Origin of the sequence: Escherichia sp. WS1451 (genome assembly GCF_046487365.1) — a bacterium.
GTDB classification, from domain to species: Bacteria; Pseudomonadota; Gammaproteobacteria; order Enterobacterales; family Enterobacteriaceae; genus Escherichia; species Escherichia coli.
The window spans coordinates 173,015-215,911 of the sequence record NZ_JBJQJP010000008.1 but is presented as its reverse complement, the minus strand read 5'-3'; the positions used below and the strand labels follow the sequence as shown (position 1 = coordinate 215,911).

40 protein-coding genes and 1 rRNA gene (1 of these 41 running past the window's edge) are annotated in these 42,897 nt (G+C 51.7%); 27 read left to right on the top strand and 14 right to left on the bottom strand.

The window, feature by feature from the left end; genetic code table 11:
- Both rrf and kgtP read left to right on the top strand, forming a co-directional pair.
- Positions 1-104 (top strand): 5S ribosomal RNA (gene rrf, locus ACJHX7_RS13030); the annotation flags it as partial.
- A gap of 324 nt (positions 105-428) precedes the next feature.
- Positions 429-1,727 (top strand): alpha-ketoglutarate permease, encoded by a 1,299-nt coding sequence (gene kgtP, locus ACJHX7_RS13025; RefSeq protein ID WP_000841107.1) that lies wholly within the window; start codon positions 429-431, stop codon positions 1,725-1,727.
- Here kgtP and ACJHX7_RS13020 read toward each other — a convergent pair.
- From ACJHX7_RS13020 to trxC, 5 genes are all read right to left on the bottom strand, one after another.
- A complete protein-coding gene (locus ACJHX7_RS13020) occupies positions 1,724-2,047 on the bottom strand; it encodes a YfiM family lipoprotein (protein ID WP_001370843.1) in 324 nt (107 codons plus the stop codon). The two genes, kgtP and ACJHX7_RS13020, sit on opposite strands and share 4 nt — an antisense overlap.
- Before the next feature lie 45 nt (positions 2,048-2,092).
- Entirely contained in the window at positions 2,093-3,448 is a 1,356-nt protein-coding gene (pssA, locus tag ACJHX7_RS13015; protein WP_001305244.1) for a CDP-diacylglycerol--serine O-phosphatidyltransferase, read from the bottom strand.
- A gap of 113 nt (positions 3,449-3,561) precedes the next feature.
- A complete protein-coding gene (gene patZ / locus ACJHX7_RS13010) occupies positions 3,562-6,222 on the bottom strand; it encodes a peptidyl-lysine N-acetyltransferase PatZ (RefSeq protein ID WP_094029950.1) in 2,661 nt (886 codons plus the stop codon).
- Between the two features lie 31 nt (positions 6,223-6,253).
- Positions 6,254-6,952: a tRNA-uridine aminocarboxypropyltransferase gene (gene tapT, locus ACJHX7_RS13005; protein ID WP_001361606.1), complete on the bottom strand. Its 699-nt coding sequence runs from the start codon at positions 6,950-6,952 to the stop codon at positions 6,254-6,256.
- Between the two features lie 68 nt (positions 6,953-7,020).
- Positions 7,021-7,440 (bottom strand): thioredoxin TrxC, encoded by a 420-nt coding sequence (gene trxC / locus ACJHX7_RS13000; RefSeq protein WP_001098726.1) that lies wholly within the window; start codon positions 7,438-7,440, stop codon positions 7,021-7,023.
- Between the two features lie 206 nt (positions 7,441-7,646).
- Between trxC and ACJHX7_RS12995 the strand changes: the two genes are divergently transcribed.
- Positions 7,647-8,684 carry a tRNA/rRNA methyltransferase gene (locus ACJHX7_RS12995; RefSeq protein WP_000997403.1) on the top strand — a complete coding sequence of 346 codons (1,038 nt, stop codon included), beginning with the start codon at positions 7,647-7,649 and terminating at the stop codon, positions 8,682-8,684.
- Between the two features lie 47 nt (positions 8,685-8,731).
- Here the strand turns inward: ACJHX7_RS12995 and ung are convergent, their stop codons facing one another.
- Positions 8,732-9,421 carry a uracil-DNA glycosylase gene (ung, locus tag ACJHX7_RS12990; RefSeq protein ID WP_001262723.1) on the bottom strand — a complete coding sequence of 230 codons (690 nt, stop codon included), beginning with the start codon at positions 9,419-9,421 and terminating at the stop codon, positions 8,732-8,734.
- A 304-nt stretch (positions 9,422-9,725) separates the two neighbouring features.
- On the opposite strand from ung, the gene grcA reads away from it, so the two are divergent.
- Entirely contained in the window at positions 9,726-10,109 is a 384-nt protein-coding gene (gene grcA, locus ACJHX7_RS12985) for an autonomous glycyl radical cofactor GrcA (RefSeq protein WP_000627804.1), read from the top strand.
- Between the two features lie 54 nt (positions 10,110-10,163).
- Here the strand turns inward: grcA and eamB are convergent, their stop codons facing one another.
- Positions 10,164-10,751, bottom strand: a complete 588-nt coding sequence (eamB, locus tag ACJHX7_RS12980; protein ID WP_022645996.1) for a cysteine/O-acetylserine transporter — start codon at positions 10,749-10,751, stop codon at positions 10,164-10,166.
- Between the two features lie 102 nt (positions 10,752-10,853).
- Between eamB and ACJHX7_RS12975 the strand changes: the two genes are divergently transcribed.
- On the top strand, positions 10,854-11,735 hold the full coding sequence (locus ACJHX7_RS12975) for a LysR family transcriptional regulator (protein WP_032171886.1): 882 nt from the start codon (positions 10,854-10,856) through the stop codon (positions 11,733-11,735).
- 32 nt (positions 11,736-11,767) lie between these two features.
- Here ACJHX7_RS12975 and srmB read toward each other — a convergent pair whose 3' ends face one another.
- Complete coding sequence (srmB, locus tag ACJHX7_RS12970) at positions 11,768-13,102, bottom strand: ATP-dependent RNA helicase SrmB (protein ID WP_000219190.1); 1,335 nt, start codon at positions 13,100-13,102, stop codon at positions 11,768-11,770.
- A 131-nt stretch (positions 13,103-13,233) separates the two neighbouring features.
- On the opposite strand from srmB, the gene trmN reads away from it, so the two are divergent.
- Positions 13,234-13,971: a tRNA(1)(Val) (adenine(37)-N(6))-methyltransferase TrmN gene (gene trmN, locus ACJHX7_RS12965; RefSeq protein ID WP_094029951.1), complete on the top strand. Its 738-nt coding sequence runs from the start codon at positions 13,234-13,236 to the stop codon at positions 13,969-13,971.
- Here the strand turns inward: trmN and nadB are convergent.
- On the bottom strand, positions 13,956-15,578 hold the full coding sequence (gene nadB, locus ACJHX7_RS12960; RefSeq protein ID WP_094029952.1) for an L-aspartate oxidase: 1,623 nt from the start codon (positions 15,576-15,578) through the stop codon (positions 13,956-13,958). The two genes, trmN and nadB, sit on opposite strands and share 16 nt — an antisense overlap.
- A 255-nt stretch (positions 15,579-15,833) precedes the next feature.
- On the opposite strand from nadB, the gene rseD reads away from it, so the two are divergent.
- The 13 genes from rseD (at position 15,834) to shoB (ending at position 25,882) form a co-directional block, all read left to right on the top strand.
- On the top strand, positions 15,834-15,989 hold the full coding sequence (rseD, locus tag ACJHX7_RS12955) for a rpoE leader peptide RseD (RefSeq protein ID WP_001303621.1): 156 nt from the start codon (positions 15,834-15,836) through the stop codon (positions 15,987-15,989).
- Positions 15,986-16,561 (top strand): RNA polymerase sigma factor RpoE, encoded by a 576-nt coding sequence (gene rpoE, locus ACJHX7_RS12950; protein ID WP_001295364.1) that lies wholly within the window; start codon positions 15,986-15,988, stop codon positions 16,559-16,561. Before rseD ends, rpoE begins: the two co-directional genes overlap by 4 nt.
- A 32-nt stretch (positions 16,562-16,593) precedes the next feature.
- Positions 16,594-17,244 carry an anti-sigma-E factor RseA gene (gene rseA / locus ACJHX7_RS12945; protein WP_001168459.1) on the top strand — a complete coding sequence of 217 codons (651 nt, stop codon included), beginning with the start codon at positions 16,594-16,596 and terminating at the stop codon, positions 17,242-17,244.
- Positions 17,244-18,200 (top strand): sigma-E factor regulatory protein RseB, encoded by a 957-nt coding sequence (rseB, locus tag ACJHX7_RS12940; RefSeq protein ID WP_000812044.1) that lies wholly within the window; start codon positions 17,244-17,246, stop codon positions 18,198-18,200. The genes rseA and rseB overlap by 1 nt, the downstream gene beginning before the upstream one ends.
- Positions 18,197-18,676: a SoxR-reducing system protein RseC gene (gene rseC, locus ACJHX7_RS12935; RefSeq protein WP_000589054.1), complete on the top strand. Its 480-nt coding sequence runs from the start codon at positions 18,197-18,199 to the stop codon at positions 18,674-18,676. The genes rseB and rseC overlap by 4 nt, the downstream gene beginning before the upstream one ends.
- A gap of 197 nt (positions 18,677-18,873) precedes the next feature.
- Positions 18,874-20,673 (top strand): translation elongation factor 4, encoded by a 1,800-nt coding sequence (lepA, locus tag ACJHX7_RS12930; protein ID WP_000790168.1) that lies wholly within the window; start codon positions 18,874-18,876, stop codon positions 20,671-20,673.
- Between the two features lie 15 nt (positions 20,674-20,688).
- On the top strand, positions 20,689-21,663 hold the full coding sequence (gene lepB, locus ACJHX7_RS12925) for a signal peptidase I (protein WP_000002542.1): 975 nt from the start codon (positions 20,689-20,691) through the stop codon (positions 21,661-21,663).
- Between the two features lie 272 nt (positions 21,664-21,935).
- The gene (gene rnc, locus ACJHX7_RS12920; RefSeq protein ID WP_001068343.1) at positions 21,936-22,616 is read left to right on the top strand and encodes a ribonuclease III; all 681 of its coding nucleotides are present in this window, start codon (positions 21,936-21,938) and stop codon (positions 22,614-22,616) included.
- Positions 22,613-23,518, top strand: coding sequence for a GTPase Era (gene era, locus ACJHX7_RS12915; RefSeq protein WP_000020737.1), 906 nt, complete (start codon positions 22,613-22,615; stop codon positions 23,516-23,518). Before rnc ends, era begins: the two co-directional genes overlap by 4 nt.
- Positions 23,519-23,529: 11 nt before the next feature.
- On the top strand, positions 23,530-24,258 hold the full coding sequence (gene recO / locus ACJHX7_RS12910; protein WP_000399393.1) for a DNA repair protein RecO: 729 nt from the start codon (positions 23,530-23,532) through the stop codon (positions 24,256-24,258).
- An 11-nt stretch (positions 24,259-24,269) separates the two neighbouring features.
- Positions 24,270-25,001, top strand: coding sequence for a pyridoxine 5'-phosphate synthase (gene pdxJ, locus ACJHX7_RS12905; RefSeq protein ID WP_001571773.1), 732 nt, complete (start codon positions 24,270-24,272; stop codon positions 24,999-25,001).
- A complete protein-coding gene (acpS, locus tag ACJHX7_RS12900) occupies positions 25,001-25,381 on the top strand; it encodes a holo-ACP synthase (protein ID WP_000986029.1) in 381 nt (126 codons plus the stop codon). Before pdxJ ends, acpS begins: the two co-directional genes overlap by 1 nt.
- A 420-nt stretch (positions 25,382-25,801) precedes the next feature.
- Positions 25,802-25,882 carry a type I toxin-antitoxin system toxin ShoB gene (shoB, locus tag ACJHX7_RS12895; protein ID WP_000128776.1) on the top strand — a complete coding sequence of 27 codons (81 nt, stop codon included), beginning with the start codon at positions 25,802-25,804 and terminating at the stop codon, positions 25,880-25,882.
- A 193-nt stretch (positions 25,883-26,075) separates the two neighbouring features.
- Here shoB and yfhL read toward each other — a convergent pair whose 3' ends face one another.
- Both yfhL and ACJHX7_RS12885 read right to left on the bottom strand, forming a co-directional pair.
- Complete coding sequence (gene yfhL, locus ACJHX7_RS12890) at positions 26,076-26,336, bottom strand: 4Fe-4S dicluster ferredoxin YfhL (protein WP_001196285.1); 261 nt, start codon at positions 26,334-26,336, stop codon at positions 26,076-26,078.
- 55 nt (positions 26,337-26,391) lie between these two features.
- Entirely contained in the window at positions 26,392-27,240 is an 849-nt protein-coding gene (locus tag ACJHX7_RS12885; protein WP_001296301.1) for a MurR/RpiR family transcriptional regulator, read from the bottom strand.
- A 208-nt stretch (positions 27,241-27,448) separates the two neighbouring features.
- Here ACJHX7_RS12885 and yfhb point away from each other — a divergent pair, with 208 nt between their 5' ends.
- Complete coding sequence (gene yfhb / locus ACJHX7_RS12880) at positions 27,449-28,084, top strand: phosphatidylglycerophosphatase C (RefSeq protein WP_094029953.1); 636 nt, start codon at positions 27,449-27,451, stop codon at positions 28,082-28,084.
- A gap of 57 nt (positions 28,085-28,141) precedes the next feature.
- Positions 28,142-28,645, top strand: a complete 504-nt coding sequence (tadA, locus tag ACJHX7_RS12875; RefSeq protein WP_001301544.1) for a tRNA adenosine(34) deaminase TadA — start codon at positions 28,142-28,144, stop codon at positions 28,643-28,645.
- On the opposite strand, the gene mltF is transcribed toward tadA, so the two are convergent.
- Positions 28,642-30,198 carry a membrane-bound lytic murein transglycosylase MltF gene (gene mltF, locus ACJHX7_RS12870; protein ID WP_000734193.1) on the bottom strand — a complete coding sequence of 519 codons (1,557 nt, stop codon included), beginning with the start codon at positions 30,196-30,198 and terminating at the stop codon, positions 28,642-28,644. The genes tadA and mltF overlap by 4 nt on opposite strands.
- A gap of 257 nt (positions 30,199-30,455) precedes the next feature.
- On the opposite strand from mltF, the gene purL reads away from it, so the two are divergent.
- The 5 genes from purL (at position 30,456) to glnB (ending at position 38,930) form a co-directional block, all read left to right on the top strand.
- The gene (gene purL, locus ACJHX7_RS12865; RefSeq protein WP_097465916.1) at positions 30,456-34,343 is read left to right on the top strand and encodes a phosphoribosylformylglycinamidine synthase; all 3,888 of its coding nucleotides are present in this window, start codon (positions 30,456-30,458) and stop codon (positions 34,341-34,343) included.
- A 558-nt stretch (positions 34,344-34,901) separates the two neighbouring features.
- On the top strand, positions 34,902-36,329 hold the full coding sequence (gene qseE / locus ACJHX7_RS12860) for a two component system sensor histidine kinase QseE/GlrK (protein ID WP_001297612.1): 1,428 nt from the start codon (positions 34,902-34,904) through the stop codon (positions 36,327-36,329).
- Positions 36,330-36,493: 164 nt separating this feature from the next.
- A complete protein-coding gene (gene qseG / locus ACJHX7_RS12855) occupies positions 36,494-37,207 on the top strand; it encodes a two-component system QseEF-associated lipoprotein QseG (protein ID WP_094029955.1) in 714 nt (237 codons plus the stop codon).
- Positions 37,197-38,531: a two-component system response regulator GlrR gene (gene glrR / locus ACJHX7_RS12850; RefSeq protein ID WP_001298983.1), complete on the top strand. Its 1,335-nt coding sequence runs from the start codon at positions 37,197-37,199 to the stop codon at positions 38,529-38,531. The genes qseG and glrR overlap by 11 nt, the downstream gene beginning before the upstream one ends.
- A gap of 60 nt (positions 38,532-38,591) precedes the next feature.
- Complete coding sequence (glnB, locus tag ACJHX7_RS12845) at positions 38,592-38,930, top strand: nitrogen regulatory protein P-II (protein WP_000717694.1); 339 nt, start codon at positions 38,592-38,594, stop codon at positions 38,928-38,930.
- A 44-nt stretch (positions 38,931-38,974) separates the two neighbouring features.
- Here the strand turns inward: glnB and hmpA are convergent, their stop codons facing one another.
- A complete protein-coding gene (gene hmpA, locus ACJHX7_RS12840; protein WP_000883103.1) occupies positions 38,975-40,165 on the bottom strand; it encodes an NO-inducible flavohemoprotein in 1,191 nt (396 codons plus the stop codon).
- Between the two features lie 327 nt (positions 40,166-40,492).
- Here hmpA and glyA point away from each other — a divergent pair, with 327 nt between their 5' ends.
- The gene (gene glyA / locus ACJHX7_RS12835; protein ID WP_000919159.1) at positions 40,493-41,746 is read left to right on the top strand and encodes a serine hydroxymethyltransferase; all 1,254 of its coding nucleotides are present in this window, start codon (positions 40,493-40,495) and stop codon (positions 41,744-41,746) included.
- Between the two features lie 63 nt (positions 41,747-41,809).
- Here the strand turns inward: glyA and ACJHX7_RS12830 are convergent, their stop codons facing one another.
- Positions 41,810-42,897, bottom strand: partial view of an ROK family protein gene (locus ACJHX7_RS12830; protein ID WP_022645990.1) — the 3' portion only. The gene runs 106 nt beyond the window's last position; only the last 1,088 of its 1,194 coding nucleotides appear in the window; its start codon lies off the right edge, out of view; it ends in the stop codon at positions 41,810-41,812.

Here is a 42,897-nt window from a genome sequence, read left to right as displayed (position 1 = left end):
AGCGCGGTGGTCCCACCTGACCCCATGCCGAACTCAGAAGTGAAACGCCGTAGCGCCGATGGTAGTGTGGGGTCTCCCCATGCGAGAGTAGGGAACTGCCAGGCATCAAATAAAGCGAAAGGCCATCCGTCAGGATGGCCTTTTTGCATTGGTGCAGAAAAAAATGCCTGATGCGATGCTGCGCGTCTTATACTCCCACATATGCCAGATTCAGCAACGGATACGGTTTCCCCAACTTGCCTACTTCCATACGTGTCCTCCTTACCAGAAATTTATCCTTAAGCTCCTCAATAACCATTTTCCTGCTAACTAAATTCATGGTTAAGGTTGCATAACGATACGCAACAAATGTATAACATTTTTTTTACCAAAAAAACAAACAACAGCGACCGACAAAAGCATCGGATTACGGCAGGAGACATAATGGCATGGCTGAAAGTACTGTAACGGCAGACAGCAAACTGACAAGTAGTGATACTCGTCGCCGCATTTGGGCAATTGTGGGGGCCTCTTCAGGTAATTTGGTCGAGTGGTTCGATTTCTATGTCTACTCGTTCTGTTCACTCTACTTCGCCCACATCTTCTTCCCTTCCGGGAACACGACGACTCAACTACTGCAAACAGCAGGTGTTTTTGCTGCGGGATTTCTGATGCGCCCAATAGGCGGTTGGCTATTTGGTCGCATAGCCGATAAACATGGTCGCAAAAAATCGATGCTATTATCGGTGTGTATGATGTGTTTCGGCTCACTGGTTATCGCCTGTTTGCCAGGCTACGAAACAATCGGTACCTGGGCTCCGGCATTATTGCTTCTCGCTCGTTTATTCCAGGGATTATCCGTTGGCGGAGAATATGGCACCAGCGCCACCTATATGAGTGAAGTTGCCGTTGAAGGGCGCAAAGGTTTTTACGCATCATTTCAGTATGTGACGTTGATCGGCGGGCAACTGCTAGCCCTACTGGTTGTCGTGGTTTTACAACATACCATGGAAGACGCAGCACTCAGAGAGTGGGGATGGCGTATTCCTTTCGCGTTAGGAGCTGTGTTAGCTGTTGTGGCGTTGTGGTTACGTCGTCAGTTAGATGAAACTTCGCAACAAGAAACGCGCGCTTTAAAAGAAGCTGGATCTCTGAAAGGATTATGGCGCAATCGCCGTGCATTCATCATGGTTCTCGGTTTTACCGCTGCGGGCTCCCTTTGTTTCTATACCTTCACCACTTATATGCAGAAGTATCTGGTAAATACTGCGGGAATGCATGCCAACGTGGCGAGTGGCATTATGACTGCCGCATTGTTTGTATTCATGCTTATTCAACCACTTATTGGCGCGCTGTCGGATAAGATTGGTCGCCGTACCTCAATGTTATGTTTCGGTTCTCTGGCAACCATTTTTACCGTTCCTATTCTCTCAGCATTGCAGAACGTTTCCTCGCCTTATGCCGCTTTTGGTCTGGTGATGTGCGCCCTGCTGATAGTGAGTTTTTATACTTCAATCAGTGGAATACTGAAGGCTGAGATGTTCCCGGCACAGGTTCGCGCATTAGGCGTTGGTCTGTCATATGCGGTCGCCAATGCTATATTTGGTGGGTCGGCGGAGTACGTAGCGTTGTCGCTGAAATCAATAGGAATGGAAACAGCCTTCTTCTGGTATGTGACCTTGATGGCCGTGGTGGCGTTTCTGGTTTCACTAACATTGCACCGTAAAGGAAAAGGGATGCGGCTTTAGTGACGGGTCAGTTGCCAGACGGTATAGCCGGTGCTTGCACCGGCGATATCCCAGGCAAAATCCTTCCAGCTCCAGCCGCTCCCCTCAGGGCGGCTATCCCAAAGCTCTTTTGACGCCCCCAGACTGACAGAGAACATCAATCCAAACATGGCACTGCGATCCCGGCTCATCCCCTGATGCTGTGAATATTCATTTCCGGCGGCGGAAAGCATCGCCGAGGCGATAAAGTGTTGAGCTTTATCCTGCCCGCTCCAGCTATCGTTAGCCATATGGCTGCATCCAGAAAGTAACAATAGCGAACAGACAAAAAGAATACGCAAAACGTGGCCTCCAAAAAACAAACCCCGTACAGGACGGGGTTGTGATTACAGGATGCGGCTAATTAATCGGTCGATGCGGATACGGCGCAAACGGCGGATGAGTTTACGAACCTTCACCGGATAATCGGCAATACTTTGCAGATCGCGGTAGTGCTTAACGATGGTGGTATGCTCGCGGATCAGATCCAGTTCTTTCTCTCGCTGTGGCGCAAGCTCCAGTTGCGGATCGTGGATCAAAATGGCGTTTTCCAGATCCAGACGCCAGGCGCGCGGGTTCAGGTTATTACCGGTGATCAACATCCACTTATCATCAACCCACATCCCTTTCAGGTGATAGGTGTTGTCGTCATCTTTCCATAACCGAACTACTAACTGGTCAGTGTTGACGTAATACTGTAAACGACTCAGGAAACGACGCAGATTGATCTCATAGAGATAAGGCAATGCGCCAATTATCTTGAAAGGTTCATCTTCCGGAATGTAGAAGTCATTCGCGGTTTTATCACCAACAATAATTTCGACCTTTTTCCCTTCGCGCAGCAACTGGATGATATTGCGCACAAGGATTGCTGGTAGGTTGAAGTAAGGTGTGCAGATGGTTAGTTTCTGCTCGGCACAAGGCATAAGATGGAAAATAGTCTTGTTCAACAGACTCGATTTCCCCAGCCCCACTAGCGGCGTTACGGAAAGCTGATCGTTGTCGGCATCGCCCTGGAAATGATAAGCGGCATCACGCAGCTCCTGGCGGAACAGGCGAATGTCGTTCTTGATTTCCGGGCTTTTTGGCCGATTAACATCATCCAGACGATTAACGCCGCGGCCATTCATAATATTCTGTGTAACCCATTCAAACATAATGTCTGACATCTTACGGTTACGGATCAGATGATAACGGTCGTAGCGATATTTATCGTGCTGATGCAGGTAAACATCGTTCAGGCTGGCACCGCTATAAAGTACGCTATCGTCGATGATAAAGCCTTTAAAGTGCAGAACACCAAGGGCTTCACGGGTATTGATTGGAACGCCATAAACCGGAACATCTACGCCCGGATTTTCCTGCGCCATGCGGCAGTACCAGTCAGCGTTAGTGTTAGATGCCGCAGCGCCAATGCGTCCACGTTGTGCACGATGCCAGTCGACCAGCACCCGTACATCCAGTTCCGGACGCTGCCTTTTAGCCTCATACAACGCGTTCAGAATGCCTTTGCCACCGTCATCCTGTTCGAGATACAGGGCGACAATGCAAATGCGCTGCTTCGCGCTGGCTATTTTTTCCAGCAGCGTCTCCCGGAAGTCGGCGGGAGCGTAAAAGAAATCGACATCATCAACTGATTGAGAAATCTTGGGTAGTTGGGCAAGGTGTTGTTGATGTTTATTACGCTTAAATTTTGACAACATCACAGTGCATTTCTTCTCTGTTCATTGAAGGGTCCTCTGTGCAATGCAGACGACATAAGCGGGCAATAATAACACCAGTCCCGATTAAGTGGTCAACATTTCCAGTACCTTACTCATGATTCCTCGCGCTGGGCAAGATTTAGCGTAAGCCCAACGATCCCCTCTTCGAGCTGGATATCAACGTTAAACCCGAGCTTGCGGGCCAGCGCCACCATGCCACGATTGTTTGGCATCGTAATACCATTCAGACGTTGCAGTCCGTGATCTCGCGTATAGGTAATCAACTTTTCCATTAAGCGTCGACCTAAGCCTAACCCTTTGAGATCCGAGCGAACCAGCACGGCAAATTCGGCATCGATGTTATCAGGGTCGGAGATCGCACGTGTGACGCCGAGGATCTCTTCCGTTTGATCAATTCGTCGTACCGCTACAAATGCCATTTCCCGATCGTAGTCGATCTGCGTCATGTTGGCTAAATCTTCATGGGTAAATTCGTTGATCTCGCTAAAGTAGCGGTAATAAAGATCTTCTTTGGTGACTCGCGAAATGAATTGCTGAAGTTGTGGCTCATCTTCTGGCAAAATCGGGCGGAATAAGCAGCGTTCACCGTTTTTCAATTCTACCCACTCTTCCAGCTGATGCGGATAAGGGCGCACTGCCAGCCGACTCTCGTTATCGCCTTCAAACGGCGCGATATCCAGCGTGACATCCAGCGCGGTAAATTCACTGCCAGAAGCCAGCAAAGGATGAATATCCAGCCGTTGAATTTCCGGACAATCGACAATCAAGTTGGAAACCTGTACCAGAAGCTGGCTCAAGCCTGCAACATCCAAGGGGCGTAGCGCACTGCGCGCACGAATCTTTTTACTTTTGATCCCCTGAATAACCAGATAGCGGGCCAGGTTCATGTTCAGCGGAGGTAACGCGACGACGGCTTGATCTTCAGGACGCCACTCCACACCGCCTTCGCCCAGCATGATCAACGGCCCGAAAACCGGATCGTACTCAACCACAACCCGCAACTCCTGAGCGCCAGCACGGTTAGCCATACTTTGCACCAACAGGCCGTGGACCCGCGCCTGCGGCCAGGCCATTTTTACGCGATCGAAAATAGCGTTTGCCGCTTGCTGGACTTCATTGGCTGTACGCAGGTACAGCATGACGCCCTGAACTTCCGATTTATGTGGAATATCCGGCGAACGCAATTTCAGCGCCACCGGATAACCAATCTGTTCGGCAATATGCACCGCTTCGGTGCTATCGCCGGCAATCCAGGTGGGGAGCGTGTTCATGCCATATGCTTGCAGGATGGGCTGAACTTCATGGGTATCGAGTGACGTTGCTCCTTCGGCAATCGCCTGTTGCAACAGAAGATGCGCTTCTGCGGTATTGGAGGTCAGATTGCTGGGCAACGCCGGCGTTTCGCGTAGTTGCTTCTGATTACGCCGGTACTCCACCATATGCATAAAAGCAGTGATGGTTCCTTCCGGGGTACGGTAGGTCGGCAGCCCGGCTTCGCTGAATAATCGTCGTGCCTCTTGCGAGGAATGTTCGCCGCACCAGTTCGTCAGCAGAGAAACATACTTGCTGCGGGGATGATGCTTTACCGCTTCAATTAATACTTGCGCGCTTTCTGTTGCGGGAGCAGCGGCGCTGGGCGAATGAATAACCATCAGCGCGTCAAAATCCTGGCTGTGGAGCAGAATGTCCAGCGTTTTGACATAATGCTCGCTGCTGGCGTCATCGCGCAGATCGAGCGGGTTAGAGATTGCCACATGCCCTGGCAGTGCATCGCGCAGTTTCTGGCAGGTTTCTTCGCTTAGCGTTGCCAGCTTGCCATTACGTGACCATAAGGCATCCAGCGCCAGCGCGGCAGGCGCAGCACCGTTGCTGATAATCATCAATCGGTCGCCACGCAGCGGGCGCATATGGCTAAGGGTTTCCACCGCCGAAAACAGTTCGTGGGTGTCCTGTACCCGCAACAAACCGGCACGCTGAATAGCTGCATCCCACGCCGGATCCATTCCTGCCGTGGTGTTCAACAGACGTTGAGCCGCCGGGCTACGTCCGCTTTTAATCACCAGAATCGGTTTATTGCGCGAGGCACTACGGGCCGCCGAAACAAAGCGTCGCGCGTCGCTTAACTGTTCGAGATAGAGCAGGATGGCGCTGGTTTTACTGTCGCGTGCCAGATAGTCGAGCAATTCATCAACGTCGATATCCAGGCTGTCGCCGAGCGCAATAAAGTAGGAAAAGCCCATCTCACGCTGTTGCGCCCAGTCGAGGATGGTGTTGGAGACAGCAGCCGATTGCGAAATAAACGCCAGCTTGCCGCGTTTAATCGGCACAGGCGAAAAGCTGGCATTCAGACCTTGCCAGGGAGCCAGTAAACCCAGACTGTTTGGTCCAAGCAGGCGCATGTTATGGCGCAGGGCGCAGGCGCGGAGATCTTCGTGTTGCGATGACGGGGCGGAAAGAATAATGCAGGTTTTACAGCCTTTCTCGCCGAGCTCTTCCAGAAGAGCAAGATTACGGCTGGCATTGGTACATAAAACCGCAAGGTCTGGTGTAAAGGGCAAGCTGGCAATATCCGGCCAGGCCAACACACCCAACACTGCTTTCCAGGCAGGTGTCACCGGGAGTACCGGTCCGTTAAAGCCTCCCGCCAGCAGGTTACGCATCATCAGGTAACCTGCGCGATTGGGTTTCATCGATGCGCCAATTACCGCAATCGATTTTGGTCGCAGTAGTGCTTCCAGTCCTCGCTGACTCATACCGGTCTCCCGCAGAAGTGACCGAATGATTTTAAACGCTTTCTAACTGTTCTGCTGTGATGCTACCCAGATGTTGCGTTTTTCCTGCCAGATAGCGTGTTTTAAAGCGGGTAAAATGCTCGCCTAACCCTGCCGCCGCCCCGGTATCGCCGACCATATCTAACAGTGCGATGGCTACCTCGGCAGTACAATATTGGCCTTCAGCCTGGGCTTCACGCAGGCGATAGGCAGAAAGCCGGGAAAGATCGACGGAAATGACGGGAAGATTATCCAGATACGGACTTTTACGAAACATCTTGCGAGCTTCCGGCCAGGTACCATCGAGCATGATAAATAGCGGAGGCTTACCGGCAGGTGGTGTGAAGATCACTTCCCGTTGCTCATCAGCATACGAGGCGGGAAAGACCACCATTGGCTGATAGTCCGGGTTTTGTACCAGATCCAGCAAATCTAGCGAGGGTTCGGTACGCGACCATTGAAACGCAACGGTATCAGGCAAAATATCAGCAATCAGACGCCCGGTATTACTGGGCTTCATTGGCTCGGTGTCGAACATCAGCAAACAGAAGCGACTTTTTGCTTGTGCTGGGGTAATTGTCGAACAGAGACATAATTTCTCTGGCAAAAGACAGCGTTGGCAGCGACGAACGCGATTACCGCGGGCAAGAAAAGGACGTGTTGCGCGCGCAATACGCTCGGCGCGTAACTGGAGAACAGCGTTTTCGGTCATAAGAGAGCGTCGAAAAAACGCCATTGTCGCAGAGGAGAAAACGGGGCACAAGATGCGCCCCGGTAAGATTAAAGAGATTCGTTCAGCCAGCTATCAAACGGCGCTTTCGGTACTGCGCCATTAAGCATGTCGACAACCTGACCGTTTTTGAAAATCATGATCGTCGGTATACTACGAATTCCAAAGCGACTGCTCAATTCACGTTCAGCTTCGGTATTCACTTTCACAAAGCGCACTTTACCGCTACGCTCTTGCGCGACATCTTCAAAAATTGGCGCGAAATTACGGCAGGGGCCGCACCACGGTGCCCAGAAGTCGATCACCACAGGTAGATCATCTTTCAGCAATTTGTCGAGCGTTTCACCGGTCGCATTAATCACCTCTCCGTCAAACAAGTCGTGACCGCAGCGTCCGCATTTTGCCGCATCTTCGATCCGATCGTCGGGAATGCGATTGATGGCCTGACAATGGGTACAAACGGTATTCATAACTAACCTCGGGATGAGTAAGGAGACTTATCGGCAACGACGCCGGTATGTTTCTAATATGTTACATATTATCGGGGACATTGTTCCAGACAACAATCTGTTTTATTCAATGGGTATGATAGACACAGGCTTTGGAACGAAATCATGGCGAACCGCGCGGACTTCGGGTAATCTGCGCGCTTCGCGCAGCGCTGGTGGAGAAAAGCATGAACGATGAAATGAAAGGTAAAAGCGGCAAGGTCAAAGTGATGTATGTCCGCAGTGATGATGATTCTGATAAACGTACCCACAACCCGCGTACCGGGAAAGGGGGCGGGCGTCCAGGAAAATCTCGTGCTGACGGTGGCCGTCGCCCCGCCCGCGATGACAAACAGAGTCAGCCCCGTGACCGCAAGTGGGAAGATTCGCCGTGGCGCACGGTTTCCCGCGCGCCGGGTGATGAGACGCCGGAAAAGGCCGATCACGGTGGCATCAGTGGTAAAAGTTTTATTGATCCGGAAGTTTTGCGTCGTCAGCGTGCGGAAGAAACCCGCGTCTACGGAGAAAACGCCTGTCAGGCACTGTTCCAGAGCCGTCCGGAAGCGATTGTTCGCGCCTGGTTTATCCAGAGCGTAACGCCACGTTTTAAAGAAGCCTTGCGCTGGATGGCGGCAAACCGCAAAGCGTACCATGTGGTGGATGAAGCGGAACTGACAAAAGCGTCAGGAACGGAACATCACGGCGGCGTTTGCTTCCTGATCAAAAAGCGTAACGGTACAACCGTGCAGCAGTGGGTAAGCCAGGCTGGCGCGCAGGATTGTGTACTGGCCCTGGAAAACGAATCTAACCCGCATAACCTGGGCGGCATGATGCGTAGCTGTGCGCACTTCGGCGTGAAAGGTGTTGTGGTGCAGGATGCAGCACTGCTGGAGTCTGGGGCGGCTATCCGTACCGCAGAAGGCGGCGCAGAGCACGTTCAGCCGATTACTGGCGACAACATTGTTAACGTGCTGGATGATTTCCGTCAGGCGGGTTACACCGTAGTGACAACTTCCAGCGAGCAGGGTAAACCGCTGTTCAAAACCAGTCTGCCAGCGAAAATGGTACTGGTGCTGGGTCAGGAATATGAAGGGTTACCGGATGCCGCACGCGATCCGAACGATCTGCGCGTGAAGATTGATGGTACTGGCAACGTTGCCGGGCTGAATATCTCTGTCGCAACCGGCGTTCTTCTTGGCGAATGGTGGCGTCAGAATAAAGCCTGATAAATCAGCCGGGTGGCAACTCTGCCATCCGGCATTTTCCCGCAAATTTACTCACTCTCTGCCGGTAATACTGGCATCCAGTCAATCGGCGTCTCGCCACGTTGTTCCAGCCACTGATTTGCCAGCACAAAATGGTTGCAGCCAAAGAATCCACGATGCGCCGAAAGCGGCGACGGATGCGGTGCTTTCAGTACATGATGGCGTTGCTTATCTATAATCGCCCCTTTCTTTTGCGCATGCGATCCCCACAACAAAAACACCACGCCTTCGCGATGCTGGTTAATCAGGCTGATCACTTTATCGGTGAAGGTTTCCCAGCCGAGGCTGGCGTGGGAATGCGCCTGACCTGCGCGTACCGTCAACACAGTATTGAGTAGCAGAACGCCCTGACGCGCCCAGCTTTCAAGATAACCATGATTAGGGCGGGTGAAACCGGGAATAGTATTTTCCAGCTCTTTATACATATTCAGCAGTGACGGCGGTGTCGCAATGCCGGGGCGAACGGAAAATGCCAGACCATGCGCCTGTCCCGGTCCGTGATAAGGATCCTGGCCGAGAATCACCACTTTAACGTCACCCAACTCTGTAAAGCGGAACGCGTTAAAGACATCCTTTTGTGGCGGATAGATAGTGACGCCGGACTGCCGCTCGCTGGCGACGGTCTGAAGGGTATTAAGAAAATAGGGTTGCTGCTTCTCTTCAGCCAGCACATCATGCCAGGTTAATTCGTTAGCCATCTCGCTCTCCTGCGAATCTTCAATCCGCCTAGCTTAACTGCTTCTTTCTACAGAACAAAATCATGCTCATTTTATAGACAAAAAGACATGCAAAAAAATGTAAATTGGTAAAATTTCACACCTGCATAAGTTGATGTAAAACAATAAAATCCATTTGTGACCACATTCGATATGTGGTTTTTATTGATTTAAATCAAAGAATCAAGGGTGTTTGAGGAGTATATATACACTCAAGCAACAATGGTTTTACCAATTGGCCGCGACAGGCTGAACAAATCAAATAATTTTGCCGGGGAGGCATCACATGATTACAGGTATCCAGATTACTAAAGCCGCTAATGACGATCTGCTGAACTCTTTCTGGCTGCTGGACAGCGAAAAAGGCGAAGCGCGTTGCATCGTTGCGAAAGCAGGTTTTGCAGAAGACGAAGTGGTTGCAGTAAGCAAACTGGGTGACATTGAGTACCGTGAAGTTCCAGTAGAAGTGAAACCAGAAGTTCGCGTTGAAGGTGGTCAACACCTGAACGTAAACGTTCTGCGTCGTGAAACTCTGGAAGATGCAGTTAAGCATCCGGAAAAATATCCGCAGCTGACCATCCGTGTATCCGGTTATGCAGTTCGCTTTAACTCTCTGACTCCGGAACAGCAGCGCGACGTTATCGCTCGTACCTTTACTGAAAGCCTGTAAGGCTTAAGTAGCAAGTTACTAAGCGGAAGAGGGCGACCTCTTCCGCTTTTTTCATTAATAGAAAATGCGTACCGCGCAATAGACCAGCAGCAGCGCGAGCACGATATTTAACTGGCGACCATACTGGCGAAACAATCGCTGAAACAGGTGCCCCGCCAGCGCCCAGCACACATTGCCAAACGTCCCAATCATCGCCAGCAAAACGCTGACGCCAATTATCCAGCTTAGCGCCTGCGTTTGCGGCAGGACAAACGTCGACAGTGCTGTAATGCCATACAAAATGATTTTGACGTTCACAAACTGCAAAGCAAAGCTGGCCCAAAAACTGATTGGTTTTGCCTGAAGCCCATCTTCCTTTGTTGGACTGGTAGCGATTTTCCACGCCAGCCAGACAATATATGCCGCCCCCGCCCAACTCAACAGATGCACTGCTGCCGGGTCGATAACAGCCAGTGAAAACGAAATTCCCGCGCATAGCAACATGACGATTAAAAATCCCAGACTCATCCCTGCCAGCACGCGAGTACTCTGACGAAATCCGTGCGTTGTAGCTGAGCTAAGGGCGAGAATATTGTTCGGTCCTGGCGTCATGGCGGTAATCAGGGTGTAAGTCCAAAAAGCACTTAAAAGGGTCGGTGTCACTTGTTATCTCCTCTGTTTTGGTAGACAGTACCCGATACGGAACATTTAAAAAAATGAATGTTTTTACATTCTAAATTCGATATTTTCGATAGGTTTGGGGTTATGGATCTGCGCCGTTTTATTACACTTAAAACCGTGGTGGAAGAGGGTTCCTTTTTGCGAGCTTCGCAAAAATTGTGCTGTACACAATCGACGGTGACTTTTCATATTCAGCAGCTTGAGCAGGAGTTCTCGGTACAATTGTTTGAGAAAATTGGCCGACGGATGTGCCTCACTCGCGAAGGCAAAAAGTTGCTGCCGCACATCTATGAACTCACCAGAGTGATGGATACGCTTCGTGAGGCTGCGAAAAAAGAGTCGGATCCGGACGGGGAACTACGCGTTGTTTCAGGCGAAACGTTGCTCTCTTACCGAATGCCGCAGGTGTTGCAGCGTTTTCGGCAACGCGCCCCAAAAGTGCGTTTATCGTTGCAGTCGCTGAACTGTTACGTGATCCGTGATGCGCTACTGAATGATGAGGCCGATGTCGGGGTTTTTTATCGCGTAGGGAATGATAATGCTCTGAACCGGCGAGAGTTGGGTGAACAATCGCTGGTGCTGGTGGCTTCACCGCAAATTGCAGATGTCGATTTTACTGAGCCGGGAAGACATAACGCCTGTAGTTTTATTATCAATGAACCGCAATGTGTCTTCCGCCAGATATTTGAGAGCACGCTGCGCCAGCGACGGATCACGGTGGAAAACACCATTGAGCTTATAAGTATCGAAAGCATCAAGCGTTGTGTCGCGGCAAATATCGGGGTCAGTTACCTGCCGCGCTTTACAGTGGCAAATGAACTTGCGAGTGGCGAATTAATCGAATTGCCTTTTGGCGAACAGTCGCAGACGATTACGGCAATGTGCGCTCACCATGCCGGAAAAGCGGTTAGCCCGGCGATGCACATTTTTATTCAGTGTGTTGAAGAGTGTTTTTTGCCGGGATAAAAATAATGCCGGGCTTAAACCCGGCATTGAGATTACTCTTCTGTCGTTTGCGGTGGCACGCCCGTTCCGCTCGGTTTACGGCGCTTACCAATATTTTTGGTGTCGCGATGGCGTTTTTTCACCCGCGGCTTATCTTTCTCTTTAGCTTTTTTCTTCTCGGCGCGTTTAGCCAGTACTTTCTTCGATGGCTTGCCGGTCTGCTTCTCGCTTGGCGCACGCGTTTTCGGGCGTAACTCATCAATTACACGAGCTTTAATTGGCTCTTCAATATAACGGCCAACTTTGCCCAGCAGCAGATGGTCATGGGCTTCCACCAGCGAAATCGCGGTGCCTTTACGACCGGCGCGCGCGGTACGTCCGATACGGTGCAAATAAGTATCGCCACTGCGCGGCATATCGAAGTTAAAGACGTGGCTGACGTCAGGAATGTCGATACCGCGCGCGGCAACATCGGTTGCAACCAGTACGTTTACGCGACCTTCGGTCAAACGCTTGATCGCTTCGTTACGCTTGCCTTGTACCATCTCACCTTCGAGATAGCAGTTGTTGATGCCCGCTTCGCGCAGCCAGTTTGCCAGCTCATGCACACGCTCACGCTTACGCACAAACACAATTGAGCGGGTCGCTTCCGGCTGTTTTAACAGGTGCACCAGCAATGCGGTTTTATGTTCCAGGTCATCGGCGCGGTAATACCACTGATGAATTTTTTTGCGCTCACGGGTGGACGGATTGGCAGAAACCTCCACCGGATCTTCCAGCAGACGCTCGGCAAAGTCCTGAATCGCATCGCCTTCCAGCGTTGCCGAAAAGAGCAGGGTCTGTTTACGCCAGCGCGTTTCGCCAGCAATATGTTCGATATCCTGAGCGAAGCCCATATCCAGCATACGGTCTGCTTCGTCGAGGATCAGCGTTTCAACCGCGCGGCAATCGAAGTTCTCTTCTTTTATGTATTGCAGCAGACGTCCGGTCGTGGCGACCACAATGTCCTGGTTTTCGCTGAACACTTCTGCGTGGTTCATATAGGCCACGCCGCCGGTGATGGTGGCAATATCCAGATGCGTATGTTTCGCCAGTTCGCGGGCATGATCGGCCACCTGCATCGCCAGTTCGCGAGTCGGGGTAAGGATCAAAATACGCGGCGGACCGGATTTCTTACGTGGGAAATCGAGCAGGTGCTGCAACGCTGGCAGCAGATACGCCGCCGTTTTACCGGTGCCTGTCGGCGCAGAACCGAGTACATCACGGCCATCGAGCGCAGGCGGAATGGCGGCAGCCTGAATGGCGGTCGGGCGAGTGAAACCTTTATCCTGGAGGGCTTCCAGCAGGCTTTCGTCGAGTTCAAGTTCGGAAAAAGTCGTTACAGTCATGTTCTACCTCTGTGTGGGGCGCTGATTATAGACGTTACGGCTGCAATCTTCATCTGTTTGTATGGATATCGCTTCTCGGGTATTGTTCTCACCCGGTGCTATCGCCGTTTTTCCTGCAAGGTTTTATTTTCATGTCACAGTCTACATCCGTGCTTCGTCGTAATGGATTTACTTTTAAACAGTTTTTTGTTGCTCACGATCGTTGTGCGATGAAAGTGGGAACGGATGGCATTTTGCTGGGCGCATGGGCACCGGTGGCTGGGGTAAAACGCTGCCTTGATATCGGCGCGGGTAGCGGGTTGCTGGCATTAATGCTGGCGCAGCGAACCGATGACAGCGTAATGATTGATGCAGTTGAACTGGAAAGTGAAGCTGCCGCGCAGGCGCAGGAAAATATCAACCAGTCCCCGTGGGCAGAGCGGATTAACGTCCATACGGCGGATATTCAGCAGTGGATCACACAGCAGACAGTACGCTTCGATTTAATCATCAGTAACCCACCTTACTATCAGCAGGGAGTAGAGTGCGCGACACCTCAACGGGAACAGGCTCGCTATACCACTACGCTTGATCACCCATCGCTGCTGACCTGTGCGGCGGAGAGCATTACCGAAGAGGGATTTTTCTGCGTAGTGCTGCCAGAGCAGATTGGTAATGGTTTTACTGAACTGGCATTAAGCATGGGCTGGCATTTACGTTTGCGGACGGATGTGGCGGAAAACGAAGCGCGACTGCCGCATCGGGTGCTGCTGGCATTCTCCCCGCAGGCGGGAGAATGCTTTAGCGATCGCTTAGTCATTCGTGGGCCAGACCAGAACTATTCCGAAGCGTATACGGCGCTGACCCAGGCTTTTTATCTGTTTATGTAATGATTGCCGGGAGAAAGGATCGACGGACCGGAATGGGTGAGCAGTTCCGGATAATCCAGCGTGAAATGCAACCCCCGACTCTCCTTGCGCATCATCGCACAGCGAACAATCAACTCGGCAACCTGTACCAGATTACGCAGCTCCAGCAAATTATTTGAGACGCGGAAATGGGCGTAATATTCGTCTATTTCTTGTTGGAGCATGGTTATCCGCCGCAGGGCGCGTTCCAGGCGCTTCGTTGTGCGCACAATGCCAACGTAATCCCACATAAACAGACGTAGCTCGTGCCAGTTATGTTGAATCACCACCCGTTCGTCAGGGTTCTCAACACGGCTTTCATCCCACGGCGGTAACGTACTGACGTCGTGGGCATAAGGCATACGCCTGGTAATATCCTCCGCCGCTGACCAGCCGTAAACCAGACACTCCAGTAATGAATTCGAGGCCATGCGGTTAGCGCCGTGTAAGCCGGTATAACTCACTTCGCCAATGGCGTACAAACCTTCGACGTCCGTACGCCCATGATCATCCACCATTACACCACCGCAGGTATAGTGTGCAGCAGGCACAATCGGCACAGGGCCTTTCGTGAGATCAATCCCCAGTCCCAATAACTTTTCATAAATCATCGGGAAATGCTGGCGAATAAAATCGGCGGGCTTATGGCTGATGTCGAGATACATACAATCCGCACCGAGGCGTTTCATTTCATGATCAATAGCGCGGGCGACAATATCGCGCGGGGCCAGTTCGCCGCGCTCATCGAAATCAGGCATGAAACGCGTGCCATCCGGTCGCTTGAGATAAGCGCCTTCGCCGCGCAGTGCTTCCGTTAACAGAAAATTGCGTGCCTGCGGATGATACAGCGCGGTAGGATGGAACTGATTAAATTCGAGATTGGCGACCCGGCAGCCCGCGCGCCACGCCATAGCAATACCATCGCCAGAAGAAATATCCGGATTGGTAGTGTACTGGTAAACTTTTGACGCACCGCCGGTTGCCAGTACCACTGCTTTTGCGTGGCAGGTTTCCACCGTTTCTTTATTTCGGTTCCATACCCACGCGCCAACAACCCGTCGCGTGCCCGGCAGGCCAATTTTGTCAGAAACAATCAGATCAACCGCGTTGCTGCGCTCCAGCACGCGAATATTCGGATGGTTCAGCGCCTTGCTCACCAGCGTGGTTTCTACTTCTCTACCGGTGGCGTCGGCGGCATGAAGAATTCGACGGTGACTATGTCCACCTTCACGGGTCAGATGGTAGCTTTCTGCGCCATTCGGTTGAATGTGGGTATCAAACAACACCCCCTGGTCGATTAGCCATTGCACACAGGATCGTGCATTGCTGGCGACAAATTCAACTGCATGACGATCGCAAATACCAGCCCCGGCAATCAATGTGTCTTCCACATGCGAGTCAATGCTGTCAGTCTCATCAAACACGGCGGCTATACCGCCCTGGGCATAAAATGTTGAACCTTCCGTTACCGGGCCTTTACTTAGAACGATGACCTGATGCTGGTTAGCCAGGCGTAGCGCCAGTGAAAGTCCAGCTGCGCCGCTACCGATAATCAACACGTCACATGAATGTTCAGGGAGAGTATTCATTTTCTTTGTTTAATTTACTAAACATGGTTTGGTCAGCATAGCATCATGTTGTGCGGATAAACACCTGCTATTTTAATATTTGTTACAGTTGCTAAACACGCTGACGCAGGGCGGCGAGAAAAAGAGAAGTTACTGGCTGGTGGAGGATTAGGTGGTGAAATAAAAAGGCCGTTGGGTTACTCTTCAGGCAGTTAAATGGGCATTTCTACACAGATAATGCGATGTTCAGATTCTGTAGACTTATAATGATAGATAATGATCCGTCTACAGCATGACAAACAAAAACAGATGCGTTACGGAACTTTACAAAAACGAGACACTCTAACCCTTTGCTTGCTCAAATTGCAGCTAATGGAGTGGCGTTTCGATAGCGCGTGGAAATTTGGTTTGGGGAGACTTTACCTCGGATGAGCGAGCAGTTAACGGACCAGGTCCTGGTTGAACGGGTCCAGAAGGGAGATCAGAAAGCCTTTAACTTACTGGTAGTGCGCTATCAGCATAAAGTGGCGAGTCTGGTTTCCCGCTATGTGCCGTCGGGTGATGTTCCCGATGTGGTACAAGAAGCTTTTATTAAAGCCTATCGTGCGCTGGATTCGTTCCGGGGAGATAGCGCTTTTTATACATGGCTGTATCGGATTGCTGTAAATACAGCGAAAAATTACCTGGTTGCTCAGGGGCGTCGTCCACCTTCCAGTGATGTGGATGCCATTGAAGCTGAAAACTTCGAAAGTGGCGGCGCGTTGAAAGAAATTTCGAACCCTGAGAACTTAATGTTGTCAGAAGAACTGAGACAGATAGTTTTCCGAACTATTGAGTCCCTCCCGGAAGATTTACGCATGGCAATAACCTTGCGGGAGCTGGATGGCCTGAGCTATGAAGAGATAGCCGCTATCATGGATTGTCCGGTAGGTACGGTGCGTTCACGTATCTTCCGAGCGAGGGAAGCTATTGATAACAAAGTTCAACCGCTTATCAGGCGTTGACGGTAGCGGGATACTGGATAAGGGTATTAGGCATGCAGAAAGAACAACTTTCCGCTTTAATGGATGGCGAAACGCTGGATAGTGAGCTGCTTAACGAACTGGCTCATAACCCAGAAATGCAGAAAACCTGGGAAAGCTATCACTTAATCCGTGACTCAATGCGGGGTGATACTCCCGAGGTGCTCCATTTCGATATCTCTTCACGAGTGATGGCCGCCATTGAAGAAGAGCCAGTACGTCAACCGGCGACATTGATCCCGGAAGCCCAGCCTGCGCCGCATCAATGGCAGAAAATGCCATTCTGGCAGAAAGTTCGTCCGTGGGCGGCACAGCTTACCCAAATGGGCGTAGCCGCATGCGTATCGCTTGCAGTTATCGTTGGCGTCCAGCACTATAATGGACAATCTGAAACGTCCCAGCAGCCCGAAACGCCGGTATTTAATACACTGCCGATGATGGGTAAAGCCAGCCCGGTAAGCCTGGGAGTACCTTCTGAAGCGACCGCAAACAATGGTCAACAGCAGCAGGTACAGGAGCAGCGTCGTCGCATTAATGCAATGTTGCAGGATTACGAACTGCAACGCCGACTCCACTCTGAACAGCTTCAGTTTGAGCAGGCGCAAACCCAGCAAGCCGCTGTACAGGTGCCAGGAATTCAAACTTTAGGAACGCAATCGCAGTAATGAAGCAACTTTGGTTTGCCATGTCATTAGTGACAGGTAGCCTGTTATTCTCTGCTAACGCCTCGGCCACTCCCGCGTCCGGGGCGTTATTACAGCAGATGAACCTGGCCAGTCAGTCACTGAATTACGAGCTGTCATTCATCAGCATCAATAAACAGGGTGTTGAGTCTCTGCGTTATCGACATGCACGCCTCGATAACCGTCCTCTTGCACAATTGTTGCAAATGGATGGCCCGCGCCGGGAAGTGGTACAGCGCGGCAATGAGATCAGCTATTTTGAACCGGGACTTGAACCGTTCACGCTTAATGGCGATTACATTGTTGATTCTCTGCCATCGCTCATCTATACCGATTTCAAACGCCTTTCTCCTTACTACGACTTTATCTCCGTCGGGCGCACGCGTATTGCTGATCGTCTTTGCGAAGTTATTCGCGTGGTTGCCCGAGATGGTACACGCTACAGCTACATCGTGTGGATGGACACCGAATCGAAATTACCGATGCGGGTTGATCTCCTTGATCGCGATGGTGAAACGCTGGAACAATTTCGCGTGATTGCTTTTAATGTCAATCAGGATATCAGCAGCAGTATGCAGACGCTGGCGAAGGCAAATTTGCCGCCGTTGCTTTCTGTTCCTGTAGGTGAAAAAGCTAAATTCAACTGGACTCCAACCTGGTTGCCACAGGGTTTTAGCGAAGTTTCCAGTAGTCGACGTCCGCTACCGACGATGGACAACATGCCTATTGAATCACGTCTCTATTCCGACGGATTATTCAGCTTCTCGGTAAACGTTAACCGCGCTACGCCATCGAGCACCGATCAGATGTTGCGCACCGGACGCAGAACCGTCAGTACAAGCGTACGTGATAACGCCGAAATCACCATTGTCGGTGAACTGCCGCCGCAAACGGCGAAACGCATTGCCGAGAATATTAAGTTCGGGGCAGCGCAATGATCAAAGAGTGGGCTACCGTCGTCTCCTGGGAAAACGGGCAGGCGCTGGTTAGTTGTGATGTTAAAGCCTCATGCAGCAGCTGCGCTTCGCGCGCCGGTTGCGGTAGCCGCGTGTTGAATAAACTTGGCCCGCAAACCACGCATACCATTGTCGTACCCTGTGATGAACCGTTAGTGCCGGGGCAAAAAGTAGAATTAGGAATCGCCGAAGGCAGCCTGCTTAGCTCCGCATTACTGGTTTATATGTCGCCGTTGGTGGGACTATTCCTCATCGCTTCACTATTTCAGCTACTCTTTGCTTCAGATATTGCAGCATTATGCGGTGCGATTCTCGGTGGCGTTGGTGGATTCCTGATTGCACGTGGCTGCTCTCGAAAGTTTGCTGCCCGGTCTGAATGGCAACCGATCATCTTAAGCGTGGCATTGCCGCCTGGCCTTGTGCGATTTGAAACATCTTCGGAAGACGCGAGCCAGTGATTTCACTGGCTTTGTTGCATTTTGCATAACAAATGCGAGGACGTTTCCAGATACCACAATCCATACGGTATGAACATTTCCTCGCCTCAATGTTGTAGTGTAGAATGCGGCGTTTCTATTAATACAGACGTTAAGCTCAGAACAGCGACTTCTAAAAGCCTGGTTAACCGGGCATTAAGGCACAATAATCATACTTTATGAAGAATATACGTAACTTTTCGATCATAGCTCACATTGACCACGGTAAATCGACGCTGTCTGACCGTATTATCCAGATCTGCGGTGGCCTGTCTGACCGTGAAATGGAGGCGCAGGTTCTCGATTCCATGGATCTTGAGCGTGAGCGTGGCATTACCATCAAAGCGCAAAGCGTGACGCTGGACTACAAAGCGTCTGACGGCGAAACCTATCAGCTTAACTTTATCGACACCCCGGGCCACGTAGACTTCTCCTATGAAGTTTCTCGTTCGCTGGCTGCCTGTGAAGGTGCATTGCTGGTGGTCGACGCCGGGCAGGGCGTAGAAGCGCAAACCCTGGCAAACTGCTACACCGCCATGGAAATGGATCTCGAAGTGGTGCCGGTACTGAACAAGATTGACCTGCCGGCAGCCGATCCTGAACGCGTGGCGGAAGAAATTGAAGATATCGTCGGCATCGACGCCACCGACGCGGTGCGCTGTTCAGCGAAAACCGGCGTTGGCGTACAGGACGTTCTCGAACGTCTGGTGCGCGACATTCCGCCGCCGGAAGGCGATCCGGAAGGCCCGTTGCAGGCACTCATTATCGACTCCTGGTTCGACAACTACCTGGGCGTTGTTTCACTTATCCGTATTAAAAACGGCACCCTGCGTAAGGGCGATAAAGTGAAAGTCATGAGTACCGGGCAGACCTATAACGCCGACCGTCTGGGCATCTTCACGCCGAAACAGGTTGACCGTACTGAACTGAAATGCGGCGAAGTAGGCTGGCTGGTATGTGCGATTAAAGATATCCACGGCGCTCCAGTAGGCGATACCTTAACGCTGGCGCGTAATCCGGCAGAAAAGGCGCTGCCTGGCTTTAAGAAAGTCAAACCGCAGGTATACGCCGGTCTGTTCCCGGTAAGTTCCGACGACTATGAAGCCTTCCGTGACGCGCTGGGTAAACTCAGCCTGAACGATGCCTCACTGTTCTATGAGCCGGAAAGCTCAAGCGCGCTGGGCTTTGGTTTCCGCTGCGGCTTCCTCGGTCTGCTGCACATGGAGATCATCCAGGAACGTCTGGAACGAGAATACGATCTGGATCTGATTACCACCGCGCCGACCGTAGTGTATGAAGTTGAAACAACGTCAAGAGAAGTTATCTACGTCGACAGCCCATCCAAGCTGCCTGCGGTAAATAACATTTACGAACTGCGCGAGCCGATTGCAGAGTGTCACATGCTGCTGCCGCAGGCATATCTCGGCAACGTTATTACGCTGTGCGTAGAAAAACGCGGCGTGCAGACCAATATGGTTTACCACGGTAATCAGGTGGCGCTGACGTACGAGATCCCGATGGCGGAAGTGGTGCTCGATTTCTTCGATCGCCTGAAATCTACCTCGCGTGGTTATGCGTCTCTGGATTACAACTTCAAACGCTTCCAGGCGTCCGACATGGTACGTGTAGACGTATTAATCAACGGTGAACGTGTTGATGCGCTGGCGTTGATCACCCACCGTGATAATTCGCAAAACCGCGGTCGCGAGCTGGTGGAGAAGATGAAAGATCTGATCCCGCGCCAGCAGTTTGATATCGCCATTCAGGCAGCGATTGGTACGCACATCATTGCGCGCTCCACCGTGAAACAGCTGCGTAAAAACGTACTGGCTAAATGTTATGGCGGCGATATCAGCCGTAAGAAAAAGCTGCTGCAGAAGCAGAAAGAAGGTAAGAAACGCATGAAGCAGATCGGTAACGTCGAGCTGCCGCAGGAAGCGTTCCTCGCCATTCTGCACGTCGGCAAAGACAACAAATAACCCTTAGGAGTTGGCATGGCGAATATGTTTGCCCTGATTCTGGTGATTGCCACACTAGTGACGGGCATTTTATGGTGCGTGGATAAATTCTTTTTCGCACCTAAACGGCGGGAACGTCAGGCAGCGGCGCAGGCGGCTGCCGGTGACTCACTGGATAAAGCAACACTGAAAAAGGTTGCGCCGAAGCCTGGCTGGCTGGAAACCGGTGCTTCTGTTTTTCCGGTGCTGGCTATCGTATTGATTGTGCGTTCGTTTATTTATGAACCGTTCCAGATCCCGTCAGGTTCGATGATGCCGACTCTGTTAATCGGTGATTTTATTCTGGTAGAGAAGTTTGCTTATGGCATTAAAGATCCTATCTACCAGAAAACGCTGATCGAAACCGGTCATCCGAAACGCGGCGATATCGTGGTCTTTAAATATCCGGAAGATCCAAAGCTTGATTACATCAAGCGCGCGGTGGGTTTACCGGGCGATAAAGTCACTTATGATCCGGTCTCGAAAGAGCTGACGATTCAACCGGGATGCAGTTCCGGCCAGGCATGTGAAAACGCGCTGCCGGTCACCTACTCCAACGTGGAACCGAGCGATTTCGTTCAGACCTTCTCACGCCGTAATGGTGGGGAAGCGACCAGCGGATTCTTTGAAGTGCCGAAAAACGAAACCAAAGAAAATGGAATTCGTCTTTCTGAGCGTAAAGAGACACTGGGTGATGTGACGCACCGCATTCTGACAGTGCCGATTGCGCAGGACCAGGTGGGGATGTATTACCAGCAGCCAGGGCAACAACTGGCAACCTGGATTGTTCCGCCGGGACAATACTTCATGATGGGTGACAACCGCGACAACAGCGCGGACAGCCGTTACTGGGGCTTTGTGCCGGAAGCGAATCTGGTCGGTCGGGCAACGGCTATCTGGATGAGTTTCGATAAGCAAGAAGGCGAATGGCCGACAGGTGTGCGCTTAAGTCGCATTGGCGGCATCCATTAATAGCCCATCTTCGTTCACGTTGTCGCCGTTATGGCGACAACGTGAATTATTTATGAGATAAATCTCCCGTGGCTAACGACATCCCCCGTCGTTGTGTATAGAATATTCCCCCGAAGTTTAAGGTTGGCACCTCCAGGTTGCTACGGCACACGAAACAGCGTTGGTCCCCATATACCGGTAAACTGAAACTGCAGCGAAGCAGTTAGCAGAACCATGTATATCAGGTCTGTTTCGTGTGCTGAATTGTTGACGCATTTATTTATTGGTATCGCATGAACCCCATCGTAATTAATCGGCTTCAACGGAAGCTGGGCTACACTTTTAATCATCAGGAACTGTTGCAGCAGGCATTAACCCATCGTAGTGCCAGCAGCAAACATAACGAGCGTTTAGAATTTTTAGGCGACTCTATTCTGAGCTACGTTATCGCCAATGCGCTTTATCACCGTTTCCCTCGTGTGGATGAAGGCGATATGAGCCGGATGCGCGCCACGCTGGTCCGTGGCAATACGCTGGCGGAACTGGCGCGCGAATTTGAGTTAGGCGAGTGCTTACGTTTAGGGCCAGGTGAACTTAAAAGCGGTGGATTTCGTCGTGAGTCAATTCTCGCCGACACCGTCGAAGCATTAATTGGTGGCGTATTCCTCGACAGTGATATTCAAACCGTCGAGAAATTAATCCTCAACTGGTATCAAACTCGTTTGGACGAAATTAGCCCAGGCGATAAACAAAAAGATCCGAAAACGCGCTTGCAAGAATATTTGCAGGGTCGCCATCTGCCGCTGCCGACTTATCTGGTAGTCCAGGTACGTGGCGAAGCGCACGATCAGGAATTTACTATCCACTGCCAGGTCAGCGGCCTGAGTGAACCGGTGGTTGGCACAGGTTCAAGCCGTCGTAAGGCTGAGCAGGCTGCCGCCGAACAGGCGTTGAAAAAACTGGAGCTGGAATGAGCATCGATAAAAGTTACTGCGGATTTATTGCTATCGTCGGACGTCCGAACGTTGGCAAATCCACATTATTGAACAAACTGCTGGGGCAGAAGATCTCCATCACCTCCCGCAAGGCGCAAACAACTCGTCACCGCATTGTGGGGATCCATACTGAAGGCGCGTATCAGGCGATCTACGTTGATACCCCTGGCCTGCATATGGAAGAAAAACGCGCCATTAACCGCCTGATGAACAAAGCGGCGAGCAGCTCTATCGGCGACGTTGAGCTGGTGATTTTTGTCGTAGAAGGCACCCGCTGGACGCCTGACGATGAAATGGTGCTCAACAAACTGCGCGATGGCAAAGCGCCGGTAATCCTCGCGGTGAACAAAGTGGATAACGTGCAGGAAAAAGCCGATCTGCTGCCACACTTACAGTTCCTGGCAAGCCAGATGAACTTCCTCGATATCGTGCCGATCTCTGCCGAAACCGGGCTGAATGTCGACACTATCGCGGCAATCGTGCGTAAGCATCTGCCTGAAGCGACCCATCACTTCCCGGAAGATTACATCACCGATCGCTCACAGCGTTTTATGGCGTCTGAAATCATCCGCGAAAAACTGATGCGTTTCCTCGGCGCTGAACTGCCGTACTCCGTGACCGTGGAGATCGAACGTTTCGTCTCTAACGAACGCGGCGGTTATGACATCAACGGTTTGATTCTCGTTGAGCGTGAAGGGCAGAAGAAGATGGTTATTGGCAACAAAGGGGCCAAGATCAAAACCATCGGGATTGAAGCGCGTAAAGACATGCAGGAAATGTTCGAAGCGCCTGTTCACCTTGAGCTGTGGGTAAAAGTGAAATCCGGTTGGGCCGACGACGAACGCGCACTGCGCAGTCTCGGTTACGTTGACGATCTTTAAGAGTAACTCCGATGGAAGGCTGGCAGCGCGCATTTGTCCTGCATAGTCGCCCGTGGAGCGAAACCAGCCTGATGCTGGACGTCTTCACGGAGGAATCGGGTCGCGTGCGTCTGGTTGCCAAAGGCGCACGCTCTAAACGCTCTACTCTGAAAGGTGCATTACAGCCTTTCACCCCTCTCTTGCTACGTTTTGGCGGGCGTGGCGAAGTCAAAACGCTGCGCAGTGCTGAAGCTGTCTCGCTGGCGCTGCCATTAAGCGGTATCACGCTTTACAGCGGTCTGTACATCAACGAACTTCTCTCCCGCGTACTGGAATACGAGACGCGCTTCTCTGAACTCTTTTTCGATTACTTGCACTGCATTCAGTCACTTGCAGGTGCCACTGGTACGCCAGAACCCGCGCTGCGCCGCTTTGAACTGGCACTGCTCGGGCATCTGGGCTATGGCGTCAATTTTACTCATTGTGCGGGTAGCGGCGAGCCGGTAGATGACACCATGACGTATCGTTATCGCGAAGAAAAAGGGTTTATCGCAAGCGTCGTTATCGACAATAAAACGTTCACCGGAAGGCAGTTAAAAGCGTTAAACGCGCGGGAATTTCCTGACGCAGACACACTGCGCGCCGCGAAACGCTTTACCCGCATGGCGCTTAAGCCGTATCTTGGCGGTAAACCATTAAAGAGCAGGGAACTGTTCCGGCAGTTTATGCCTAAGCGAACGGTGAAAACACATTATGAATGATGAGGATTGTCATGGCTGAATTACTGTTAGGCGTCAACATTGACCATATTGCAACGCTGCGTAACGCACGCGGTACTGCTTACCCGGATCCGGTGCAGGCGGCGTTTATTGCCGAGCAGGCGGGAGCAGACGGCATTACCGTGCATTTACGTGAAGATCGCCGCCACATTACCGACCGCGATGTGCGCATCCTGCGTCAGACGCTGGATACCCGCATGAATCTGGAGATGGCGGTGACCGAAGAGATGCTGGCGATCGCCGTTGAGACGAAGCCACATTTTTGCTGTCTGGTACCGGAAAAGCGTCAGGAAGTAACAACCGAAGGCGGCCTGGACGTCGCTGGACAGCGTGAAAAAATGCGCGATGCCTGTAAACGTCTGGCGGAGGCCGGGATCCAGGTTTCTCTGTTTATTGACGCCGATGAAGAGCAGATCAAAGCTGCGGCAGAGGTTGGCGCACCGTTTATCGAGATCCACACCGGTTGCTATGCTGATGCCAAAACTGACGCCGAACAGGCGCAAGAGCTGGCGCGTATCGCCAAAGCCGCGACCTTTGCCGCTAGTCTCGGTCTGAAAGTTAACGCTGGTCACGGTCTGACCTATCACAACGTGAAAGCCATTGCCGCCATCCCTGAGATGCATGAACTGAATATCGGTCATGCCATTATTGGTCGTGCAGTGATGACCGGACTGAAAGATGCGGTGGCAGAAATGAAGCGTTTGATGCTGGAAGCGCGTGGCTAATGGCAATATTAGGTTTAGGTACGGATATTGTGGAGATCGCTCGCATAGAAGCGGTGATCGCCCGATCCGGTGAGCGCCTGGCACGCCGCGTATTAAGCGATAACGAATGGGCAATCTGGAAAACGCACCACCAGCCGGTGCGTTTTCTGGCGAAGCGTTTTGCTGTGAAAGAAGCGGCGGCAAAAGCGTTTGGCACCGGGATCCGCAATGGTCTGGCGTTTAATCAATTTGAAGTATTCAATGATGAGCTCGGCAAACCACGGCTACGGCTATGGGGTGAGGCATTAAAACTGGCGGAAAAGCTCGGCGTTGTAAATATGCATGTAACGCTGGCAGATGAACGCCACTATGCTTGTGCCACGGTAATTATTGAAAGTTAAAAAAATACCGTTCTCTTTATAAAGTAAAACCCCCGAACTGGTAAGGAACGGGGGTTTTCACTTTACAACTTTAATTTTGTGCAGCACACGATTCCAACGGAAATGATTATGGATCAATTTAGTTGACCTGTACAAGCAACTTGCAATCTCTGACATAAAAAACGCGAGCCTTTACGAAGAAATCGACATTGATGAAAAGATTAACGTGACCGCTTTTTGATAAGTACATTAAAATCGGTTTCGTTATTGGCAATTTTGCTGTGCTTTACACCATGCCACTGAATTCCCCCATTGAAACGAGTGGTGTCGTCAAAGCTCTGGTGTGGAGTGCAGCACTCGATTCCAATAACTCGCACGTTCAGTTTTGGGGTGATTAAGGGCTAATCTGAACGGCTGCATTCCTTGTTTAAGGAAAAACGAATGACTGATTGCCGATACCTGATTAAACGGGTTATCAAAATCATCATTGCTGTTTTACAGCTGATCCTTCTGTTTTTATAACACAAGGAAACGTACTTAAGGTGCGTCCGGTGAACCAATCGGACGCGCCTTTAATAACTATAAATAAGTGTCTGGGCAGATACTATATAAATTTACTTAGTGAATGATTATGCTAATTTCATCATTTAAATAAATATAATAGCGTTAAGGTTTCTCTATAAGATAATTAACACTCTACTTCCAGAGCAGAATATTAAATTTTATCCGCGTGGTGCATCAGCACAAATTTATCCCACAACTGTTCTTCCGTCTCGACATGTTGCGGATCTTTCACAATAGTATTGGGGATCGGGCACACCTTCTGGCAGGTGGGTGTCTCGTAGTGCCCTACGCATTCGGTACACTTATCGCTGTTAATCTCGTAGATATGATCGCCCATTGAAATCGCCTCATTCGGGCATTCGGGTTCACACATATCACAATTGATGCATTTTTTAGTGATTAACAGCGCCATAAGGAAACTCTCAAAACAACACAAACCGGGCGGGCATTATACGCGCATTCTTTACTCAGACCAGTTTTTTCACCAGCGCTTCGCTATGACGAATACGTTCTGGTGCCAGTTCCAGATCCTGCTGAATCAGCGCAATGAACAGCAAATCCGTTAACATTCCCTGCGCGTGACAAGCAGAGATTGAAGCACTGTTTGTCGCTTGTTCTTCGGCAATGGTATACAGGCAATGAGAAGCACGCTGTTGCAGGGCATTGGGAGTAAAGCCGGTAATCGCCAGCACTTTTCCGCCCACTCGCAGCATCTCATCTGCCGCCAGGTTTAACTCGCGCCGTACACCGGTGTAGGAAATGGCTAATAACAGATCGTCAGGGGACGACGCCTGTACTGTAGCGAGTAGCGCATGCATATCGCGCACTGCGGCAGCATTGAAGCCAATCTTCATCAGCTTCCAGGCAAAGTTTTGCGCCACCAGACCCGAAGCGCCAATACCGGTCAGAATTATACGCCGCGCAGAGCGCAACATTGCCACGCATTCATGCAGTTTCTCTTCACTATTAACGTTTAACGTTGCGTACATAGCGGCAGTATTTTCTTTAATCAGTTTTTCGCCGACCAGCCGTAACGGATCATCACCGCGGATTTGGTTATGAATGGGCACGGAGGGAGATTCCGGCTGGCTTGCCAGCGCTTCACTCAACGCCAACTTTAGTGCCGGAAAACCTTTATAGCCGAGTTTTTGCGCGAACTTCACGACGCTGGACTGACTGACTCCGGCTTCGTTGGCCAGTTGCTGAGAGCTTAAATGGCGCGCCGTATCAGGTTGTAGCAGCAGATAATCCGCCAGTTTTTTATCACTCTGGGCAAGCCCCTGGTAACGTTGACGGATACGAAGTAAGCCGTTCATATCTTTCCTCGCGATGAAATAATGGCGACAACAGGCAATATGAGACACACGCGAGTGAATTTTATATTCCATTGCCGCTAATTGCCATGAATTAAAAATTCCAGTTAGCCATGATGCGGTCGATTGTTGCCGGAAAAGTGATGATCTATCTGTTAGGCTATGTAGTAGCGAAAATTAATCAGGATGTTTCAGTCCAGAGGAGTATGGTTTGGCAACTCACGAGCGTCGTGTGGTGTTTTTTGACTTAGATGGAACATTGCATCAGCAGGATATGTTCGGTAGTTTTTTACGTTATTTACTGCGTCGCCAACCGCTGAATGCGTTACTTGTTCTGCCGTTGTTGCCGATCATAGCCATTGCGTTATTGATAAAAGGTCGTGCGGCACGCTGGCCGATGAGTCTGCTTCTGTGGGGATGCACTTTTGGTCACAATGAAGCGCGTTTGCAGGTGTTGCAGGCCGATTTCGTACGCTGGTTTCGTGACAATGTTACCGCCTTTCCGCTGGTTCAGGAGCGATTAACCACCTACCTGTTAAGTTCCGATGCTGATATCTGGTTGATTACCGGCTCTCCGCAGCCGCTGGTTGAAGCGGTTTATTTCGATACGCCCTGGCTGCCGCGGGTTAATCTTATCGCCAGTCAGATTCAGCGTGGCTATGGTGGTTGGGTATTGACGATGCGTTGTCTGGGACATGAAAAGGTCGCGCAACTGGAGCGCAAAATCGGCACGCCACTGCGGTTGTACAGTGGCTATAGCGACAGTAATCAGGACAACCCGCTGCTTTATTTCTGTCAGCATCGTTGGCGAGTAACCCCGCGCGGTGAACTCCAGCAACTGGAATAGAGTAAAGCATAGCGTCCGTGTATAATGCGCCGCGCTTTTATAACCGGAGTTTTCTTTTTGTCTGAAGTCGAATTTAGCCACGAATACTGGATGCGTCATGCAATGACGCTGGCGAAGCGTGCCTGGGATGAGCGGGAAGTACCGGTCGGCGCGGTATTAGTGCATAACAATCGTGTTATTGGCGAAGGCTGGAACCGTCCGATTGGTCGACATGATCCCACCGCACATGCAGAAATCATGGCCCTACGGCAGGGCGGTCTGGTGATGCAAAATTATCGTCTGATCGACGCCACGTTGTATGTCACGCTTGAACCCTGTGTAATGTGTGCCGGAGCGATGATCCACAGTCGCATTGGTCGCGTGGTCTTTGGTGCGCGTGACGCGAAAACTGGCGCTGCGGGATCTTTAATGGATGTGCTACATCATCCGGGTATGAATCACCGGGTGGAAATTACGGAAGGAATACTGGCGGATGAGTGCGCGGCGTTGCTCAGTGACTTCTTTCGCATGCGCCGCCAGGAAATTAAAGCGCAGAAAAAAGCGCAATCCTCGACAGATTAATTTTGTTTCTCTTCACTCCCTTTTCTGGAAAATAGCAGAGAGGGAGAGTGGGTCAAATAGTTTGATGACGACTGGGAAAGAAACGAGAGAAAAGGAAATTTCTCTTTGCCCAACTCCGTAGGCGATACCGCCGGATAATCCTGCGCCAGTTGCATCGCCGCTTCTGTAGCCTGCTTCTCTTTCTCTTGCAGATAACCCACCAGGCTAATCTGATACTTACGAATATTTTCGACATAAGCGTAGGCTTCATGCCCACGAGCGTAGCCGTAAGTCAGCTTGCTGTAATAGGGTTTCTGGCTAAGTAAAGGCAGACGCTGTTTTACGTCAGCCCAACTGTCAGGATTCCCTTTGGTTTTTGCCGTCAGAGCGCGGGCATCCAGCATATGCGCATAGCCCATATTGTACGCGGCGAGGGCAAACCAAATCCGTTCGTTCTCCGGCACACTTTCCGGCACTTTACTCATCATATCCTGCAAATAACGCACGCCGCCGCTGATGCTCTGTTCGGCATCGGTACGATCCGTAATGCCGAGGCTTTGCGCGGTATTTTTGGTTAGCATCATCATGCCGCGCACACCCGTCGGTGAAGTGGCCTGCGCATCCCAGTGCGATTCCTGATAAGCAATAGCGGCCAGCAAACGCCAGTCAATTTCTTCGGCGTATTTCTCAAACAGGGGCTTTAACTGCGGCAGTACCGCATCGACGGCGCGTAAAAATGTGCGCGTATCGACGTAATCAAAATCATCGCCATGCCCCAGGTATTTCTCTTCAATGCGTGCCAGCGTACCGTCTTCATTCATCTCATTGAAGAAATCGAGCAGAGCGGCGGAAAGGGTATTATCGCCATCTAACGGGCTAAACCAGGTCACTGGTTGTTCATCGGTGATATCGAGCGCTACGGCGAGTTCCGGGTGAACGCGCTGAAACAGGCTGATGGCGACAGAATCAGCAATGGTGTAATCGAGTTTTCCTTCGATGACATCTTCCATTAATTCCGCAGAGCCTTTTTTGTCGTCTACCTTCCAGCTTAATTCCGGGAATTTTGTGTCTTTCAGGGTCTGGAGATCGTTAACCACCACGTGACCCGGTGCAACGGTGAGTTGCTCTGCCGTCAGGTTGCCCAGCGTACGTGGGCGATACTGACCCACTTTATAAACCAGTTGTTGTGACACGGAATAATAGGTAGGACCAGGCTGATAATTTTTTACCCGCTCACTGTTATAGACCAGTCCTGCCGCCAGCAGGTCGGCGTTACCATTATCGAGGTCGTCAAACAGCTGGCTGATATTCTGCCGCACGGTCACTTTCAGTTTTACACCGAGGTAATCGGCAAACTGTTTCGCCAGTTCGTAATCCAGGCCAAAAGGTTTCCCGTTGATTTCGTTATACGTCAGGGGAGTATGAATGGTGCTCACACGCAACTCTCCCCGCGCTTGAATGGCGGCGATACGGTTGTCGGCTTTACCAAACCAGGGAATGGATGGCCAGAGAGCGACCGCGAGCAGCAGTGCCAGAATGCCGATGAACAGATAATTAATCTTTAATTTTTTCAATTAGTTAATTCTCTGTGTCGTGCGCGTCCCAGCTTGAAAAAACGTAATAATAGTGAAAGGTTTACTCATAAATGAGCGGCATTTTGCGTAAACCTGCGCCAGTTGGCAACTTATTACAGCCATTGGCGGCACGCGTTGCTAATTCACGATGGTGATTTTATTTCCACGCAAACGGTTTCGTCAGCGCATCAGATTCTTTATAATGACGCCCGTTTCCCCCCCTTGGGTACACCGAAAGCTTAGAAGACGAGAGACTTATGATGGAAATTCTGCGTGGTTCGCCTGCATTGTCGGCATTCCGAATCAACAAACTGCTGGCACGTTTTCAGGCTGCCAGGCTCCCGGTTCACACTATTTACGCCGAGTATGTCCATTTTGCTGACCTCAATGCGCCGTTAAACGATGATGAGCACGCACAACTTGAACGCCTTCTGAAATATGGCCCGGCACTCGCCAGCCACGCCCCGCAAGGCAAACTCCTGCTGGTGACCCCGCGTCCTGGCACCATCTCTCCCTGGTCTTCGAAAGCGACCGATATTGCCCATAACTGCGGGCTGCAACAGGTTAACCGCCTTGAGCGCGGCGTGGCTTACTATATAGAAGCCGGTACGCTGACCAATGAACAATGGCAGCAGGTGACCGCTGAACTGCACGACCGCATGATGGAAACGGTCTTTTTTGCTTTAGATGATGCAGAGCAGTTGTTTGCTCATCATCAGCCAACCCCGGTCACCAGCATTGATTTGCTGGGGCAGGGCCGTCAGGCGCTAATCGACGCTAACCTGCGTCTTGGTCTGGCGCTGGCGGAAGATGAGATTGACTATCTGCAGGATGCGTTCACAAAGCTTGGTCGTAACCCGAACGACATCGAGCTGTATATGTTCGCGCAGGCGAACTCCGAGCACTGCCGTCACAAAATTTTTAACGCCGACTGGATTATCGACGGTGAACAGCAGCCGAAATCGCTGTTCAAGATGATCAAAAACACCTTCGAAACCACGCCAGACCACGTTCTCTCTGCTTATAAAGATAACGCCGCCGTAATGGAAGGTTCTGAAGTGGGTCGCTACTTTGCCGACCACGAAACGGGCCGCTACGATTTCCATCAGGAACCGGCGCATATTCTGATGAAAGTTGAAACCCACAACCACCCGACGGCGATTTCTCCGTGGCCGGGCGCGGCGACCGGTTCCGGCGGTGAAATCCGCGATGAAGGTGCCACCGGGCGTGGCGCAAAGCCGAAAGCCGGTCTGGTCGGTTTCTCCGTATCCAACTTGCGTATTCCGGGCTTTGAACAGCCGTGGGAAGAAGATTTCGGTAAGCCTGAGCGCATTGTCACCGCGCTGGACATCATGACCGAAGGCCCGCTGGGCGGCGCGGCGTTTAACAACGAATTTGGTCGCCCGGCACTGAACGGCTACTTCCGTACTTATGAAGAAAAAGTGAACAGCCACAATGGCGAAGAGCTGCGCGGTTATCACAAACCGATCATGCTGGCGGGTGGGATCGGCAACATTCGTGCCGATCACGTACAAAAAGGCGAGATCAACGTTGGTGCGAAGCTGGTCGTTCTCGGCGGCCCGGCAATGAACATCGGTCTTGGCGGCGGCGCGGCGTCTTCCATGGCGTCTGGTCAGTCTGATGCCGACCTCGACTTCGCTTCCGTACAGCGCGACAACCCGGAGATGGAGCGTCGCTGCCAGGAAGTGATCGACCGTTGCTGGCAGCTTGGTGATGCCAACCCAATCCTGTTTATCCACGACGTTGGCGCAGGCGGTCTTTCTAACGCCATGCCGGAACTGGTGAGCGACGGCGGGCGCGGCGGTAAATTCGAACTGCGCGATATCCTGAGCGACGAACCGGGCATGAGCCCGCTGGAAATCTGGTGTAACGAATCCCAGGAACGTTACGTGCTGGCGGTTGCTGCCGATCAGTTACCGCTGTTTGACGAACTGTGTAAGCGTGAGCGCGCGCCATACGCGGTGATTGGTGAAGCGACCGAAGAACTGCATCTTTCTTTGCACGATCGTCATTTTGAAAATCAGCCGATCGATCTGCCGCTGGACGTACTGCTTGGTAAAACGCCGAAGATGACCCGCGAAGTACAAACGCTGAAAGCGAAGGGTGATGCGCTGGTTCGTGAAGGGATTACCATTGCTGACGCGGTGAAACGCGTGCTGCACCTGCCGACCGTGGCGGAGAAAACTTTCCTGGTGACCATTGGTGACCGCAGCGTAACCGGCATGGTAGCGCGCGATCAGATGGTGGGTCCGTGGCAGGTGCCGGTCGCTAACTGCGCGGTCACTACCGCCAGCCTCGATAGCTACTACGGCGAAGCGATGGCGATTGGCGAGCGTGCGCCGGTTGCGCTGCTGGATTTCGCCGCCTCTGCCCGTCTGGCGGTCGGTGAAGCGTTAACCAATATTGCCGCAACACAGATTGGCGATATCAAACGCATTAAACTTTCCGCCAACTGGATGGCGGCGGCAGGCCACCCTGGTGAAGATGCGGGCCTGTATGAAGCCGTTAAAGCTGTGGGCGAAGAACTTTGTCCGGCGCTGGGCCTGACGATCCCGGTGGGTAAAGACTCTATGTCGATGAAAACCCGCTGGCAGGAAGGTAACGAAGAGCGCGAAATGACGTCGCCGCTGTCGCTGGTGATTTCCGCATTTGCCCGCGTGGAAGATGTACGTCACACCATTACGCCGCAGCTTTCTACCGAAGATAACGCACTGTTGCTGATTGATTTGGGCAAAGGCAATAACGCGCTGGGCGCAACGGCGCTGGCGCAGGTTTATCGTCAGCTTGGCGACAAACCGGCAGATGTACGCGACGTCGCGCAACTGAAAGGTTTCTATGACGCGATTCAGGCACTGGTTGCACAGCGTAAACTGCTCGCGTACCACGACCGCTCTGACGGTGGCCTGCTGGTGACGCTGGCGGAAATGGCGTTTGCCGGTCATTGCGGGATTGACGCGGATATCGCCTCTCTGGGCGACGATCGCCTGGCTGCGTTGTTTAACGAAGAACTGGGGGCGGTGATTCAGGTGCGCGCTGCTGACCGTGAAGCGGTCGAAGCGGTACTGGCACAGCATGGGCTTGCGGATTGCGTCCATTATGTAGGGCAGGCGGTTTCCGGTGACCGTTTTGTGATTACCGCCAACGGGCAGACTGTATTCAGCGAAAGCCGCACTACGTTGCGTGTCTGGTGGGCAGAAACTACCTGGCAGATGCAGCGCCTGCGTGACAACCCGGAGTGTGCCGATCAGGAACATCAGGCGAAATCTAACGACGCCGATCCGGGCCTGAATGTGAAACTGTCGTTTGATATCAACGAAGATGTGGCAGCACCGTATATTGCCACCGGTGCGCGTCCGAAAGTTGCCGTGCTGCGTGAGCAGGGTGTGAACTCGCATGTTGAAATGGCGGCAGCTTTCCACCGTGCAGGCTTCGATGCAATCGATGTGCATATGAGCGACCTGCTGGCTGGACGCACGGGACTGGAGGATTTCCACGCCCTGGTCGCGTGCGGTGGTTTCTCCTACGGTGATGTACTGGGTGCCGGTGAAGGTTGGGCGAAGTCTATCCTGTTCAATGACCGTGTACGCGATGAGTTTGCAACCTTCTTCCACCGTCCGCAAACGCTGGCGCTGGGGGTATGTAACGGTTGCCAGATGATGTCTAATCTGCGTGAACTGATCCCTGGTAGCGAGTTGTGGCCACGTTTTGTGCGTAACACCTCCGATCGCTTTGAAGCGCGTTTCAGTCTGGTAGAAGTAACCCAAAGCCCGTCGCTGCTGTTGCAGGGGATGGTGGGCTCGCAGATGCCGATTGCTGTCTCTCACGGTGAAGGGCGCGTGGAAGTGCGTGATGCGGCGCATCTGGCGGCACTGGAAAGCAAAGGGCTGGTGGCACTGCGCTATGTCGATAACTTCGGCAAAGTCACTGAAACCTACCCGGCTAACCCGAACGGTTCTCCGAATGGTATTACGGCGGTCACGACTGAAAGTGGTCGAGTCACTATTATGATGCCGCACCCGGAACGTGTTTTCCGTACTGTCAGCAACTCCTGGCATCCGGAAAACTGGGGCGAGGATGGCCCATGGATGCGCATTTTCCGCAATGCACGTAAGCAGTTGGGGTAAGCCGTCAAACTCATTGGTTTTGCAGCCCGGATGAGGCATTAAGCACCAACCACTATTATAAGCTCCCAACTTCGGGAGCTTTTTTGTGTCTGTAAATCACGACAATGGGTGGTTTACCGTGTCGCTTTCTGGCGACACTTAACTGATTGATTTTAATATTATCTAATAAGTTTATCTTAAGTTGTCTCTTTTTAGCGACACAGTGGCTGATTTACATTCAAATAGCGAAGAAGCCATAAATCCCTCAAAGCAGCGTATAATCAGTACGTTACCAAACTATTTTCTTTATTGGCACAGTTACTGCATAATAGTAACCAGTGGCTCATTCACCGACTTATGTCAGCCCCTTCGGGACGTGCTACATAAAATTCGAATGACGCACAACAAGGTGCCTGCCGTCCAACTTCTGATATCAGCTTAGCTATATCAACCCTCGGGCGAAACGTCGAGTTAGGCACCGCCTTATTCCATAACAAAGCCGGGTCATTCCCGGCTTTGTTGTATCTGAACTTCCCCTCGGTTAGCATCAGGCTATTCGCGTCTGACGAGAGTAACACCTTGAAACGCTGGCCCGTTTTTCCCCGCTCATTACGACAACTGGTAATGCTGGCATTTTTGCTAATTCTGCTGCCCCTGTTGGTGCTGGCATGGCAAGCCTGGCAAAGCCTGAATGCACTTAGCGATCAGGCGGCGCTGGTTAACCGCACTACGCTTATTGATGCCCGGCGCAGTGAAGCGATGACCAACGCGGCACTGGAGATGGAGCGCAGCTACCGTCAGTACTGCGTGCTGGACGACCCTACGCTTGCGAAGGTTTATCAAAGCCAGCGCAAGCGTTACAGCGAAATGCTCGATGCCCACGCAGGCGTGCTGCCGGACGATAAACTCTACCAGGCATTACGTCAGGATTTGAATAATCTGGCTCAACTTCAGTGTAACAACAGCGGTCCCGATGCTGCTGCCGCCGCGCGTCTGGAAGCCTTTGCCAGTGCCAATACCGAAATGGTGCAGGCCACGCGCACAGTGGTGTTCTCTCGTGGGCAGCAACTTCAGCGTGAAATCGCCGAACGTGGGCAATATTTTGGTTGGCAATCGCTGGTGCTATTTCTGGTGAGTCTGGTGATGGTACTGCTTTTCACGAGGATGATTATCGGTCCGGTGAAAAATATCGAGCGCATGATCAACCGGCTGGGGGAAGGGCGTTCTCTGGGCAATAGCGTTTCGTTCAGTGGACCGAGCGAGTTACGCTCGGTTGGGCAACGTATTCTTTGGTTAAGTGAGCGCCTGTCATGGCTGGAATCCCAACGCCATCAATTTTTAAGACATTTATCTCATGAATTAAAAACGCCACTGGCGAGTATGCGCGAGGGCACTGAATTACTGGCTGACCAGGTTGTCGGGCCGCTTACGCCAGAGCAAAAAGAGGTGGTGAGCATTCTTGATAGCAGCAGCCGCAATTTGCAAAAACTGATCGAACAACTGCTTGATTACAACCGTAAACAGGCGGACAGTGCGGTGGAACTGGAGAATGTTGAATTAGCACCGCTGGTGGAGACAGTAGTTTCTGCTCATAGCCTGCCCGCACGGGCTAAAATGATGCATACCGACGTCGATCTCAAAGCAACAGCTTGCCTGGCGGAGCCAATGCTGCTGATGAGCGTACTGGATAATCTTTACTCCAATGCGGTGCACTACGGGGCTGAATCCGGTAACATTTGCCTTCGCAGCAGTTTACATGGTGCGCGGGTTTATATTGATGTCATCAATACAGGCACGCCCATTCCGCAAGAGGAACGCGCCATGATCTTCGAACCCTTTTTTCAGGGAAGCCACCAGCGAAAAGGGGCGGTGAAGGGCAGCGGTCTGGGATTAAGCATTGCTAGGGATTGTATTCGCCGTATGCAAGGGGAACTGTATCTGGTCGACGAGAGCGGGCAAGATGTTTGTTTCCGCATTGAATTACCGTCGTCGAAAAACACGAAATAATGCTAACAGCCCATCCCATCAGGCTATTTTATTTGTCAGTTCGGCCCCGGGCAGTGCTCGAAATCCTCACGTACGACGTGTACGCTCCGGTTTCTCCGCGCTGTCCATGTCCAAACTGCCTGCAACAATTACGCCCACTGGGATAGGCATTAAGTCTGGTGAATATGCGACACATTTTTCAACGATTATTGCCCCGACGGCTGTGGCTGGCAGGGCTGCCATGTCTGGCATTGCTGGGTTGCGTGCAGAGTCACAATAAGCCAGCCATTGATACGCCAGCAGAAGAAAAAATTCCGGTTTATCAACTGGCTGACTATCTTTCTACTGAATGTAGCGACATCTGGGCGCTGCAAGGTAAATCAACCGAAACCAATCCGCTTTACTGGCTGCGGGCGATGGATTGTGCTGATCGTTTAATGCCTGCGCAGTCGCGTCAGCAAGCCCGCCAATATGACGACGGCAGCTGGCAAAATACCTTTAAACAAGGGATTTTGCTCGCCGACGCCAAAATTACGCCGTATGAGCGCCGCCAGCTGGTCGCGCGCATTGATGCGCTAAGTACCGAGATCCCGGCACAGGTTCGCCCTCTGTATCAACTCTGGCGCGACGGTCAGGCGCTGCAACTGCAACTGGCGGAAGAGCGCCAACGCTACGGCAAGCTTCAGCAATCCAGCGACAGCGAGCTGGATACATTGCGCCAGCAACATCACGTTCTACAGCAGCAACTGGAACTCACCACCCGCAAGCTGGAAAACCTGACTGATATTGAACGCCAGCTCTCGACCCGCAAACCGGCTGGAAATTTCTCGCCGGATACGCCGCACGAGAGTGAAAAGCCCGCGCCATCCACCGATGAGGTCACTCCTGATGAGCCATAAACCTGCGCATTTATTATTGGTCGATGACGATCCGGGATTGCTGAAACTGCTTGGCCTGCGTCTGACCAGCGAAGGCTACAGCGTGGTCACAGCGGAAAGTGGCGCTGAAGGATTACGGGTACTGAATCGCGAAAAAGTAGATTTAGTCATCAGCGACCTGCGAATGGATGAAATGGATGGTATGCAGCTGTTTGCTGAAATCCAGAAAGTGCAGCCTGGAATGCCGGTAATTATTCTTACCGCGCATGGTTCTATTCCCGATGCCGTTGCAGCAACACAGCAGGGCGTTTTTAGTTTCCTCACCAAGCCTGTCGATAAAGACGCGCTATATCAGGCAATTGACGATGCGCTGGAACAATCCGCGCCAGCCACCGACGAACGCTGGCGCGAGGCGATTGTCACCCGCAGCCCGCTGATGCTGCGTTTGCTGGAACAGGCGCGGCTGGTGGCGCAATCAGACGTTAGCGTTTTGATTAACGGCCAGAGCGGCACCGGGAAAGAGATTTTCGCCCAGGCTATCCACAACGCGAGCCCGCGCAACAGCAAACCATTTATTGCTATTAACTGTGGCGCATTGCCCGAGCAGTTGCTGGAGTCGGAGCTGTTTGGTCATGCACGTGGCGCGTTTACTGGCGCTGTCAGCAATCGCGAAGGTTTATTCCAGGCGGCGGAAGGCGGTACGCTATTTCTTGATGAGATTGGCGATATGCCTGCACCGTTGCAGGTCAAACTGCTGCGCGTGTTGCAGGAGCGTAAAGTGCGCCCGCTGGGCAGTAACCGCGATATTGATATCGACGTGCGGATTATTTCTGCCACTCACCGCGACCTGCCAAAAGCGATGGCGCGCGGGGAATTCCGCGAAGATCTCTATTACCGCCTCAACGTTGTCAGCCTGAAAATTCCGGCACTGGCGGAGCGCACAGAAGACATTCCGCTACTGGCAAATCACCTGTTGCGCCAGGCGGCAGAGCGACATAAACCGTTTGTCCGCGCGTTCTCCACCGATGCGATGAAACGCCTGATGACCGCTAGCTGGCCGGGTAATGTACGCCAGTTGGTCAACGTGATTGAACAGTGCGTGGCGCTGACCTCATCTCCGGTGATTAGTGATGCATTAGTAGAGCAGGCGCTGGAGGGTGAAAATACGGCGCTGCCAACCTTTGTTGAGGCACGTAATCAGTTTGAACTCAACTATTTGCGTAAGCTGCTGCAAATTACCAAAGGCAACGTCACCCACGCGGCGAGAATGGCGGGGCGCAACCGGACAGAATTTTATAAACTGCTTTCCCGACACGAGCTGGATGCAAACGATTTCAAGGAATGAATTGGCGTTATGTGTTACGTTTAGCAGATCAAAAGACAGGCGACCTTTTCAAGGAATAGCATGAAAAAGATTGATGCGATTATTAAACCCTTCAAGCTGGACGATGTTCGCGAAGCACTGGCTGAAGTCGGCATTACCGGCATGACGGTCACTGAGGTGAAAGGTTTTGGCCGCCAGAAAGGCCATACCGAGCTGTACCGCGGCGCGGAGTATATGGTGGATTTTCTGCCGAAAGTGAAAATTGAGATTGTCGTACCGGACGACATTGTCGATACCTGTGTCGATACCATTATTCGCACGGCGCAAACCGGCAAAATCGGTGACGGTAAAATCTTCGTCTTTGACGTGGCACGGGTCATTCGTATCCGTACCGGTGAAGAAGACGACGCGGCAATTTAAACCGCGTCAAGGGTTGCCGGATGTTTCCATCCGGCAACATCAAATCACAGCACCTTATGCGGACCAAAGCATTCGTAATGAATGTTTTCCTGCTTCACGCCCAGATCCACTAACTGTTTCGCGGCAAACTGCATGAAGCCAACCGGGCCGCAGAGATAGAACTGCATTGTCGGATCGCTGAACGCACCTTCCAGTTTGCTCAAATCCATCAGACCTTCGCTATCAAACTGACCTTTAGCGCGATCGGCTTCGCTTGGCTGACGATACCAGGTGTGCGCGGTAAAGCGCGGCAGTGCTTGCCCCAGTTCCTTAACTTCATCGGCAAAGGCGTGAACATCGCCATTTTCTGCCGCATGGAACCAGTTCACTTGTGCTGTGTGGCCAGCTTTTGCCAGCGTGTCGAGCATTGCCAGCATTGGCGTTTGACCGACACCGGCAGAGATTAACGTCACTGGTGTGTCATCTGCGACAGCCATAAAGAAATCACCTGCTGGAGCAACCAGTTTCACGACATCGCCAACATTGGCGTGATTGTGCAGCCAGTTGGATACCTGCCCGCCATCTTCGCGTTTCACCGCAATACGATAGCCTTTGCCATCCGGTTTGCGAGTCAAAGAGTACTGACGAATTTCCTGATGCGGGAAACCTTCCGGCTTCAGCCAGACGCCGAGATATTGCCCCGGACGGTATTCTGCCACTGCGCCACCGTCGACCGGCTCCAGTTCGAAGCTGGTGATAAGTGCGCTGCGCGGTGTTTTAGCCACAATGCGGAAATCGCGAGTACCTTCCCAGCCACCGGCTTTGCTGGCGTTTTCGTTATAGATTTCCGCCTCGCGATTGATAAATACATTAGCCAGTACGCCATAGGCTTTACCCCACGCGTCCAGCACTTCCTGTCCCGGGCTGAACATTTCGTCCAGCGTCGCCAACAGGTGTTCGCCGACGATGTTGTACTGTTCCGGTTTGATCTGGAAACTGGTGTGCTTCTGCGCGATTTTTTCTACCGCTGGCAGCAGCGCAGGTAGGTTTTCAATATTACTGGCGTAGGCGGCAATAGCGTTAAACAGGGCTTCACGTTGATCGCCATTGCGCTGGTTACTCATGTTAAAAATTTCTTTGAGTTCTGGGTTATGAGTAAACATACGGTCGTAGAAATGGGCGGTTAACTTTGGCCCCGTTTCCACCAGTAAAGGGATGGTGGCTTTTACTGTAGCGATGGTTTGAGCGTCAAGCATATGGTCTTCCTTTTTTTGCATCTTAATTGATGTATCTCAAATGCATCTTATAAAAAATAGCCCTGCAATGTAAATGGTTCTTTGGTGTTTTTCAGAAAGAATGTGATGAAGTGAAAAATTTGCATCACAAACCTGAAAAGAAATCCGTTTCCGGTTGCAAGCTCTTTATTCTCCAAAGCCTTGCGCAGCCTGAAGGTAATCGTTTGCGTAAATTCCTTTGTCAAGACCTGTTATCGCACAATGATTCGGTTATACTGTTCGCCGTTGTCCAACAGGACCGCCTATAAAGGCCAAAAATTTTATTGTTAGCTGAGTCAGGAGATGCGGATGTTAAAGCGTGAAATGAACATTGCCGATTATGATGCCGAACTGTGGCAGGCTATGGAGCAGGAAAAAGTACGTCAGGAAGAGCACATCGAACTGATCGCCTCCGAAAACTACACCAGCCCTCGCGTAATGCAGGCGCAGGGTTCTCAGCTGACCAACAAATATGCTGAAGGTTATCCGGGCAAACGCTACTACGGCGGTTGCGAGTATGTTGATATCGTTGAACAACTGGCGATCGATCGTGCGAAAGAACTGTTCGGCGCTGACTACGCTAACGTCCAGCCGCACTCCGGCTCCCAGGCTAACTTTGCGGTGTACACTGCGTTGCTGGAACCAGGCGATACCGTTCTGGGTATGAACCTGGCGCATGGCGGTCACCTGACTCACGGTTCTCCGGTTAACTTCTCCGGTAAACTGTACAACATCGTTCCTTACGGTATCGATGCTACCGGTCATATCGACTACGCCGATCTGGAAAAACAAGCCAAAGAACACAAACCGAAAATGATTATCGGTGGCTTCTCTGCATATTCCGGCGTGGTGGACTGGGCGAAAATGCGTGAAATCGCTGACAGCATCGGTGCTTACCTGTTCGTTGATATGGCGCACGTTGCGGGCCTGGTTGCTGCTGGCGTCTACCCGAACCCGGTTCCTCATGCTCACGTTGTTACTACCACCACTCACAAAACCCTGGCGGGTCCGCGCGGCGGCCTGATCCTGGCGAAAGGTGGTAGCGAAGAGCTGTACAAAAAACTGAACTCTGCCGTTTTCCCTGGTGGTCAGGGCGGCCCGTTGATGCACGTAATCGCTGGTAAAGCGGTTGCTCTGAAAGAAGCGATGGAGCCTGAGTTCAAAACTTACCAGCAGCAGGTCGCTAAAAACGCTAAAGCGATGGTAGAAGTGTTCCTGGAACGCGGCTACAAAGTGGTTTCCGGCGGCACTGATAACCACCTGTTCCTGGTTGATCTGGTTGATAAAAACCTGACCGGTAAAGAAGCTGACGCCGCTCTGGGCCGTGCTAACATCACCGTCAACAAAAACAGCGTACCGAACGATCCGAAGAGCCCGTTTGTGACCTCCGGTATTCGTGTAGGTACTCCGGCGATTACCCGTCGTGGCTTTAAAGAAGCCGAAGCGAAAGAACTGGCTGGCTGGATGTGTGACGTGCTGGACAGCATCAATGATGAAGCTGTTATCGAGCGCATCAAAGGTAAAGTTCTCGACATCTGCGCACGTTATCCGGTTTACGCATAAGCGAAACGGTTAATCTGTTGAAAAAAGGCTTCCTTCGGGAAGCCTTTCTACGTTATTGCGCCATCAAATCTGCCGTAACTGCGCCTCAACATACAAATAGCCAATTCCCAGCACCTGCTGTGCGCGGCTTAATTGCCCAAAGCCAATTTGCGTCGCTTTCACGCTCGGTCCTTCGTCGCGGTCGAACGGGTTAAATCCCGTCTGGCGAATAATGGTATTAAGCCAGTTCTCACCAAAGGCACAACTGCGACCGTACAACCAAATCTGATTAATATTGAGGATGTTGAGGAAGTTATACAGACTCAAACCAATGGCGTTGGCAGAGCGATCAACCCAACTGGTGATCCACGGTTCTCCACTCTGCCAGGCAGCGATTAACTGCGCGGTAGTCAGTTTTTCAGGATCAAGCTGAGTATTAACCGGTTGTGATTTTAGCCATACCCGCGCCTGTTTTTTTAATGCGCTTAACGAGGCGACGGTTTCCAGGCAGCCGTAACGCCCGCAGTCGCAGACGACGCCATCCGGATTAACGATGGTGTGACCAATTTGCCCGCTACCATACAAACTGCCGCGATAAATTTGCTCGTTAATCACGAACGACGAGCCAATGCCGTAATCAACGTTGATCACGCAGAAATCCCGTTCCTGCGAATTATTTTGCCATTTCTCCGCCAGCGCCAGCATCACGCAGTCATTATCGACCATCACCCGAATGCCGAGCTTCTCTTCCAGCAGATACTTTACCTCAACCGGCGTTGTCCACGGCGCTTGCGGCATGGTTTGCGACACGCCAGTCACCGGATCAACCTGACCGTGGATTGCCAGAGCCAGATTGATGGTGCGGTCCGGCCACAATTTACGGTGGCGATGCCAGCATTTTTCGATTTCGGACAGCAGCGCCTGCGGCGTTGGAGCGTCAATCTGAAAGCGTTCAAATTCGCCTTTCGGACTTAAACAGGCATTAGCGACCTGACACTCAATGCTGGTGGGCGTCACGTTCAGGCACAGCGTCCAGTCTCCTTCCGGCGCAATCAGCCATGTACCGCTACTATGCCCGCGCGTCTGGCTTTCATCGTCGATATTCACCACCCGTTTTTCGCTTTCCAGTTCCTGCAAAATATTACTGACTGCCGGAATCGAAATTTGCGCCA

Coding starts and splice junctions, on each gene's coding strand:
- kgtP (WP_000841107.1), top strand. CDS start 429: ATGGCTGAAAGTACTGTAACGGCAGACAGCAAACTGACAAGTAGTGAT.
- pssA (WP_001305244.1), bottom strand. CDS start 3,448: ATGTTGTCAAAATTTAAGCGTAATAAACATCAACAACACCTTGCCCAA.
- patZ (WP_094029950.1), bottom strand. CDS start 6,222: ATGAGTCAGCGAGGACTGGAAGCACTACTGCGACCAAAATCGATTGCG.
- tapT (WP_001361606.1), bottom strand. CDS start 6,952: ATGACCGAAAACGCTGTTCTCCAGTTACGCGCCGAGCGTATTGCGCGC.
- trxC (WP_001098726.1), bottom strand. CDS start 7,440: ATGAATACCGTTTGTACCCATTGTCAGGCCATCAATCGCATTCCCGAC.
- ACJHX7_RS12995 (WP_000997403.1), top strand. CDS start 7,647: ATGAACGATGAAATGAAAGGTAAAAGCGGCAAGGTCAAAGTGATGTAT.
- ung (WP_001262723.1), bottom strand. CDS start 9,421: ATGGCTAACGAATTAACCTGGCATGATGTGCTGGCTGAAGAGAAGCAG.
- grcA (WP_000627804.1), top strand. CDS start 9,726: ATGATTACAGGTATCCAGATTACTAAAGCCGCTAATGACGATCTGCTG.
- ACJHX7_RS12975 (WP_032171886.1), top strand. CDS start 10,854: ATGGATCTGCGCCGTTTTATTACACTTAAAACCGTGGTGGAAGAGGGT.
- srmB (WP_000219190.1), bottom strand. CDS start 13,102: ATGACTGTAACGACTTTTTCCGAACTTGAACTCGACGAAAGCCTGCTG.
- trmN (WP_094029951.1), top strand. CDS start 13,234: ATGTCACAGTCTACATCCGTGCTTCGTCGTAATGGATTTACTTTTAAA.
- nadB (WP_094029952.1), bottom strand. CDS start 15,578: ATGAATACTCTCCCTGAACATTCATGTGACGTGTTGATTATCGGTAGC.
- rseD (WP_001303621.1), top strand. CDS start 15,834: ATGATCCGTCTACAGCATGACAAACAAAAACAGATGCGTTACGGAACT.
- rpoE (WP_001295364.1), top strand. CDS start 15,986: ATGAGCGAGCAGTTAACGGACCAGGTCCTGGTTGAACGGGTCCAGAAG.
- rseA (WP_001168459.1), top strand. CDS start 16,594: ATGCAGAAAGAACAACTTTCCGCTTTAATGGATGGCGAAACGCTGGAT.
- rseB (WP_000812044.1), top strand. CDS start 17,244: ATGAAGCAACTTTGGTTTGCCATGTCATTAGTGACAGGTAGCCTGTTA.
- rseC (WP_000589054.1), top strand. CDS start 18,197: ATGATCAAAGAGTGGGCTACCGTCGTCTCCTGGGAAAACGGGCAGGCG.
- lepA (WP_000790168.1), top strand. CDS start 18,874: ATGAAGAATATACGTAACTTTTCGATCATAGCTCACATTGACCACGGT.
- lepB (WP_000002542.1), top strand. CDS start 20,689: ATGGCGAATATGTTTGCCCTGATTCTGGTGATTGCCACACTAGTGACG.
- rnc (WP_001068343.1), top strand. CDS start 21,936: ATGAACCCCATCGTAATTAATCGGCTTCAACGGAAGCTGGGCTACACT.
- era (WP_000020737.1), top strand. CDS start 22,613: ATGAGCATCGATAAAAGTTACTGCGGATTTATTGCTATCGTCGGACGT.
- recO (WP_000399393.1), top strand. CDS start 23,530: ATGGAAGGCTGGCAGCGCGCATTTGTCCTGCATAGTCGCCCGTGGAGC.
- pdxJ (WP_001571773.1), top strand. CDS start 24,270: ATGGCTGAATTACTGTTAGGCGTCAACATTGACCATATTGCAACGCTG.
- acpS (WP_000986029.1), top strand. CDS start 25,001: ATGGCAATATTAGGTTTAGGTACGGATATTGTGGAGATCGCTCGCATA.
- shoB (WP_000128776.1), top strand. CDS start 25,802: ATGACTGATTGCCGATACCTGATTAAACGGGTTATCAAAATCATCATT.
- yfhL (WP_001196285.1), bottom strand. CDS start 26,336: ATGGCGCTGTTAATCACTAAAAAATGCATCAATTGTGATATGTGTGAA.
- ACJHX7_RS12885 (WP_001296301.1), bottom strand. CDS start 27,240: ATGAACGGCTTACTTCGTATCCGTCAACGTTACCAGGGGCTTGCCCAG.
- purL (WP_097465916.1), top strand. CDS start 30,456: ATGATGGAAATTCTGCGTGGTTCGCCTGCATTGTCGGCATTCCGAATC.
- qseG (WP_094029955.1), top strand. CDS start 36,494: ATGCGACACATTTTTCAACGATTATTGCCCCGACGGCTGTGGCTGGCA.
- glrR (WP_001298983.1), top strand. CDS start 37,197: ATGAGCCATAAACCTGCGCATTTATTATTGGTCGATGACGATCCGGGA.
- glnB (WP_000717694.1), top strand. CDS start 38,592: ATGAAAAAGATTGATGCGATTATTAAACCCTTCAAGCTGGACGATGTT.
- hmpA (WP_000883103.1), bottom strand. CDS start 40,165: ATGCTTGACGCTCAAACCATCGCTACAGTAAAAGCCACCATCCCTTTA.
- glyA (WP_000919159.1), top strand. CDS start 40,493: ATGTTAAAGCGTGAAATGAACATTGCCGATTATGATGCCGAACTGTGG.